This window comes from Allobosea sp. NPDC003192, from assembly GCF_050275675.1.
GTDB lineage: Bacteria > Pseudomonadota > Alphaproteobacteria > Rhizobiales > Beijerinckiaceae > Allobosea.
Window position 1 is genome coordinate 1 of the sequence record NZ_JBNNPK010000026.1, and the last position, 54,443, is coordinate 54,443.

58 protein-coding genes and 1 other RNA gene (1 of these 59 running past the window's edge) are annotated in these 54,443 nt (G+C 66.8%); 42 read left to right on the forward strand and 17 right to left on the reverse strand.

Features of this window, described 5'->3' with window-relative positions; all coding sequences use genetic code 11:
* Positions 1-100: 100 nt before the first annotated feature.
* The 4 genes from ACQKLX_RS26335 to ACQKLX_RS26350 all read left to right on the forward strand — a co-directional run bounded on the left by ACQKLX_RS26335 (position 101) and on the right by ACQKLX_RS26350 (position 3,544).
* Entirely contained in the window at positions 101-1,351 is a 1,251-nt protein-coding gene (locus ACQKLX_RS26335; protein ID WP_427364524.1) for a BtaA family protein, read from the forward strand.
* Positions 1,348-2,013 carry a class I SAM-dependent methyltransferase gene (locus tag ACQKLX_RS26340; RefSeq protein ID WP_427364525.1) on the forward strand — a complete coding sequence of 222 codons (666 nt, stop codon included), beginning with the start codon at positions 1,348-1,350 and terminating at the stop codon, positions 2,011-2,013. Before ACQKLX_RS26335 ends, ACQKLX_RS26340 begins: the two co-directional genes overlap by 4 nt.
* A gap of 46 nt (positions 2,014-2,059) precedes the next feature.
* Positions 2,060-2,860, forward strand: coding sequence for an ion channel (locus ACQKLX_RS26345; RefSeq protein WP_427364526.1), 801 nt, complete (start codon positions 2,060-2,062; stop codon positions 2,858-2,860).
* A gap of 90 nt (positions 2,861-2,950) precedes the next feature.
* Positions 2,951-3,544 (forward strand): YdeI/OmpD-associated family protein, encoded by a 594-nt coding sequence (locus tag ACQKLX_RS26350; RefSeq protein WP_427364585.1) that lies wholly within the window; start codon positions 2,951-2,953, stop codon positions 3,542-3,544.
* Between the two features lie 22 nt (positions 3,545-3,566).
* Here the strand turns inward: ACQKLX_RS26350 and ACQKLX_RS26355 are convergent, their stop codons facing one another.
* A complete protein-coding gene (locus tag ACQKLX_RS26355; RefSeq protein ID WP_427364527.1) occupies positions 3,567-4,133 on the reverse strand; it encodes a thioesterase family protein in 567 nt (188 codons plus the stop codon).
* 152 nt (positions 4,134-4,285) lie between these two features.
* Here ACQKLX_RS26355 and ACQKLX_RS26360 point away from each other — a divergent pair, with 152 nt between their 5' ends.
* Together ACQKLX_RS26360 and ACQKLX_RS26365 are read left to right on the forward strand one after the other, a co-directional pair.
* Complete coding sequence (locus ACQKLX_RS26360) at positions 4,286-5,719, forward strand: FAD-binding oxidoreductase (RefSeq protein ID WP_427364586.1); 1,434 nt, start codon at positions 4,286-4,288, stop codon at positions 5,717-5,719.
* 107 nt (positions 5,720-5,826) lie between these two features.
* Complete coding sequence (locus tag ACQKLX_RS26365; RefSeq protein WP_427364528.1) at positions 5,827-9,576, forward strand: AsmA family protein; 3,750 nt, start codon at positions 5,827-5,829, stop codon at positions 9,574-9,576.
* 254 nt (positions 9,577-9,830) lie between these two features.
* Here ACQKLX_RS26365 and ACQKLX_RS26370 read toward each other — a convergent pair whose 3' ends face one another.
* Positions 9,831-10,439 carry a LysE/ArgO family amino acid transporter gene (locus tag ACQKLX_RS26370; RefSeq protein ID WP_427364529.1) on the reverse strand — a complete coding sequence of 203 codons (609 nt, stop codon included), beginning with the start codon at positions 10,437-10,439 and terminating at the stop codon, positions 9,831-9,833.
* Positions 10,440-10,531: 92 nt separating this feature from the next.
* On the opposite strand from ACQKLX_RS26370, the gene ACQKLX_RS26375 reads away from it, so the two are divergent.
* On the forward strand, positions 10,532-11,440 hold the full coding sequence (locus ACQKLX_RS26375) for a LysR family transcriptional regulator ArgP (RefSeq protein WP_427364530.1): 909 nt from the start codon (positions 10,532-10,534) through the stop codon (positions 11,438-11,440).
* On the opposite strand, the gene ACQKLX_RS26380 is transcribed toward ACQKLX_RS26375, so the two are convergent.
* The 6 genes from ACQKLX_RS26380 to ACQKLX_RS26405 form a co-directional block, all read right to left on the reverse strand.
* Positions 11,424-11,666 (reverse strand): ribbon-helix-helix domain-containing protein, encoded by a 243-nt coding sequence (locus ACQKLX_RS26380; RefSeq protein ID WP_427364531.1) that lies wholly within the window; start codon positions 11,664-11,666, stop codon positions 11,424-11,426. The genes ACQKLX_RS26375 and ACQKLX_RS26380 overlap by 17 nt on opposite strands.
* Positions 11,663-11,863 (reverse strand): DUF4169 family protein, encoded by a 201-nt coding sequence (locus tag ACQKLX_RS26385; protein WP_427364532.1) that lies wholly within the window; start codon positions 11,861-11,863, stop codon positions 11,663-11,665. Before ACQKLX_RS26385 ends, ACQKLX_RS26380 begins: the two co-directional genes overlap by 4 nt.
* A 127-nt stretch (positions 11,864-11,990) precedes the next feature.
* Positions 11,991-13,385 (reverse strand): class II fumarate hydratase, encoded by a 1,395-nt coding sequence (fumC, locus tag ACQKLX_RS26390; protein ID WP_427364533.1) that lies wholly within the window; start codon positions 13,383-13,385, stop codon positions 11,991-11,993.
* 18 nt (positions 13,386-13,403) lie between these two features.
* Positions 13,404-14,003: an SspB family protein gene (locus ACQKLX_RS26395; RefSeq protein ID WP_427364534.1), complete on the reverse strand. Its 600-nt coding sequence runs from the start codon at positions 14,001-14,003 to the stop codon at positions 13,404-13,406.
* Between the two features lie 161 nt (positions 14,004-14,164).
* Positions 14,165-14,552: a transfer-messenger RNA gene (gene ssrA / locus ACQKLX_RS26400) on the reverse strand.
* 91 nt (positions 14,553-14,643) lie between these two features.
* Positions 14,644-14,940: a PepSY domain-containing protein gene (locus ACQKLX_RS26405; RefSeq protein ID WP_427364535.1), complete on the reverse strand. Its 297-nt coding sequence runs from the start codon at positions 14,938-14,940 to the stop codon at positions 14,644-14,646.
* Positions 14,941-15,225: 285 nt separating this feature from the next.
* Between ACQKLX_RS26405 and ACQKLX_RS26410 the strand changes: the two genes are divergently transcribed.
* The 8 genes from ACQKLX_RS26410 to ACQKLX_RS26445 all read left to right on the forward strand — a co-directional run bounded on the left by ACQKLX_RS26410 (position 15,226) and on the right by ACQKLX_RS26445 (position 21,712).
* Positions 15,226-16,020: a thymidylate synthase gene (locus ACQKLX_RS26410; protein WP_427364536.1), complete on the forward strand. Its 795-nt coding sequence runs from the start codon at positions 15,226-15,228 to the stop codon at positions 16,018-16,020.
* Complete coding sequence (locus tag ACQKLX_RS26415) at positions 16,017-16,499, forward strand: GNAT family N-acetyltransferase (RefSeq protein WP_427364537.1); 483 nt, start codon at positions 16,017-16,019, stop codon at positions 16,497-16,499. The genes ACQKLX_RS26410 and ACQKLX_RS26415 overlap by 4 nt, the downstream gene beginning before the upstream one ends.
* 4 nt (positions 16,500-16,503) lie before the next feature.
* Positions 16,504-17,019, forward strand: coding sequence for a dihydrofolate reductase (locus tag ACQKLX_RS26420; RefSeq protein ID WP_427364538.1), 516 nt, complete (start codon positions 16,504-16,506; stop codon positions 17,017-17,019).
* Between the two features lie 170 nt (positions 17,020-17,189).
* On the forward strand, positions 17,190-18,380 hold the full coding sequence (gene hflK / locus ACQKLX_RS26425) for an FtsH protease activity modulator HflK (protein ID WP_427364539.1): 1,191 nt from the start codon (positions 17,190-17,192) through the stop codon (positions 18,378-18,380).
* Positions 18,377-19,303 (forward strand): protease modulator HflC, encoded by a 927-nt coding sequence (gene hflC / locus ACQKLX_RS26430; protein ID WP_427364540.1) that lies wholly within the window; start codon positions 18,377-18,379, stop codon positions 19,301-19,303. Before hflK ends, hflC begins: the two co-directional genes overlap by 4 nt.
* A 21-nt stretch (positions 19,304-19,324) precedes the next feature.
* Positions 19,325-19,510 (forward strand): DUF2065 domain-containing protein, encoded by a 186-nt coding sequence (locus tag ACQKLX_RS26435; protein WP_427364541.1) that lies wholly within the window; start codon positions 19,325-19,327, stop codon positions 19,508-19,510.
* Positions 19,511-19,683: 173 nt separating this feature from the next.
* A complete protein-coding gene (locus ACQKLX_RS26440) occupies positions 19,684-21,216 on the forward strand; it encodes a DegQ family serine endoprotease (RefSeq protein ID WP_427364542.1) in 1,533 nt (510 codons plus the stop codon).
* 154 nt (positions 21,217-21,370) lie between these two features.
* Entirely contained in the window at positions 21,371-21,712 is a 342-nt protein-coding gene (locus ACQKLX_RS26445; RefSeq protein ID WP_427364543.1) for a DHCW motif cupin fold protein, read from the forward strand.
* 3 nt (positions 21,713-21,715) lie between these two features.
* Here the strand turns inward: ACQKLX_RS26445 and serB are convergent, their stop codons facing one another.
* Positions 21,716-22,606, reverse strand: a complete 891-nt coding sequence (gene serB / locus ACQKLX_RS26450; protein ID WP_427364544.1) for a phosphoserine phosphatase SerB — start codon at positions 22,604-22,606, stop codon at positions 21,716-21,718.
* Here serB and miaA point away from each other — a divergent pair.
* From miaA to ACQKLX_RS26495, 9 genes are all read left to right on the forward strand, one after another.
* Positions 22,574-23,569 carry a tRNA (adenosine(37)-N6)-dimethylallyltransferase MiaA gene (gene miaA, locus ACQKLX_RS26455; RefSeq protein ID WP_427364545.1) on the forward strand — a complete coding sequence of 332 codons (996 nt, stop codon included), beginning with the start codon at positions 22,574-22,576 and terminating at the stop codon, positions 23,567-23,569. The genes serB and miaA overlap by 33 nt on opposite strands.
* A 210-nt stretch (positions 23,570-23,779) precedes the next feature.
* Positions 23,780-25,543, forward strand: coding sequence for an acetolactate synthase 3 large subunit (locus ACQKLX_RS26460; RefSeq protein ID WP_427364546.1), 1,764 nt, complete (start codon positions 23,780-23,782; stop codon positions 25,541-25,543).
* A gap of 136 nt (positions 25,544-25,679) precedes the next feature.
* Positions 25,680-26,387, forward strand: coding sequence for an aspartate/glutamate racemase family protein (locus ACQKLX_RS26465; protein ID WP_427364547.1), 708 nt, complete (start codon positions 25,680-25,682; stop codon positions 26,385-26,387).
* A 103-nt stretch (positions 26,388-26,490) separates the two neighbouring features.
* Entirely contained in the window at positions 26,491-27,204 is a 714-nt protein-coding gene (locus ACQKLX_RS26470; RefSeq protein ID WP_427364548.1) for a glutathione S-transferase family protein, read from the forward strand.
* Positions 27,201-27,737 carry an acetolactate synthase small subunit gene (gene ilvN / locus ACQKLX_RS26475; protein WP_427364549.1) on the forward strand — a complete coding sequence of 179 codons (537 nt, stop codon included), beginning with the start codon at positions 27,201-27,203 and terminating at the stop codon, positions 27,735-27,737. Before ACQKLX_RS26470 ends, ilvN begins: the two co-directional genes overlap by 4 nt.
* Before the next feature lie 75 nt (positions 27,738-27,812).
* Complete coding sequence (locus ACQKLX_RS26480; RefSeq protein WP_427364550.1) at positions 27,813-29,087, forward strand: FAD-dependent oxidoreductase; 1,275 nt, start codon at positions 27,813-27,815, stop codon at positions 29,085-29,087.
* On the forward strand, positions 29,084-29,302 hold the full coding sequence (locus tag ACQKLX_RS26485) for a hypothetical protein (protein WP_427364552.1): 219 nt from the start codon (positions 29,084-29,086) through the stop codon (positions 29,300-29,302). The genes ACQKLX_RS26480 and ACQKLX_RS26485 overlap by 4 nt, the downstream gene beginning before the upstream one ends.
* Before the next feature lie 67 nt (positions 29,303-29,369).
* Positions 29,370-30,107 carry a helix-turn-helix domain-containing protein gene (locus tag ACQKLX_RS26490; protein ID WP_427364553.1) on the forward strand — a complete coding sequence of 246 codons (738 nt, stop codon included), beginning with the start codon at positions 29,370-29,372 and terminating at the stop codon, positions 30,105-30,107.
* 99 nt (positions 30,108-30,206) lie between these two features.
* Positions 30,207-30,932 (forward strand): haloacid dehalogenase type II, encoded by a 726-nt coding sequence (locus ACQKLX_RS26495; RefSeq protein ID WP_427364554.1) that lies wholly within the window; start codon positions 30,207-30,209, stop codon positions 30,930-30,932.
* Here the strand turns inward: ACQKLX_RS26495 and ACQKLX_RS26500 are convergent, their stop codons facing one another.
* Entirely contained in the window at positions 30,933-31,487 is a 555-nt protein-coding gene (locus ACQKLX_RS26500) for a DUF924 family protein (protein ID WP_427364555.1), read from the reverse strand.
* 146 nt (positions 31,488-31,633) lie between these two features.
* Here ACQKLX_RS26500 and ACQKLX_RS26505 point away from each other — a divergent pair, with 146 nt between their 5' ends.
* From ACQKLX_RS26505 to ACQKLX_RS26525, 5 genes are all read left to right on the forward strand, one after another.
* Positions 31,634-32,284 (forward strand): TetR/AcrR family transcriptional regulator C-terminal domain-containing protein, encoded by a 651-nt coding sequence (locus ACQKLX_RS26505; protein ID WP_427364556.1) that lies wholly within the window; start codon positions 31,634-31,636, stop codon positions 32,282-32,284.
* Between the two features lie 34 nt (positions 32,285-32,318).
* Positions 32,319-33,338, forward strand: a complete 1,020-nt coding sequence (ilvC, locus tag ACQKLX_RS26510; RefSeq protein WP_137879603.1) for a ketol-acid reductoisomerase — start codon at positions 32,319-32,321, stop codon at positions 33,336-33,338.
* 189 nt (positions 33,339-33,527) lie between these two features.
* Positions 33,528-33,713 carry a hypothetical protein gene (locus ACQKLX_RS26515; RefSeq protein WP_427364557.1) on the forward strand — a complete coding sequence of 62 codons (186 nt, stop codon included), beginning with the start codon at positions 33,528-33,530 and terminating at the stop codon, positions 33,711-33,713.
* Between the two features lie 25 nt (positions 33,714-33,738).
* Positions 33,739-33,960, forward strand: a complete 222-nt coding sequence (locus ACQKLX_RS26520) for a hypothetical protein (protein ID WP_427364558.1) — start codon at positions 33,739-33,741, stop codon at positions 33,958-33,960.
* 378 nt (positions 33,961-34,338) lie between these two features.
* The gene (locus ACQKLX_RS26525; RefSeq protein WP_427364559.1) at positions 34,339-34,719 is read left to right on the forward strand and encodes a DUF1127 domain-containing protein; all 381 of its coding nucleotides are present in this window, start codon (positions 34,339-34,341) and stop codon (positions 34,717-34,719) included.
* A gap of 93 nt (positions 34,720-34,812) precedes the next feature.
* Here ACQKLX_RS26525 and ACQKLX_RS26530 read toward each other — a convergent pair whose 3' ends face one another.
* Both ACQKLX_RS26530 and ACQKLX_RS26535 read right to left on the reverse strand, forming a co-directional pair.
* Positions 34,813-35,184 carry a ComEA family DNA-binding protein gene (locus tag ACQKLX_RS26530; RefSeq protein WP_427364560.1) on the reverse strand — a complete coding sequence of 124 codons (372 nt, stop codon included), beginning with the start codon at positions 35,182-35,184 and terminating at the stop codon, positions 34,813-34,815.
* 201 nt (positions 35,185-35,385) lie between these two features.
* Positions 35,386-35,922 carry a DedA family protein gene (locus tag ACQKLX_RS26535; RefSeq protein ID WP_427364561.1) on the reverse strand — a complete coding sequence of 179 codons (537 nt, stop codon included), beginning with the start codon at positions 35,920-35,922 and terminating at the stop codon, positions 35,386-35,388.
* A gap of 206 nt (positions 35,923-36,128) precedes the next feature.
* On the opposite strand from ACQKLX_RS26535, the gene ACQKLX_RS26540 reads away from it, so the two are divergent.
* The 3 genes from ACQKLX_RS26540 (at position 36,129) to ACQKLX_RS26550 (ending at position 39,222) form a co-directional block, all read left to right on the forward strand.
* On the forward strand, positions 36,129-36,998 hold the full coding sequence (locus ACQKLX_RS26540; RefSeq protein WP_427364562.1) for an ABC transporter ATP-binding protein: 870 nt from the start codon (positions 36,129-36,131) through the stop codon (positions 36,996-36,998).
* A complete protein-coding gene (locus ACQKLX_RS26545; protein WP_427364563.1) occupies positions 36,995-37,786 on the forward strand; it encodes an ABC transporter permease in 792 nt (263 codons plus the stop codon). The genes ACQKLX_RS26540 and ACQKLX_RS26545 overlap by 4 nt, the downstream gene beginning before the upstream one ends.
* A gap of 68 nt (positions 37,787-37,854) precedes the next feature.
* The gene (locus ACQKLX_RS26550; RefSeq protein ID WP_427364564.1) at positions 37,855-39,222 is read left to right on the forward strand and encodes a DUF3592 domain-containing protein; all 1,368 of its coding nucleotides are present in this window, start codon (positions 37,855-37,857) and stop codon (positions 39,220-39,222) included.
* On the opposite strand, the gene ACQKLX_RS26555 is transcribed toward ACQKLX_RS26550, so the two are convergent.
* The gene (locus tag ACQKLX_RS26555) at positions 39,219-39,731 is read right to left on the reverse strand and encodes a hypothetical protein (protein WP_427364565.1); all 513 of its coding nucleotides are present in this window, start codon (positions 39,729-39,731) and stop codon (positions 39,219-39,221) included. The genes ACQKLX_RS26550 and ACQKLX_RS26555 overlap by 4 nt on opposite strands.
* A gap of 233 nt (positions 39,732-39,964) precedes the next feature.
* Here ACQKLX_RS26555 and ACQKLX_RS26560 point away from each other — a divergent pair, with 233 nt between their 5' ends.
* The gene (locus ACQKLX_RS26560; RefSeq protein ID WP_427364566.1) at positions 39,965-40,990 is read left to right on the forward strand and encodes an ABC transporter substrate-binding protein; all 1,026 of its coding nucleotides are present in this window, start codon (positions 39,965-39,967) and stop codon (positions 40,988-40,990) included.
* Between the two features lie 139 nt (positions 40,991-41,129).
* Here the strand turns inward: ACQKLX_RS26560 and ACQKLX_RS26565 are convergent, their stop codons facing one another.
* Positions 41,130-41,801, reverse strand: a complete 672-nt coding sequence (locus tag ACQKLX_RS26565) for a cupin domain-containing protein (protein WP_427364567.1) — start codon at positions 41,799-41,801, stop codon at positions 41,130-41,132.
* A gap of 409 nt (positions 41,802-42,210) precedes the next feature.
* Here ACQKLX_RS26565 and ACQKLX_RS26570 point away from each other — a divergent pair, with 409 nt between their 5' ends.
* The 6 genes from ACQKLX_RS26570 to ACQKLX_RS26595 all read left to right on the forward strand — a co-directional run bounded on the left by ACQKLX_RS26570 (position 42,211) and on the right by ACQKLX_RS26595 (position 48,444).
* Positions 42,211-42,627, forward strand: coding sequence for a hypothetical protein (locus tag ACQKLX_RS26570; RefSeq protein ID WP_427364568.1), 417 nt, complete (start codon positions 42,211-42,213; stop codon positions 42,625-42,627).
* A gap of 124 nt (positions 42,628-42,751) precedes the next feature.
* Positions 42,752-43,600, forward strand: coding sequence for a pyridoxal kinase PdxY (gene pdxY, locus ACQKLX_RS26575; RefSeq protein WP_427364569.1), 849 nt, complete (start codon positions 42,752-42,754; stop codon positions 43,598-43,600).
* A gap of 5 nt (positions 43,601-43,605) precedes the next feature.
* Positions 43,606-44,727 carry an endonuclease/exonuclease/phosphatase family protein gene (locus ACQKLX_RS26580; protein ID WP_427364570.1) on the forward strand — a complete coding sequence of 374 codons (1,122 nt, stop codon included), beginning with the start codon at positions 43,606-43,608 and terminating at the stop codon, positions 44,725-44,727.
* The gene (locus ACQKLX_RS26585) at positions 44,724-45,623 is read left to right on the forward strand and encodes a PhzF family phenazine biosynthesis protein (protein ID WP_427364571.1); all 900 of its coding nucleotides are present in this window, start codon (positions 44,724-44,726) and stop codon (positions 45,621-45,623) included. Before ACQKLX_RS26580 ends, ACQKLX_RS26585 begins: the two co-directional genes overlap by 4 nt.
* Positions 45,620-46,345 (forward strand): NUDIX hydrolase, encoded by a 726-nt coding sequence (locus ACQKLX_RS26590; RefSeq protein WP_427364572.1) that lies wholly within the window; start codon positions 45,620-45,622, stop codon positions 46,343-46,345. Before ACQKLX_RS26585 ends, ACQKLX_RS26590 begins: the two co-directional genes overlap by 4 nt.
* Before the next feature lie 23 nt (positions 46,346-46,368).
* Positions 46,369-48,444, forward strand: a complete 2,076-nt coding sequence (locus ACQKLX_RS26595; protein ID WP_427364573.1) for a M3 family metallopeptidase — start codon at positions 46,369-46,371, stop codon at positions 48,442-48,444.
* A gap of 10 nt (positions 48,445-48,454) precedes the next feature.
* Here ACQKLX_RS26595 and ACQKLX_RS26600 read toward each other — a convergent pair whose 3' ends face one another.
* The 3 genes from ACQKLX_RS26600 to ACQKLX_RS26610 form a co-directional block, all read right to left on the reverse strand.
* Complete coding sequence (locus tag ACQKLX_RS26600) at positions 48,455-49,189, reverse strand: YbaY family lipoprotein (RefSeq protein ID WP_427364574.1); 735 nt, start codon at positions 49,187-49,189, stop codon at positions 48,455-48,457.
* Between the two features lie 101 nt (positions 49,190-49,290).
* On the reverse strand, positions 49,291-49,626 hold the full coding sequence (locus ACQKLX_RS26605; protein ID WP_427364575.1) for a hypothetical protein: 336 nt from the start codon (positions 49,624-49,626) through the stop codon (positions 49,291-49,293).
* Positions 49,627-49,700: 74 nt separating this feature from the next.
* Positions 49,701-50,342 carry a YoaK family protein gene (locus tag ACQKLX_RS26610; protein WP_427364576.1) on the reverse strand — a complete coding sequence of 214 codons (642 nt, stop codon included), beginning with the start codon at positions 50,340-50,342 and terminating at the stop codon, positions 49,701-49,703.
* Between the two features lie 158 nt (positions 50,343-50,500).
* Here ACQKLX_RS26610 and ACQKLX_RS26615 point away from each other — a divergent pair, with 158 nt between their 5' ends.
* The 3 genes from ACQKLX_RS26615 to ACQKLX_RS26625 form a co-directional block, all read left to right on the forward strand.
* Positions 50,501-50,986 (forward strand): hypothetical protein, encoded by a 486-nt coding sequence (locus tag ACQKLX_RS26615; RefSeq protein ID WP_427364577.1) that lies wholly within the window; start codon positions 50,501-50,503, stop codon positions 50,984-50,986.
* 312 nt (positions 50,987-51,298) lie between these two features.
* The gene (locus tag ACQKLX_RS26620) at positions 51,299-52,861 is read left to right on the forward strand and encodes a 2-isopropylmalate synthase (RefSeq protein WP_427364578.1); all 1,563 of its coding nucleotides are present in this window, start codon (positions 51,299-51,301) and stop codon (positions 52,859-52,861) included.
* A 147-nt stretch (positions 52,862-53,008) separates the two neighbouring features.
* Positions 53,009-54,443 carry the 5' portion of a tetratricopeptide repeat protein gene (locus ACQKLX_RS26625; protein ID WP_427364579.1) on the forward strand. 788 nt of this gene lie beyond the right edge of the window, so the window shows 1,435 of its 2,223 coding nt (coding positions 1-1,435); the start codon lies at positions 53,009-53,011; its stop codon lies off the right edge, out of view.

The window sequence follows — 54,443 nt, forward strand, 5'->3', positions numbered from 1 at the left end:
AGGACGAGTACGAGGTCGCCCGGCTCTACAGCGACGGCGCCTTCCGCAAGCATCCGCCTCCAGCGGCTCGCCATCGCAATGGGCGGAAACGAGGGGCCTCGTGACGCAGACGATCCGCGCGGTGAAGCGCACGACCAATCTCGGCCTGACCACCGCCGTCCACCGCAGCAAGCCGCTTTCGCGTGCCGGCATGCTGGAGCGGATGTTCACGCTCGCCTTCTCCGGCCTGGTCTATCCGCAGATCTGGGAGGATCCGGTCGTCGACATGGAGGCGCTGGCGCTGCAGCCCAGCGACCATCTCGTCGCGATCGCCTCGGGCTCCTGCAACATCCTGTCCTATCTCACCGGCGACCCGGAGAAGATCAGCGCGATCGACCTCAATGGTGCCCATATCGCGCTCGGCCATCTCAAGCTCGCGGCGCTCGCCGAAATCGACGATCACGCGACCTTCCGCCGCTTCTTCGGGCAGGCGCAGTCCAAGGCCAATGTCGAGACCTTTGACCAAATGATCGCCCCGCGGCTGGACGCGGTCAGCCGTGCCTATTGGGAAGGACGTAATCTTGCCGGCCGCCGCCGGATCGAGCTGTTCGCCCGCAATTTCTATCGCTACGGCCTGCTCGGCCGCTTTATCGGCACCGGCCATTTTCTCGCCCGCCGGCTCGGCTGCGACCCCAGGGTGATGCTGCAGGCGAAGACGATGGACGAGCAGCGGGCGCTGTTCGACCGGCATCTGGCGCCGGTGTTCGAGAAGAAGCTGGTGCGCTGGCTGGTGCGCCAGCCGGCTTCGCTTTACGGGCTCGGTATCCCGCCGGCGCAGTACAAGGCGCTTGCCGCCGATGGCGATGCCGGCATCCGTGCGGTGCTGAAGCATCGGCTGGAGCGGCTGGCCTGCGGTTTCGACCTCAAGACCAACTATTTCGCCTGGCAGGCCTTCGGCCGCGGCTATGGACCGGAGCCCGATGCGGCGGTGCCGCCCTATCTGGAGCGCAGACATTTCGAGACGGTGCGGGAGCGTGCCGGGCGCGTCTCCTACCATCAGAGCGCGATCACCGCTTTCCTCGAAAAGCAGCCGGCCGAGAGCTGCAATGGCTTCGTGCTGCTCGATGCGCAGGACTGGATGAACGACGCCGAATTGACGGCGCTGTGGACGCAAGTAACCCGCAGCGCCGCGCCGGGCGCCCGCGTGATCTTCCGCACTGCCGCCGATGAGCGCCTGCTGCCGGGCCGCGTGCCGGAGGCGATCCTGTCGCAATGGCACTACGACGAAGCGCGCAGCCGCGAGCTCGGCGCGCGCGACCGTTCCTCGATCTACGGTGCCTTCCATCTCTATGTCCGCGGAGCTGCCGCGTGATCGCTGCCGGCAGCGAGCCGAACGCCGCCGGCCTGATGGACCGGATGTACCGCTTCCAGCGGCACATCTATGACGCCACCCGCAAGTTCTATTTGCTCGGCCGCGACGGGCTGATCGTCGGCTTGAAGCCGCCGCCGGGCGGCGCGGTGCTGGAGATCGGCTGCGGCACCGGCCGGAACCTGATCAAGATCGCGCAGCGTTACCCGCATGCGCGCTGCTACGGGCTCGACGTCTCCGAGGAGATGCTGCGCACGGCCCGCCAGCAGGTGGCGAAGGCCGGCCTCTCCGAGCGCATCACCCTGGCGCAGGCCGACGCGACTGATTTCGATCCGCAGGCGCTGTTCGGCCGCGCCGGTTTCGAGCGCGTCGTCATCTCCTACGCACTCTCGATGATCCCGCCCTGGCGCGAGGCGCTGGCGCAGGGACTCAAGGTCGTCGCGCCGGGAGGCGCGCTGCACATCGTCGATTTCGGCGACCAGGCGCATCTGCCCGGCCCGTTTCGGGCCATGCTGAACCGCTGGCTGGCGCTGTTCCATGTCACGCCGCGCCGGGATCTCGATATGGTCGTGACCGATCTCTGCGCCGAGACCGGGACCATCGGTGGCACCACGCGGCTGTTCGGGGGCTACAGCGTGCAGGCGGTCGCAATCAGGCCAGCTTGAGCGCCGGGGCTGGACGCTGGCGCAGTCGCGCTGCTACGCCAGCGGCATGAGTGCAGCCGCCGATCCCGACGACAGCAGCAGTGGACAATCCGGGCTGCGCGACCGGCTGCGCCAGCTCTATCACGGCCGGACGCCAGGGGCGCTGCGTTTCCAGTTCGCGACGCTGATCGTCGACCTGCTGATCATCGGCTTCTTCGTCGCGACGCCGGTGCTGCGCGACCGGCCGGAATTCCTCTGGCTCGACTATACCGTCGCGATCATCGTCATGGCCGAGATCGCGGCGCGCTTCCTCGCCTCCTCGAACATGCTGCGGCTGCTGCGCCAGCCGACCATGCTGCTCGACCTCTTCATCCTGGCGACGCTGCTGGCGCCGCAATGGCTGGAGAATTTCGGCTTCCTGCGAATCCTGAGGCTCTGGTCGCTGTCGCAGCGCGGGCTGATCTGGGCGCAGTTGCGGCAGACGCGCTATCGCGATTGGGAAGACGTGGCGCGGGCGCTGATCAACCTCGCGACCTTCCTCTTCGTCGTCACCGGTTTCGTCTACACCTTCTTCTTCATGAGCCGGCCGGGGCTGGAGGGCTATGTCGACGCCCTCTATTTCACCGTCACGACGGTCACGACCACCGGCTTCGGCGATATCACCCTGCCGGGGATCGCCGGCAAGCTGACCTCGATCGTTGTGATGATCACCGGCATCTCGCTGTTCGTGCGGCTGGCACAGGCGGTATTCCGGCCGCACAAGGTGACCTTCCCCTGTCCCGAATGCGCCCTGCAACGCCACGATCCCGACGCGGTGCACTGCAAGGCGTGCGGTCACCGGCTGAAAATCCCCGACGACGACGATTAGCCGGCGGCCTCGGTGCTGACAGGAGCGGACGAGCTCGATCCCTACAGGGATGTCCCGGCTTCCTGCCGGGTCGAGATTTTTGGAGCAGCGATGGCGCCGGTTGAGGTCGACCCCAACAAGGTCCGGGAATTCGAGGATGCCGCGAGCTTCTACGCATGGCTCGGCGAGCACCGTGACCGTGCCGACGAAATCTGGATCAAGATCCACAAGCTCTCGTCCGGCTTGCGCTCGATCACGCCCAAGGAGGCGATCGACGTCGTGCTCTGCTGGGGATGGATCGATGGTGTGAAGAAAGGGCTCGACGAGCGCAGCTATCTGCAGCGCTACACGCCGAGGAGCGCCAGAAGCATCTGGAGCCAGATCAATGTCGACAATGTCGCCCGCCTGACCGCGGAGGGGCGCATGACCAGCCATGGCATGGTGCAGGTCGAGGCGGCCAGGGCCGATGGCCGCTGGGCGCGCGCCTACGGCGCCGGCCGGAACCTGAAGATCCCCGACGATCTCCAGGTCGCGATCGACGCAGAGCCGCTGGCGCGGGAGATGCTCTCGAGGCTCAGCGCGCAGAACCGTTTCGCGTTGGCGTTCCGCGTCCACAACCTCAAGACGGAAGCCGGACGGCGCAGGAAGATCGCGGCCTTCGTCGAGATGCTCAAGCGCGGCGAGACCATCTATCCGCAGCGCTAGAAGGACCAACCAGCAAGCGCGGCTAGTGCCGCGTCTCCGTCTCGCGCTCGGCTTCCGGCGCCGGCTCGCCGAGCGTGATCGCGCTCTTCTGCGGCATGCCGATCATCCGGCCGACCGTGGCCGGGCGCGGCATCTGCGCATGCGCCGCCTTCATGATCGCGAGATTGGCGAGGATGTCGGCCGGGAAGGGCACTACCTTGCGGCTGATCAGGTCGACATGCAGCGCCAGGTTCTCAGAAGTCGCGGCGAGCCAGCCTTCGCTGGCCTGGCGCATCTCCAGGTAGAAATGCAGACGCTTGTCGTCGAAGGCGATCAGTTGTGCAGTGACGCGGACAAGATCGCGTACCGTCAGCTCGCGCTTGTAGAGCACATGGCACTCGGCCGCGAAGAACGAGGCCTTGCGGGCCTGGACGTAGTCCTGGTTGAGGCCAACCAGCGAGAAGACCTCGTCGACGGCGCGATCGAACAGGACATGATAATAGGCCATGTTGAGATGGCCGTTATAGTCGATCCATTGCGGCTCGACCCGCATCGGGGACGAGACGAAGGGAGCAAAGAACAAGGCAGGCGTACGAATGTCGTCCGGCATCGGCTCCTCCTTTCGGTCCATCTCTCGTCGATGCGTAGGCGGCTCTGCACCGCCGGCTCTTGCCGACGCGGTCGCGGCGCGTGAAAACAACACGAGCCGCCGCTCTCAAGGCCGAACCATTCCAGACTAGGCGAAGTTCTCCAGCCATGACAATGCCTTCTACTGCTTCCGCGCCCCCCCATGCTCGTGCTGCAGAGCTGCCGCCCTCGCCGCAGGCCGTTAGCGCGCTGACGCAGGCGCTGGCGGCGCTGTTCGGCAATCGGCTCGTCACGAGCCTCGCGGTACGGCAGCAGCACGGCCATACCCTGACCTGGATCCCGAACCAGCCGCCGGATGCGGTGGTCTATCCCGAGAGCACCGAAGAGGTGGCCTCCATTGTGAAACTGTGCGCCAGGCACGGGGTTCCGGTGATCGCCTTCGGGACCGGCACCTCGCTGGAGGGCCATGTCAACGCGCCCTTCGGAGGCGTCTCAATCGACATGAGCCAGATGAAGCGGGTCGTTGCCGTGCACGCCGAAGATCTCGACTGCACGGTTGAGGCCGGCGTCACCCGGAAGGAACTCAATGAGCATCTGCGCGACCAGGGCCTGTTCTTCCCGATCGATCCCGGCGCGGACGCCTCGATCGGCGGCATGGCGGCGACCCGCGCCTCCGGCACCAATGCCGTGCGCTACGGCACGATGAAGGACAATGTCATCGCGCTGACCGCGGTGATGGCCGATGGCGCGATCGTCAAGACGGCGAGCCGGGCGCGCAAATCCTCGGCCGGTTACGATCTCACCCGCCTGCTCGTCGGCTCGGAAGGCACGCTCGGCATCATCACCGAGGTGACGCTGAAGCTGCACGGCATTCCCGAGGCGATGTCGGCCGGCGTTTGCCCGTTCCCCTCGGTGAAGGCGGCCTGTGACGCGACGATCATGACGATTCAGTCCGGCCTGCCGGTGGCGCGGATCGAGCTGGTCGACGATGTGATGATGCGCGGCGTCAACCTGCATTCCAAGCTCGGGCTGCCGGAAACGACGATGCTGTTCGTCGAGTTCCACGGCTCCGAGGAGGGCGTGAAGGAGCAGGCCGAGCGCTTCGGCGAGATCGCGGCCGAGTTCGGCGGCGGGCCGTTCGACTGGGCGACCAGGCCGGAGGACCGCTCGAAGCTGTGGCAGGCGCGGCACGATGCCTATTGGGCGGCCCGCGCCTTGCGGCCCGGCGCGGAATCGGTTGCGACCGATGTCTGCGTGCCGATCTCGCGGCTGGCCGAATGCGTCGACGAGACCAAGCGCGACATCGCGGCCTCCGGCCTGATCGCGCCGATCGTCGGCCATGTCGGCGACGGCAATTTCCACACCCAGCCGCTGGTCGATCTCGCCGATCCCGACGAGGTGGCGCGCTGCGAGGCCTTCATCGACCGGTTGGTCAAGCGAGCGCTCGCCATGGAAGGGACCTGCACGGGAGAGCACGGCGTCGGCCAGAAGAAGATGAAGTACCTGACGATCGAGCATAGCCCGGCGGCGCTCGCCACGATGCGGCTGATCAAACGCTCGCTCGACCCGCAGAACATCCTCAACCCAGGCAAGATCATCAGCTTGTGACATCGAACCACGGCACCAAACGGGGATCATTCGCAAGAATGTCGTGATCCTGCCGCGACTTGCGTGCATGATTGCGCCGTCGACATATCGAGGATCGATGCAAGAGCGTGCGTGAGGCCCTGACCCTTCTGGCCGGGCTGCTCGTCGCGGCGTTGCTGGCCGCGCTGCTGGGGCCGGGCTTCGTCGACTGGCGCGAGTACAGGCCCCATTTCGAGCAGCGCATCAGCGCCGCGCTCGGCGTGGAGACCCGCGTCGCCGGCGAGATCGGGCTGCGGCTCTTGCCGTCGCCGCGGCTGAGGCTGGGCGATGTGCGCCTCGGCTCCGGCGAGAGCGGGACGAGTAGTGCCACAATCGAAACGCTGACGGCCGAGCTCGCTTTGGCGCCGCTGGCACGCGGCGAGTTCAGGTTGGTCGAGGCCGAGGCCGACGGGTTGACGCTTAACCTCGTCGCGGACGAGAGCGGCGGCATCGCCCTGCCGGCCCGCCAGGGCGCAGGCCTTCCCGGCGAGACGGCGATCGACCGGCTGGCGATCCGGCGCTCGGCCGTGATCTGGCGCGAGCCCGGCAAACCGGCGCAGACGCTGGCGCCGATCTCGGTCGATGTTTCCGCCGTCGCCTTGCACGGGCCCTGGCGCGTCGAGGGCGAGATCGCCGGTTCGTCCCTACGCTTCGCTACCGGAGCGATCGAGACTGACGGGCGGTTGCGGACCAAGTCCTCCGTCACCGGCGAGCAGGCGCAGTTCAGCTTCGATGGCTCGCTGGTACTCGGCGGAGTCGAGCAGCGCGTCCGTCCCGGACTGGAAGGCAGCTTCACCATCGCGCCGGGTGGGGCCGTCAGCCTCGCCGGGCGGGTGAGCGGCGACAGCCGGCGCCTCGACTTCTCTGGCCTCGTCGTCGAAATTGCGGGCGGTGCGGCGCGGCTGGAGGGGGAGGGCTCGTTCAATCCGGCGGAGAGCAAGGGCAGCGTCCAGCTCAAGGCGCGTCGGCTCGACGCCGATGCGCTGAGCGAGGCGCTGGCGCAGCGGCCGGGTTATCAGCGCGCCTTGCAGGCACTGCCAGGGCCGGTCGATCTCTCGCTGGAGTTCGACCAGATCGTCTGGCGCGGCGAGGATTTCAGCGGCTTTGCCCTGCGCGGCAGACTCGACGGCGATGGGATCGAGGCTGGCAGCGCCACGGTCAAGATCGCCAATGCCACCCTCGACGCCCGTGGCGCGCTCGACGGTCAGGGTTTTCGCGGCACGGTCGAAGCCAAGGCGCCTGATGCGCGCCGGGCGGCGCTGGCGCTGGCGCGGCTCGGCGTCGAGGCCGGGCTGGCCGACAGCTTCGCCGCCCTGCGCAGCTTCGAGGGCGCAGCTGCGCTGGACTGGAGCAATGAGCGCCTCGCGATTACCCGCATGGTCGCGCGCGCCGGCTCCGGGCCGCGTTTCGAAGGCTCCGGCGCAATCACGTCAGACCGGCTCGACGCCAAGCTGACCCTGAACGGGCTCGACCTCTCGACCTTGCCGTCGGGCGACAGCCTGAATGCGCTCACCGGCCGGCGAGACCTCGCGCTCGATCTCACCTTGAACGGCCTGCGCTATCTTTCGGCTCCGCCAGGTTCGGCCCGGCTCGCTTTGAACCGGCAGGGCAACGACTGGCGCCTCAGCCGCCTCGCCGTCGACGGCTTCGGCGGCGTCAAGGTCGAGGGCGAAGGTGCGCTCCTGCCGGGTGGCGGTGAGATTGCCGGGCGAGTGCGTGCGCCGCGCTTTGCCGCGCTGACGGCGCTGGCCGGGCCGCTGCTGCCGGAGGGCTTCCGGCGCGTGCTGCCGCGGATCGAGGATGGGCTCGCCGGCATCGATGCCGGCTTCAAGCTGGCGCGCGGGTCTAATGGCGAGACCAGCGTCGTGGCGGAAGGTTCGGCCCAGGCCGGGCGGCTCTCGCTCAACGGCAAGCTCGATGCTGCCGGCCAGTGGAGCGGCGGCGATGTGAAGCTGTCGCTCGACGACCGCCGCCGCGCCTTCGCCGCTTTCGGCCTGCCGCGGCCGGCGCGAGGCGGGTCAGGCGAGCTTTCGCTTGGCTTCGGGCCGAATGGGCCGGTCGGCTCGCTCGCCGGTCCCGGGCTGATGCTGGTGCTGGAAGGAGCGGGCGGTGGAGCACAGCTCAGCCTGCAGGCCGATGGGCCGGGGCAGGTGCTGCCGGAGGGGCTGGCACGGCTCGTCCCCGATGGCTTGCTCGATGCCTCCGGACGTGTCTTCTTCGGCGAGGAGGCGCGCCTCGACGATCTGGTCGTCAATGCTGGCGGCAAGGCGGCGCGCGGCGCGCTGACCTTATCGAGCGAGCGCGGCATCGGCGGGCGGCTCGACCTGCCCTATTTCGCGCTACAGCCCGCGCTCACGGCGGTGCTCGGTCAGGCGCAGCCGGTCGCGGGCAGTCAATGGTCGCCGAGCCGCTTCCAGGGCGCGACGGGCCTGGGCGAGATCAAGCTCGCTCTTTCTGCCGAGCGGCTCGACCTGACCGACAAGATCGCCTTGACCAAGGCGCGGCTCGACTTGGCAGCCGGGCCGGACGGGCTCGTCCTAGACAACCTTCGTGGCAGCCATGCCGGTGGCGAAGTCAGCGGTCGGCTCACGGCCCGTCGCGATGGTGGGCTGGCACAGATCGCCGGCAAGCTCGGCCTCGCCGGACTCGACCTTGCCACGCTGACCCAAGGGGCGCTGACCGGCAAACTCTCTGGCAATTTCGAGGCCGGCGGCTCGGGCGAGAGCCCGGCGCGGCTGATCGCGGCGCTCGGCGGAGCCGGCTCGATCAGCGTCTCGGGTGCCGGCATGGCCCGCTTCGATCCATCTGCGATCTCCAAGGTGATCGCCGCGATCGGCGACGACGCTTCCGAGAGCGAGACCGAGCGCTTGCAGGATCGTATCGGCGCGGCGCTGGAAAAGGCGAGCTGGCCGCTCGGCGACGTCACCATCCCCTTCACCCAGGCGGCCGGCGTGCTGCGGGTCTCGCCGGTCTCGGTCGAGCGCGCGGGCCTCAGGGCCGATGCGACCGGGCTGGTCGACTGGCGGGCGATGACGACCGACCTGCGCCTCAATCTGCGTCCGCTCGGGGCTGCGCCGAAGGGCTGGCCGGAGCAGATGCCGCAGGTCGGCGTCGCCTGGCGCGGGCCACTCGATGCGCCGCGGCGCGAGACCGATGTCGGGGCGCTCTCCAACGTCGTGGCAGCGCGGGCGCTGGCACGCGAGATCGAGCGGGTCGAGGCGTTCGAGGCGGATCAGCGCGAGCGGGCAGCGCATATCCGCCGCCTGCGGGCCGAGCGCGAGATGCGCGAGAACGAACGCAAGCTCGCCGAGTTCCTCAAGGCCGAGGAGGAGCGCCGCATCGCCGAGGAGAAGCGGGCCGAGGAGGCGCGCAAGGCCGAGGAGGCCAGGCTGGCCGAAGAGGCTCGCAGGGCGGAGGCTGCACGAAAGGCAGAGGAGACGAGACTCGCCGAGGAAGTCCGCAAGGCGGAGATCGCGCGGCGCGCCGAGGAGGCGAGGCAGGCCGAGGAGGCGCGCCGAGCCGAGATCGCCCGCAAGCTGGAAGAGGCGCGTATCGCCGAGGAGGCCCGCAAGGCGGAGATCGCGAAACGCCAGGAGGAACTGCGCAAGGCCGAGGACGAGCGGCGCAGGGCCGAAGCCGAGGAGCGGGCAAGGCAGGCTGCAATCCGCGCCGCGATCGAAGGACGGCCCGGGCCGATGATCCTGCAGGGTGCGCCGCCCTCCTATATCCCCGGCGATCCGTATGTGATCAGGCCGCGCAGCGAGGCGCCGCCGCTGCCCCCGCCGCTCGACATCCAGTCGGTGCCGCGGCCGCTGTCGCGCTCGCCGCTGCAGAATTGATTCAAGGCGCTGGCAAATTGATTCAAGCGGGTGCGAGGTTGATACAAGCGCCGGGCGCAAGCTGCTGAGTCAGCGGGATTTTTTCGTCCTCTGCGTGCGCATTCCATTCGAGCCCTCATCCTGAGGAGCCGCGCAGCGGCGTCTCGAAGGATGGTCCAGATGTCTCCAGAGCATCCTGAAGCATCCTTCGAGACGCAGCCTCCGGCTGCTCCTCAGGATGAGGGCTGAGGGAGAGAGCCTTAAGGCGGGGTCCATCAACTGCCCTGCAGCAGCTTGAAGGCGATCGCCCACATGGTGGTGGCGACGATGCCGTCGAGGATGCGCCAGGATCTGGGGTCGGCGAAGAGCGGGCGCAGCCAGCGGGCGCCATAGCCAAGGCCGAAGAAGAACAGGAAGGACGCCGTCATCGCGCCGGCGGCGAAGACCAGTTCCTGCTCGGGGAACTGGCTGGCGATGCTGCCGATCAGCAGCACGGTGTCGAGATAGACATGCGGGTTGAGCCAGGTCAGCGCGGCGCAGGTGACGAGGCTGGCGGAGAGCGTTGCGCCACTGGCGGTGCCGACCGCGAGCGCTTCGGAAGAGCGCAGGGCCGAGAGCAGGCTGCGCGCGCCGTACCAGATCAGGAAGGCGGCGCCGCCATAGCGCAGGGCCGGTTCGAGCATGGGCAGCAGCGCTGTCGCCTGTTTCAGGCCGACGACGCCGGCGAGGATCAGCACCGCATCCGAGAGCGCGCAGGTGAGGCAGACCGCGAAGACATGTTCGTTCCTGAGGCCCTGCCGCAGCACGAAGCTGTTCTGCGCGCCGATCGCGACGATCAGGCTGAGGCCCATGGTGAAGCCTGTGACATAGACGGAGAATGGCATGAGCGACGGTCCTGTTTCGCCGTCCTGCCTAGGCTCCCAGGTTGCCTTAGTGTAGTTAAACATCGTTATTTCGATTAAGCAGAGCTAATGCCATGCTCGATTATCCCGCCTTGCAGGCGGTCGCGCTGGTGGTCAGGACCGGCAGCTTCGACAAGGCAGCGCAAGTGCTGAACGTCACGCCCTCGGCCGTGTCGCAGCGGGTGAAGCAGCTCGAAGAGCGGCTAGGGACAGTGCTGATCGTCCGGGGGCAGCCTTGCACCGCGACCGAGCGAGGCGAGTTGCTTTGCCGGCATATGGAGCAAGTCGGCCTACTCGAAGGCGAGCTGATGACGCGGCTGCCGGCGCTGGCCGAGCCGGACCAGCCGCAGCAGCGTGTCACCTTGCGGATCGCCGCCAATGCCGACAGCCTAGGAACCTGGTTCCTGCGTGCCGTCGCGACGTTCGCGGAACGGAGCCCGCATCTGCTCGACATCGCCGTCGACGATCAGGAGCATACGGCCGATTGGCTGCGACAGGGGCGGGTGCTTGCCGCCGTCACCGCGCTGGAGAAGCCGATCCAGGGCTGCCGGGTGATCTCGCTCGGCTCGCTGCGCTATCTTGCGACGGCGAGCCCGAAGTTCATGGCGCGCCATTTCGCTGACGGAGTGACCTTGCCGGCGCTGGCGCAGGCGCCCTCGCTCATCTTCAACCAGAAGGACCGCTTGCAGAGCCAGTGGATGGAGGCTGCCTTCGGCGAAAGCCCTGTCCACCCGGTGCACTGGGTGCCCTCGACGCATGGCTTCGTCGATGCGTGCCTGCTTGGCATCGGCTGGAGCGCCAATCCGGAATTGCTGGTGCGGGAGCATCTCGATGCCGGGCGATTGCGCGAGCTCATGCCCGGCAAGACGCTCGACACGCCGCTGTTCTGGCAGGTCAACCGGGTCGCGGCGGAGCGGCTGGCGGATCTGACGCGCGCCGTGGTCGAGACGGCGCGGCGCCTGCTGGTCAATCCGCGGGAGTGAGCTTCACGGCCTCGGTCCGCCCGCGATAATGGGCGAGTACGCGCAGTCGCAGCGCTGAGGAGAGGTTGAGTTCGCCCCGGCCGGAATCGACCTCCATCACCAGGCTGGCGACGGGGCGCTTCTCCGCCGCCGCGATCTCCTTCAGCGCTTCCCAGAAGGGTTCTTCGAGCGAGACGCTGGTGCGGTGGCCGGCGATGGCGAGGGAGCGTTTTCGCAGGCCGCTCACGCCTTGTCCTTGCCGTCGGGATCGTCGGAGAGGCGATGGCCTTCGAGACGGCGCTCGGCCAACGCCTTTTCCGCCTCGGTCAGCTTGCGTTCGGCCTTGGTTCGGCCGAACGCGATCCGGTTCTGCTCGGCCTGCGCCTCGGCACTGGCGCGGTCGCGAGCCTTGCGGGCGCGGCGGAGATTGACGATCTCGGCCATTATTTTGCCAACGGCCAGTGACGCTGACGCGTCAGGCCGTTGCTCCAATGTGAATGGCTCACATGCGGCCGATGGCGTGAGCCATTCACATGCGGAATAACAAGGGTCATTTGCATGCCCCTCGTTATCAGCCCGGGCTGAGCATGTCTTCGGCGACGACGGTCTTGTCGAAGAGCGCGGCGTCAACACCGGCCTTGAGCGCTTCCTCGCGCAGGGTCGTGCCGTTGTGATGGGCCGCCTTGGCGATGCTGGCGGCCTTGTCGTAGCCGATCGCCGGGGCGAGCGCGGTCACCAGCATCAGCGAGCGCGAGAGCAGCTCGGCGAGGCGTTCGCGATTGGGCTCGATGCCCTCGACGCAGTTGGTGCGGAAGCTGTCGGCGGCGTCTGCAAGGAGGCGGGCCGATTGCAGGAAGGCCTGCGCGATCACCGGCTTGAAGACGTTGAGCTCGAAATGGCCCTGGCTGGCGGCGAAGGCGACTGTCGCCTGGTTGCCGTGCACGCGGGTCGCGACCATCGTCAGCGCCTCGGCCTGGGTCGGGTTGACCTTGCCGGGCATGATCGAGGAGCCCGGTTCGTTCTCGGGCAGGCTGATCTCGCCGAGGCCCGAACGCGGGCCCGAGCCCATCAGGCGGATATCGTTGGCGATCTTGAACAGGTCCATGGCGAGCGCGGTCAGCGCCCCATGGCTGTAGGAGATCGCGCCATGACTGGCGAGTGCCTCGAACAGGTTGTCGGCGGTGCGGAAGGGTAACCCGGTCAGCCTGGCGACTTCGGCCGAGAAAGCCCTGGCGAAATCGGGATGGGCGTTGAGGCCGGTGCCGACCGCGGTGCCGCCCTGGGCGAGCGCCAGCAGGCCGGGCAGGGTCTGCTCGATCCGGGCGATGCCGAGCTCGATCTGCGCGACATAGCCGGAGAATTCCTGACCGAGCGTGACCGGGGTCGCGTCCTGGAGATGGGTGCGGCCGATCTTGACGAGGTCGGCGAAGGCCTTCGCCTTGACGTCGAAGGCATCCCTCAGCCGCCCGAGCGCAGGCAGAAGCTCCTTCGAGACGGCGAGCGCGGCGGCGATGTGGATCGCGGTCGGGAAGCTGTCGTTCGAGGACTGGCCCTTGTTGACGTGGTCGTTGGCGTGGACCGGGCTCTTCTTGCCGAGACCGGCGCCCAAGATCTCGTTGGCGCGGTTGGCCAGCACCTCGTTGACGTTCATGTTCGACTGAGTGCCGGAGCCGGTCTGCCAGACGACGAGCGGGAAATGCTCGTCAAACTTGCCGGCGAGCGCCTCGTCGGCGGCCTGGACGATCGCGGTCTCGACCTTGCCGTCGAGCAGGCCGAGCTTCGCATTGACGGTCGCGGCGGCCTTCTTGACCAGGACCAGAGCATGCACGACCGGCAGCGGCATGCGCTCGGCCGGGCCGCCGATCTTGAAATTCTGCAGCGAGCGCTGCGTCTGCGCCGCCCAATAGCGGTCGGCGGCGACATCGATCGGACCGAAGGAATCGGTCTCGCTGCGGAATCCGGTCATGATGGGAATCCTTGGGTCTCAGGTCTTCTTGCGGAAGGCGTCGAGGCTGACGACCTGGGCGCCGCCTTCCTCTTCGGCTTCGGGCTTGGCCTCGGCATCCGCTTCGGCTGCTTCCTTCTTCGCGCTCGCCGGCAGCGCCTTCTGCGCCGGCTTGGGCGGAAGGGCGAGGGGCGCGGCCGGCGCGACGCTGGGCTCGGAGGCGGCGCCGCGCGGTGCCTTCACCGGGGTGGCGGGCTCGCTGGCCTGCGCTTCGCCAGCGGCGTCCTGCGTCTCAAACTTCAGGCCGAACTGCACGGATGGGTCGAAGAAGGTGGTGATCGCATCATAGGGGATCAGCAGCCGCTCCGGCACGCCGGAGAAGGAGAGGCCGACCTCGAAGGCGTGGTCGCTGACGTTGAGGTCCCAGAACTGGTGCTGGAGCACGATCGTCATCTCGTCCGGATGCTTCTCGCGCAGGCGCTGCGACAACCGCACGCCCGGCGCCGTGGTCCGGAAGGTGATGTAGAAATGATGCTCGCCCGGGAGCCCGTCGCGGCCCGCCTCGGACAGGATCTTGCGGACGACGCCCTTGAGCGCATCCTGCACCATCAGGTCGTAGCGGAGAATATCCTTGGTCATCGGGTCCGGGTTCCGTTTCCGCTCCTCTAGATCACGCCGCGACCGGTGGGAAGCTCCCCGAAACGAAAAACGTGACCGATTCCATCAGTTTAGAGCGTTTCTCATGCAAAGGAAGAATCCCCTATGCCGCTCCGCGCCGGCTGATCGAGCCCGCACAAAAAAGTGGAGGCTTCTGTTGCCAGGCGCCTCCGAGCCCCGCCTTACGCGGCTAAGCGCAAGGGCTTTGGTTTGGGAACCAGCACCGCTTACGCGGCGACAGCAACCCGAGCATTGTTGTCGTTGGCAACTATGCAACGGCCCGATAACGGCGGAACCATGCCGGGCAAAAGAACAACTTTTACACCCTCGTCGATCCTATTTCGCCCCCGCCGCAGCCCTGCAACCTTGTGAGTTGCAAGTGTTCCTGCTGCTCGCGCCGCAGGGCTGTGGTGGAGGCGCCGGGTACCGCCCCCGGGTCCGAAAGGCTTATTACGAAGTCCGTTTATCGCCATAGCCGTTCTTGCGAGCGGCAAGCGGAATATAGGCGCTGCGAACGCGCGGGGAAAGAGAGCACGAGGTCGCCCCGGCTAATTTCTGCGCAAACACGAAAAAGCCGCGGGAAAAGCCCCGCGGCTTGAACTCTTCGCGGCGAAAGATGCGATCAGGGCGCGGCTGCGCCGCCGATCACCGAGCCGTCATAGGCATTGAGGTCGAGGGTCACCTCGACGCCGCCCTGGGCGCGTCCGGCGATCTCCCAGCGCCAATCGGCGAGGGCGATCTCCTCGACATGGACGAGGCCGTGGCGGAAGGCGATCGAGCGTGCCTGTGCTTCCGTGATTTTCTGCTTGGTGGCAGCGGCCGGATTGTCCGGCTTGCTCTCGGCCCAGGCCGAAGCCGATGCCGGTCCCGCCAGGCCCGCTGCCAGAAGCAGCGCGGCCAGCATCGATAGTCTGGTCATGATACGGTCCACATCAACCGGGCGTTTGATGGAGCATCGGATCATTCCGGAAGCCGGAAACTACCCTGGTCCGATGCTTCAAGCGCAGGCCCGAAGCGCCCCTTCTGTTCATCAGACATTCACATTGGGGCGATCCTTCGGCATTGCAATATCCAGCGCGATCACGATTTCTTTCGATGTCGCGAGGGCTGCGTGAAAAACGGTTGAGAGCTGCGGTGCGCGGGGGGGCGCGCCGGCGCGGATGGCGCTAGTATCTTGGGCTTTTCAGATTCGAATTCGGGTTCAATGCACCAGTATCACTCCCTTCTGCAGCGCGTCCTCGATGAAGGCGTCCGCAAGGACGACCGGACCGGCACCGGCACGCTCGCCCTGTTCGGCCACCAGATGCGTTTCGACCTGTCGGAAGGCTTTCCGCTGGTCACGACCAAGAAGCTGCATCTGAAGTCGATCATCCACGAGCTGATCTGGTTCCTGCGCGGCGATACCAATGTCCGCTATCTCCAGGAGAATGGCGTCACCATCTGGGATGAATGGGCGGATGCAAGCGGCGATCTCGGCCCGGTCTACGGAAGGCAATGGCGCTCCTGGCCGGCTCCGGATGGCGGCACGATCGACCAGATCGCCTGGCTGGTCGACGAGATCCGCGGCAATCCCGATTCGCGCCGGTTGATCGTCTCGGCCTGGAACCCGGCCGACATCCCGAAGATGGCGCTGGCGCCGTGCCATTGCCTGTTCCAGTTCTTCGTCGTCGACGGGCGGCTGTCCTGCCAGCTCTACCAGCGCTCGGCCGATGTCTTCCTCGGCGTGCCGTTCAACATCGCGAGCTATGCGCTGCTGACCCATATGGTCGCGCAGGTGACGGGCTTGCGCGTCGGCGATTTCGTCCATTCTTTCGGCGACACGCATCTCTATCTCAACCATCTCGACCAGACGCGCGAGCAGCTCTCGCGGACGCCGCGGGCTCTGCCGACGCTCAGGCTCAACCAGGCGGTGCGGCGGCTCGAGGATTTCCGCTTCGAGGACGTCGTGATCGAGGGTTACGACCCGCATCCGGCGATCAAGGCGCCGATCGCGGTATGACGCTGACGATCCGTCCCGTCCGGCCCGACGAAGCGGGGCTGGTGCTCTCCTTCGTGCGCGAACTCGCCGAATACGAGAAGCTGCTGCACGAGGTCGAGGCCAGCGAGGCCGATATGGCCGCAGCTCTGTTCGGGCCCGAGCCGAAGGTGTTCTGCGACATCGCCGAATGGGAAGGGCAGCCGGCCGGTTTCGCGATCTGGTTCTACACCTATTCGACCTTCACCGGCCGGCACGGCATCTGGCTGGAGGACCTCTATGTCCGGCCCGAGCAGCGCGGCCGCGGTATCGGCAAGGCACTGATGGTGCGCCTCGCCAAGCGCTGCGTCGACGAGGGCCTGTCGCGCTTCGCCTGGTGGGTGCTGAACTGGAACGAGCCCTCGCGGGTGTTCTACCGCTCGATCGGCGCGGTGGCGCAGAGCGAGTGGACGGTGAAGCGGGTCGACGGGCCGGCGCTGCACAAGCTCGCGGCCGGAGGCTGAGCTGGTGGGCAAGCTCCCCGTCGTCCTGATCGCGGCGATCGCCGACAATGGCGTCATCGGCCGGGACAACCAGCTGATCTGGCGGCTGCGGACCGATCTGCGCCGTTTCCGCGAATTGACCATGGGCTGCCCGATCATCATGGGCCGCAAGACCTTCCTCTCGATCGGCAAGCCGCTGCCTGGACGGCAGACCGTGGTCCTGTCGCGTGATCCGAGCTTCCAGCCTGACGGCGTCTATGTCGTGCCGGCGCTCGACCAGGCGCTGGAGACGTCGCAGCGGCTCGGCAAGGCGATGGGCGCACGCGCCGTCATTGTCGCCGGCGGCGGCGAGGTCTATGCCCAGGCATTGCCTTTCGCTGACCGGCTGGAACTGACCTTCGTTCACGCCCGGCCAGAGGGTGATGCGGTTTTCCCGGCCTGGGATCCTTCTGCCTTCAATGAGCGCGCGCGCAGCGAGCATGCGGCAGGTCCCGATGATGAGTTCCCCTTCGCTTTCGCGACCTTGAACCGGGTCTCCTGAGCTTCCGGGTGAGGGGACTGCGACGAAGGGTCTACGACTAAAGGGGCTTGCGTCGTTGACGAATCCGTGGCCGATGCCCAATTCAACGCCCATTGCGCCGGATGGCGCTGACAGCGTTCAGCCGTTCAGCTATGCACGGTCGAAGCTAAAGAGTGAGGAACGGCTGAGGCATGCCTTGGAGTAACCAGAGCGGCGGGAGTGGCGGCAGCGGTGGCGGCGGTGGTCCCTGGGGCCAGCGTGGCGGCGGCGGCAATGGCGGCGGCCCCTGGGGCGGTGGCGGTCCCTCCGGCGGCAACACCCCGCCCGATCTCGAGGAGATCATCCGGCGCGGCCAGGACCGGCTCAAGAATTTCATGCCGGGCGGCAACCTCGGCGGGCGCGGGCTTCTGCTCGTCGGGCTCGGCCTGGTGCTGCTCTGGCTCGCCACCGGCGTCTACACGGTGCGGCCCAACGAAGTCGGCCTCAACCTGATCTTCGGCAAATATGTCGGCAAGACCGCGCAGGGCCTGAACTACAACCTGCCTTATCCGATCGGCAGCGTGATCAAGCCGCAGGTGACCAACGTCATCACCACCGAGGTCGGCTTCCGCACCGTCGAATCGGCGCGTACCTCGCGCCAGACCGATGTCGGCGAGGAAAGCCTGATGCTGACCGGCGACGAGAACATCGTCGACATCGACGTGATCGTGCAATGGCAGATCGATCCGGGCGCGCCCGAGGCCTATGTCTTCAACATCCAGGATCCGCCGGGCACGGTGAAGGCCGTGGCCGAGAGCGCGATGCGCGAGGTCATCGGCCGGCGCAACATCCAGCCGGTGCTGACGACCGATCGCGCTGCGATCGAGACCGAAGTGCGCCAGCTGATGCAGGACACGTTGAACACCTATCGTGCCGGCGTGCAGATTCGCCTCGTGCAGCTGCAGAAGGTCGACCCGCCACAGCAGGTCATCGACGCCTTCCGCGACGTCCAGGCGGCGCGCGCCGACCAGGAACGCCTGCGCAACCAGGCCGAGACCTACGCCAATCAAGTCGTGCCCGAATCGCGCGGTAAGGCGGCTCAGCTCGTCCAGTCGGCCGAAGCCTTCAAGGATCAGACCGTCAACGAGGCGCTCGGCCAGATCAGCCGCTTCAACTCCGTCTATGAGCAGTACAAGAACGCGCCCGCCGTTACCCGCGAGCGCCTCTTCCTCGAAACCATGGAGCGTGTCTTCGGCGGCATGGACAAGGTGATCCTCGACCAGAACGGCTCCGGCAACGGCGTCGTGCCCTATCTGCCTCTGGGTGAGCTCGGCCAACATCAACCGCGCCGGCCGGCGAGCCAGAACCAGGGCCAGGCCCAGCAGCAGGGGACGACCCGATGAGCGGCTTCCTTCGCATCGGCGCTCTGGCCGTCATCGCGATCATCGCGATCGTCTTCTACGCCGCGACCTTCGTCGTCCAGCAGACCCAGTCGGCGATCGTGCTGCGCTTCGGCGCGGTGCGCAGCGTCGTCACCCAGCCGGGGCTCTACTTCAAGCTGCCAGCTCCGTTCGAGCAGGTTACCTATCTCGACAACCGAATCCTCGATCTCGACCTGCCGGCGCAGGAAATCATCGCCTCGGACCAGAAGCGGCTCGTGGTCGACGCCTTCACGCGCTACCGGATCTCCGATCCGCTGCGCTTCTTCCAGGCGGTCAACAACATCCCGCGCGCCAATTCGCAGCTCGCCTCGATCGTCAACGGTAATGTCCGCTCGGTCCTGGCCGAGGCGACCTTCACCGCGATGGTCCGGACCGACCGTTCTCGGCTGATGAACCGCATCCGCGACGATGTGAACCGCGAGGCCGGCCGCTTCGGCATGACCGTCGTCGACGTGCGCCTGCGCCGTGTCGACCTGCCGGCAGCCAATTCGCAGGCGGTGTTCCAGCGCATGCAGACCGAGCGTCAGCGCGAGGCTGCGGAAGCACGCGCGCTGGGCGGGCAGCAGTCGCAGGAGATCCGGGCCCGGGCCGAACGCGACGCTATCGTCATCGTCGCCGAGGCGCAGCGGAAATCGGACGAGATCCGCGGCCAGGGCGAAGGCGAGCGCAACCGCATCTTCGCCGAGGGCTTCGGCAAGGATCCGGAGTTCTTCGCCTTCTATCGTTCGATGCAGGCCTATGAAGCGAGCCTGAAGTCCGGCGACACGCGCATGCTGCTGACGCCTGACTCGCCGTTCTTCCGCTTCTTCAACGACCCGGCCGGCCGACGCGCCGGGGCGACAACCGACGCGGCACCGGCGACGCCGGCCGCCCCGAAGCCCTGATCCTATGGCCGAGCGCTGCGCATGACAGATTTCCTCGCGGCGCTCGGCCTGGTCTTCGCCATCGAGGGACTGCTTTTCGCGTCTATTCCCGAGATCGCCAAGGAGGCGCTGCGCAGCGCCTCCGAAACTCCGGTCGACCGTATGCGCCTGATCGGCATCGTCTCAGCCATCGTCGGCGTCGGCATGGTCTGGATGGTCCGGAGCTGAATCAGTCCTTTTTGCACTGATCACGACCTTATGACGCGATCTTGCGTCGCCCTTCCGCCGCATTTTGGCGTTCTTAAGTTGCGTTCGGATTCCGGCTGCGCTGCAATGCCGCCAAGGCGATCTCGTCAACCTCGATCCCTTGGCGCGACATCATCATGATCATGAGGACATCGATGGCACTCATATATTCCCACGCCTCCCGTCTGGCGCGGATCGCGACCGTCGCCGGCATGGCGCTCGCGACGGTGCCGGCCTTCGGTCAGGCGACGCCGGCGCCCGGCAACGTCCAGGCCACGCCGCAGGCTCATGGCGCCACGATCTCGCTGGCCGATCTCGCTGAGCGAGTGATGCCGGCGGTGGTCAATATCGCGGCTGTGACGACGAGCGAAACGCGCGGCCGCAACCTGCCGCAGCTGCCGCAGCTCGGCCCCGACACCCCGTTCGGCGACCTGTTCGAGGAGTTCTTCAACCGCCGCGGCCGTGGCGGCGAGCAGGGCCAGAACCAGCCGCCGCAGCAGCGCCGCTCGCAATCGGCGGGCTCGGGCTTCGTGGTCGATCCGTCGGGCCTGGTGGTGACCAACAACCACGTCATCGGCGATGCCAACGAGATCACCGTGGTGTTCAGCGACGGCCTGCGCCTCAAGGCCGAGGTCGTGGGCAAGGACACCAAGGTCGACCTCGCGCTGCTGCGCGTGAAGCACGACAAGCCGCTGCCCTTCGTCAAGTTCGGCGACTCTGACAAGGCCCGGATCGGCGATCCCGTGATGGCGATCGGCAATCCGTTCGGCCTTGGCGGTTCGGTCTCGTCGGGCATCGTCTCGGCCCGCAACCGCGACATCAACCAGGGCCCCTACGACACCTATATCCAGACCGACGCGGCCATCAACAAGGGCAATTCGGGCGGTCCGCTGTTCAACATGGCCGGGGAGGTGATCGGCATCAACACCGCGATCCTGTCGCCGACCGGCGGCTCGGTCGGCATCGGCTTCGCCGTGCCGTCCTCGCTGGCGACGAACATCGTCGACCAGCTCAAGGAGTTCGGCGAGACCCGCCGCGGCTGGCTCGGTGTGCGCATCCAGAACGTCGATGACGCCGCTGCCGAGGCGCTCGGCCTCGGCACCGCCCGCGGCGCGCTGATCGCCGGCATCGACGAGAAGGGCCCGGCCAAGCCGGCCGGCCTCGAAGTCGGCGACGTGATCGTCAAGTTCGACGGCAAGGACGTGAAGGATTCACGCGAGTTGCCGCGCATCGTCGCCGGCACTCAGGTCGGCAAGGATGTGCCGATCCAGGTCATGCGCAAGGGCAAGGAGCTCAGCAAGACGGTTAAGCTCGCCCGGCTCGAGGATGGTGAGAAGGTCCAGCAGGCCTCGGCCAACAAGCCGGCCGGCGAGGCCGCCAAGCCGGTGACCGCCTCGGCGCTCGGCCTCGAGTTCTCGGCGCAGAACGACGATCTGCGCAAGCGCTACTCGATCAAGGACGGGCTGAAGGGCGTGGTCATCACCAAGGTCGACAGCAACTCGAACGCTGCCGACAAGCGCATCCTGGTCGGCGAGCTGGTGGTCGAGGTCGGCCAGGAGCCGGTGAACTCGCCCGACGACGTGACCAAACGGCTCGACGCCCTGAAGAAGGAGGGCAAGAAGTCGGCCCTGCTGCTGGTCTCGAACGCCCAGGGTGAGGTCCGCTTCGTCGCGGTGACGATGAACTGACCGCGTCAGCCTGATTCCAGGACGATCAAGGGCGGCCTGCGGCCGCCCTTTTTCTTTGGCGATTGTCCCGGGCGATGGCAGCGATCAGCTTTTTGCATTGGAAGCGGGATCGCGTCTCCGGCAGGTTCCGCAGCCGAGATCAAAGAGGCTTCCCATGCGCATGAGCGAGATTCCCTTCGGCACGACCGACTGGTCGACCGTCGAGCCCGAATATTTTGCAGGAGAGCAGGGGCAGGCGATCTGGCGCACGCGCCGTTTCGGGCCGGCGGACAATCCTATCCGCGTGCGGATGGTCGAGTACACGCCCGGCTATGTCTCGGACCATTGGTGCGAGAAGGGGCATATCCTGCTCTGCCTTGAAGGCGAGCTGGAGACGACGTTGGACGACGGGCGTGTGTTCCTGCTGCAGGCCGGGATGAGCTATCAGGTCGCCGACAAGGCCGAACCGCATCGCTCGCGCGCGCCGAAGGGCGCGCGGCTGTTCATCGTCGACTGAGCTTCAGCTCCTGACGATCTCGTCGGCGCTATAGCCCTGGGCGTAGAGCAGAGCGGTGAGATCGGCATGGTCGAGGCGGGCATCGGCTGCGGCCGCGACCGCCGGCTTGGCGCGATAAGCGACACCGAGCCCGGCTTCGCCGAGCATGGCGAGATCATTGGCGCCGTCGCCGACCGCGAGCGTCGCTTCATCCGGCAGGCCGAAGCGGGCGCGCAGCTCGACGAGGGCGTCGAGCTTGGCCTGCTTGCCGAGGATCGGCTCGGCGACGAGCCCCGAGAGCAGGGCGCCTTCGCTGAGCAGGATGTTGGAGCGGTGCTCGTCGAAGCCGATCGTCCGGCTGATCGGGCCGGTGAAGACGGTAAAGCCGCCCGAGACCAAGGCTGTGTAGCCGCCATGGGCGCGCATGGTGTGCACCAGGGCGCCACCGCCGGGGGTCAGCGTGATCCGCTCGTCGATGATTTCATCGACCACCTTCAGTGCGATACCCTTGAGCAAAGCGACGCGCTCGCGCAGGGCCGGCTCGAATTCGAGCTCGCCACGCATGGCCCGCTCGGTGATGTCGGAGACTTTCTCCTTTAGGCCGACATAGGCAGCGAGTTCGTCGATGCACTCCTGTCCGATCATTGTCGAATCCATGTCGGCGAGGAACAAGCGTTTGCGGCGGGTCGCGGCCGGCTGGACGATGATGTCGACGGGAGCGCCGCCCAGCGCCTCGCGCAGTGTCGCTTCGAGCTTGCGCGCATCGTCGGCTTCCGCGAAGAGGTCGGCCGCGATCTCGCCATCGAGGCGCTCGATCGTCGTCGGGGCCGGCGTGGCGGCGCGCAGGCGGGCGAGCAGGCCATCGTCGAGCAGGGCCTGACCATGGGCGGAGACGAGGGTGGCGACGAGGATCATGCTGGAGCCGGAAGCGAAGTGAAGTACAGCGCGGTGCTCATCGCAGGTCCGACCGCGAGCGGCAAGTCGGCGCTGGCTGTCGAGCTTGCCAGGCGTTTTGGCGGCGTCGTGGTCAATGCCGACTCGATGCAGGTCTATCGCGACCTTGAGGTCATCACGGCGCGGCCGACGCCGGAGGAGATGGGCGGCGTGCCGCACCGGCTTTACGGGCACATCGATGGCGCCGTGAACCACTCCGCCGCGGCCTATGCGGCCGAGGTCACGGCGCTGCTTCAGGAGCTGGCGGGGCGGGGCGCCTTGCCGGTGCTGGTCGGCGGCACCGGGCTCTACTTCAAGGCGCTGACCGAGGGGCTTTCAGACATCCCGCCGGTGCCGGACGACGTTCGCATAGCCTTCCGGGCCCGCGTCGAAGGCTACGAGACCGGCGAATTGCACGCCGAGCTCGCTGGCAAGGATCCAGAGATGGCAGCGCGGCTGCGACCGAGCGATCGTCTGCGGGTGATGCGGGCGCTGGAAGTGTTCGAGGCGACCGGGCGCTCGCTGGCGAGCTTCCAGGGGGCGCGGCGGCCGGGTCCGCTGGCGGGGCAGAGCTTGCTCAAACTCTTCCTTGCGCCGGAACGGGAGCTGGTGCGGGGCCGGATCGACGCTCGCTTCGATGTGATGATGGAGCAGGGGGCTCTCGACGAGGTCGCGGCGCTGCGCGAGCGGCGGCTCGATCCGCTGCTGCCGGTGATGCGTGCCCATGGCGTTCCCGGGCTGATCGCCTATCTCGACGGCCGACTCTCGCTCGATGAGGCGGTGGCGCGTGGCAAGGCCGATACGCGCGCCTATGCCAAGCGGCAGGTGACCTGGTTCCGGCACCAGATGGAGGGCTGGACAGCGGCGGCGCCGGAGACGGCCCTGGATGTGGCGCTTGCGGCTTGCGCTGACGACGCCTCGCTTGCCGGCTCTAATCCCGCTTGACCATGCGGCGCTGCTCGTTTAGCGTCCGGCAACTTTCGTTTCGACAGGGCTGCGACATGCGCAAGCTTATTATCGTAGAGGTGCGCTGGTAGGGGCCGGTTTAACAACCGGGCGTCCCCGACGCCAGCGCACGCCCAGGCCCCTCCGAGGGCCTTTTTTATTGCCTTTTTCCGACCGACACCGACAGACAGACCTCCGCAGGAGACCGTTATGAGCGAGATGATGACCGGCGCCGAGATGGTCGTTCGCGCCCTCCAGGACCAGGGCGTGGAGCATCTCTTCGGCTATCCCGGCGGCGCGGTGCTGCCGATCTACGACGCGATCTTCCAGCAGGACAAGGTCAAGCACGTGCTCGTCCGCCACGAGCAGGGCGCCGTCCATGCCGCCGAGGGCTATGCCCGTTCGGCGCCGGGCAAGGTCGGCTGCGTCCTCGTCACCTCCGGCCCCGGCGCGACCAACGCGGTCACCGGCCTGACCGACGCGCTGCTGGATTCGATCCCGCTCGTCGTCATCACCGGCCAGGTCCCGACGCATCTGATCGGCTCGGACGCCTTCCAGGAATGCGATACGGTCGGCATCACCCGCTCCTGCACCAAGCACAACTATCTGGTGAAGAGCATCGCCGACCTGCCGCGCGTCCTGCACGAGGCCTTCTATGTCGCCGCCAATGGCCGGCCGGGCCCGGTCGTCATCGACATCCCCAAGGACATCCAGTTCGCGACCGGCGCCTATAGCCGCCCGCGCGACAACCAGCACAAGACCTACCGGCCGGTGGTCAAGGGCGACCTCAACAAGATCAAGGCGGCGGTCGAGCTGATCGCCAAGGCGAAGAAGCCGGTGTTCTACACCGGAGGCGGCGTCATCAATGCCGGCCCGCACGCCTCGGCGCTGCTGCGCGAGCTTGCTCGCCTGACCGGCTATCCCGTCACCTCGACGTTGATGGGCCTCGGCGCCTTCCCGGCCGCCGACAGGCAGTGGCTCGGCATGCTCGGCATGCACGGCACCTACGAGGCGAACCTCGCCATGCATGACTGCGACGTCATGATCAACATCGGTGCGCGCTTCGACGACCGCATCACCGGCCGGCTCGACGCCTTCTCGCCGCACTCCAAGAAGATCCACATCGACATCGATCCGTCCTCGATCAACAAGAACGTCAAGGTCGATATCGGCATCGTCGGCGATTGCGCTCATGTGCTCGAGGACATGGTCCGGCTCTGGCGCGAGACGAGCCCCCAGATCGACAAGACTGCGCTCACCGCCTGGTGGACGCAGATCGACGCCTGGCGGGCGCGCAAGAGCCTCGCTTACAAGCGCTCGGAGACGATCATCAAGCCGCAATATGCGCTGGAACGCCTCTATGCGCTGACCAAGGATCGCGACACCTACATCACGACCGAGGTCGGCCAGCACCAGATGTGGGCGGCACAGTATCTGCATTTCCAGGAGCCGAACCGCTGGATGACCTCGGGTGGGCTCGGGACGATGGGCTACGGCCTGCCGGCGGCTGTCGGCGTGCAGATGAAGCATCCCAAGGCTCTCGTCATCGACGTTGCCGGCGAGGCCTCGATCCTGATGAACATCCAGGAGATGTCGACGGCGGTGCAGTACCGGCTGCCGGTCAAGATCTTCATCCTCAACAACGAGTACATGGGCATGGTGCGCCAGTGGCAGGAATTGCTGCATGGCGGGCGCTATTCGGAGAGCTACTCGGCCTCGCTGCCGGACTTCGTCAAGCTGGCGGAGGCTTATGGCGGCCATGGCATCCGCTGCTCCGACCCGAACGATCTCGACCGCGCCATCATGGAAATGATCGAGACGCCCGGGCCGGTGATCTTCGACTGCCTGGTGGCGAAGGAAGAAAACTGCTTCCCGATGATCCCGTCGGGCAAGGCGCATAACGAGATGATCCTGCCTGATTTCGAAGGCGATACCGGCGAGATCATCGACGCCAAGGGCAAGCAGCTCGTTTGATAGGGCAACGTCATGCTCGGGCTTGACCCGAGCATCTCAGGTGGAGTGGGCACCAGCTGGCGCCTTCTCGTCAGGAGATTCTCGGGTCTGCGCTTCGCTGCGCCCGGGAATGACGGCCTCGGCACAGGGGGACCATATGGCGACCATCGGCCTGATCGGCGGGATGAGCTGGGAATCGACGGCGGTCTACTACCGGCTGCTGAACGAGGGCGTGCGGGCGCGCCAGGGCGGGCTGCATTCGGCCGACGTCCTGCTGCACTCGATCGACTTTTCGCCGATCGCCGAAATGCAGGCGAAGGGCGATTGGGATCGGGCCGGGGCGGCGATGGCGTCGAGTGCGCGCCGGCTCGAGCAGGGCGGGGCGGCCTGCATCCTTCTCGCCACCAACACCATGCACAAGCTCGCCGACCACATCACGCAGGCGACGAACCTGCCCTTCCTGCACCTCGCCGACGTCACCGCCAAGGCGATCCGCAAGACGACAACGCGCCGCCCGCTGCTGCTGGCGACCCGCTTCACCATGGAGCAGCGCTTCTATCGTGACCGGCTCGGCGCCTTTGGCGTCGAGGCACTGGTGCCGAACGAGGCGGAGCGGACGGATGTCCACCGCATCATCTATGAGGAGCTCTGCCGCGGAGTGGTCGAGCCGGCCTCGAAGGCGCGCTATCGCGAGATCGTCGCCAGAGCGGTGCGGGAAGAAGGCGCCGACGGCGTCATCTTTGGCTGCACCGAGATCGGGCTGCTGGTCTCGCAGGCCGATTTCGATATCCCGGCCTTCGATACCACGGCGCTGCATGTCGAGGCCGCCCTCGACTTCACGCTGGCGATGGAGCAGGCGGCGTGACCCGCCGATTGCTTCAGGTCATGAATGAGATCACGAAAAGGCGCGGGATCGTCGTTCCGTGTCTCGATAGCGTCCGCGCTCCCTTCGCAGGATGGAGCGCGCCATGAAGCTGATCATTGCCAACAAGACCCATTCTTCCTGGTCGCTGCGGCCTTGGCTCGTCCTCAAGCAGTTCGGCATTCCCTTCGAGGAGGTGCTGATTCCGTTCGGGCCGACCATGGACGATCCCGGCTGGAAGCGCGCCGTCGCCGAGTACACACCTGCCCGCAAGGTCCCCTCGCTGGTCGATGGCGCGATCGCGGTCTGGGATTCGCTCGCCATCATCGAGTACATCGCCGAAACCCATCCGGAGTTGTCGATCTGGCCGCGCGACAAGGCGGCGCGGGCACTGGCCCGCTCGATCTCGGCAGAGATGCACTCCAGCTTCACGGCGCTGCGCGGTGCCTGCCCGATGAACCTCGCCTGGGTGCATCCAGCGCGCGATCGCGGCGAGGCGGTTGCGGCCGACATCGCCCGCATCACCGAGATCTGGCGCGATGCTCGCCAGCGTTTCGGGACAGGCGGCCCCTTCCTGTTCGGTGAGTTCAGCGCGGCCGATGCGATGTTCGCGCCGGTCGCGACCCGCTTCACCACTTATTCGATCGCGCTCGATCCGGTCAGCGCCGCCTATGTCGAGGCGGTACAATCGACCGAGGGGTTCAAGGCCTGGCGCGAAGCCGCGCTGACCGAGCCCTGGATCGTATCCGTCGACGAGCTCGACGAGCCCGTCCTCACCGATTTCCGCCCAAATCTCAGCCGAAGCCGAGCCCAGACATGAACACGACGCATTATCCGAGCGCCCCGACCGCCCAGCCGATCGCCCGCCATACGCTGGCGGTGATCGTCGACAACGAGCCGGGCGTTCTCGCCCGCATCGCCGGGCTGTTTTCCGGCCGCGGCTACAATATCGAGAGCCTCACCGTCTCGGAGACAGAGCACGAGAAGCACCTCTCGCGCATCACCGTCGTCACCTCCGGCACGGCGAACGTGATCGATCAGATCAAGGCACATCTCGACCGGCTGGTGCCGGTCCACCGCGTCGTCGACCTGACGTTGCAGGGCGAGGCGATCGAGCGCGAGCTCTGCCTTGTCAAGGTCGTCGGCAAGGGCGACCACCGCGTCGAGGCGATGCGGCTCGCCGCCGCCTTCGACGCGCGCACGCTCGATGCGACGCTGACCTCCTTCGTCTTCGAGCTGACCGGCGCGACCGAGGAGATCGAGCGCTTCATCAAGCTGATGACCGTGGTCGGCCTGACCGAGGTCTCGCGCACCGGCATCGCGGCGATGAGCCGCGGCGCGGAGGCGATGTGACGTTTTGATTCTGCGCGAATTCTCTTCGTTCGGCCGATCCCGGCCGAACGGAAAGCGCGCTAAGCTCACTGCGGCATGAGTCGCAGCCTAACGATCGCGATCATCGGGTGCGGGACCGCCGGTTTGGCGGCCGCACTCCTGCTCGAACGTGCCGGCCACAAGGTCACGCTGGTCGAGCGCTTCAGCGAGCCGCAACCGCTCGGCTCCGGCCTGATCCTGCAGCCGAGCGGGCTCGCGGTCCTCGACGCGCTCGGCCTTGCCGTTCCGCTGATCGCTACCGGCAGCCGGATCGACCGGCTGTTTGGCCTGAACGCCGTCACCGGCTCCGTTGTTCTCGATGTCCACTATGCCGCGATGAAGCGCGAGCGCTTCGGCGTCGGCATCCATCGCGCAGCGTTGTTCGAGACGCTGTTCGCGGCCGTGCAGATGCGGCCGGTCGCGATCGATACGGGGGTCGAAGTCGGCGACATCAATGCTGCTGACGACGGCAAGGTCACGCTGCTCGATGCAAGCGGCCGCCGCATCGGCCCGTTCGATCTCGTCGTCGATGCCTCCGGCACGCGCTCGCCGCTGCTCGGGCATGCCGCCAAGCCGGCTGCGCGGGTGCCGCTGAGCTATGGCGCGCTCTGGGCCAATGTCCCGCTCGCTGGCACCGGCTTCGACCGCCATGCGCTGGAACAGCGCTATCGCCGCGCCAGCGTGATGGTCGGGGTGCTGCCGATTGGATGCCAGGGCGGCGAGCCGGAGCCACAGGCGGCTCTGTTCTGGAGCCTGAAGGCCGATGCGCTCGATGCCTGGCGCAGTGCTGGCCTCGCGGCGTGGAAAGGCGAGGTCGAGCGGGTCTGGCCGGCGACTGCTCCGTTGCTCGCGCATATCACCGAGCCCGCACAACTGACCTTCGCGAACTACCGCCACCAGACGCTGCCGCTACCTTATGGCCGGCGGATCGCCTTCATCGGCGACGCCGCGCATTCGACCAGCCCTCAGCTCGGGCAGGGAGCGAACATGGCCCTGCTCGATGCCTATGCGCTGGCGGTGGCGCTCGATCAGGCCGCCGATCTCGACGCTGCGCTACTCCGCTATGCCCAGCTGCGCCGCTGGCACGTCCGGCTCTACCAGGCGGCGAGCCGGATGTTCACGCCGTTCTACCAGTCGGACAGCGCCGTGCTGCCGTTGATCCGCGATCGGGTCGTGCCGCCTTTGGCGCGATTGCCGGGCATCGACCGGATGCTGGCGCTGCTGGTCTCCGGGCTGATCGGCGATCCCTTGCGGCGGCTGGGGTTGAAGGAGCCGGCGATTGCTGCTGAAAGCGATCGTCCGGCGCTCGCCGGGGAGGGGGCTGAGCGGTGACGATCGGACTCAATGAAATCTCGCTTGGCCTTGGCGCCATCGGCTTCGCCTGCTTTGCCTGGCCGATCTATCAGCGGCTGTCCGGCAAGGCCGAAGCCGAGCCGCTCGGCTCGGGCAAGAGCCTGCGCTCGCCGCTGTGGTGGGCCGGCTTCGTGCTGACGGTCGTGGCGATCTTCCTGCAGCGCATCGTGGCGCAGCATCCGGCGGGTGGCTGAGGGCTCTTGATCGCCTGCGCCGATCGGCGGCAAATGCGCTGCATGACCTCTTGCGCATGAGTGGATGATGTCGATCCATCTCGAACTTCGCAGCTATCGCGGCGGCGACCGCCATCGCCACGACTACAGCCAGATCCTGCTGCCGATGCAGGGCGCGATGCGGCTCGACGTCGAGGGGCATCGCAGCGTCGTGTCGAGCCAGTGCGTGGCGATCATCCCGCGCGAGCACGAGCACGATTTCGAGCCGACGGCCGATTGCAGCATGCTCATTCTCGATGTCGAGGCGGGAGCCTTCGCCGGCGAGGCCGAGCCGGCCCTATTGCGCGATCCCGTCCCGTCGCTGACCCGCGTCGAGCCCTGGCTGTGGCGGATGTTCCGCCAGCTCGGGGCCGAGGTCGAAGCCGGCGCCTGCCGGCCGAGCGATGCGGCGCGGATGGCAATGGCGGGGCTTCAATTGATCCAGCCGACCGTCGCGCCCCGGCCCTTGTCGCGGGCGGAGGGCCGAGTGCTCGATGTCGCCCACGAGGGCGGGGCAGGCAGCGTCGCGGAGATGGCGCGGACCGCCGGCCTCGGCCAGAGCCGGTTTCACGCCCTATTTCGCGCGACGACAGGCCAGTCGCCGAAGCAATCGCAATTGACCCGGCTGTTCGACGAGGCCGCCGAGCAGTTGGTCAAGACGGCGCTGCCGGTCTCCGAGATCGCCTACGCCCTCGGCTACCAGAACGCCTCGTCCTTCAATCGGCAGTTCAAGCGGCGCTTCGGCCTGACACCGTCGGAGTTCCGTGCCGCGAGCCGGAGCCGATAAGCGCAGCTTCGATCAAGTCGTTCGGAGTTTCGCCTCATCACGGCTGTGCGGGTGGTCGCTATGGTTCACGCGACGCTGCATCCATGAGGACCACCCGCGATGAAACTCACTGATTTCAAGGTTCTGACCTTTGACTGCTACGGCACGCTGATCGACTGGGAGACCGGGATCTGGAACGCGCTGCAGCCGCTGATCAGTGCCGGCGGGCTCAAGCTCGACCGGGAAGAGGCGCTGGCGCGCTTCGGCAAGATCGAGAGCGAGATGGAAGAGGCGGGGCCGTCGCTGCGCTATTCGACGCTGCTCGCTGCCGTCCATGCGCGCCTCGCCAAGGATCTGGGCGTCCATATCCACGCCGATCTGAACGAGCGCTTCGGCGGCTCGGTGCCGGACTGGCCGGCCTTTCCGGATTCGGCCGAGGCACTCGCCTATCTCAAGCGGCACTACAGACTGGTGATCCTCTCCAATGTCGACCGCACGAGCTTCGCGGCCAGCAATCGCAAGCTCGGCGTCACCTTCAACGCGATCTACACCGCCGAGGATATCGGCTCCTACAAGCCCGACCCGCGCAACTTCGCCCATCTGCTGGCGCATCTTGAGGCCGATCTCGGCCTGAAGCCCGGCGATGTCTTGCACACCGCGCAAAGCCTGTTCCACGACCATGTCCCGGCGGAACGCGTCGGGCTGGCGCGGGCCTGGATCGACCGGCGCTTCGGCATGGCCGGCAGCGGCGCGACGCAGATTCCCGCGAACCAGCCGAAGGTCGACTTCCATTTCAAGAGCATGGCCGAACTGGCCGAAGCTCATCGGAAAGTTACGGGTGGCTGATCAGCCGCTGAAGCCGCCATCATCGAGAAAACGCCGCTCCTCGGCCGAGCTCTCCCGGCCGAGGACGGCGTTGCGGTGCGGGAAGCGGCCGAAATCGCGAATGATGTCGCGATGGATGACGGCGTATTTGACCGAGTCTTCATCGCCCGAAGCCTCGCTCAAGGCGACGCAGCGTTCCTGGTCGGCGAGATCCTCGGAGTGCATGAACGGCATGTAGAAGAAGCGCTTCTCCGGATTGTCGAAGGCCTCGTCGAAACCGCGCGTGATTGCCCGGCCGGCGACATCGCGCGCCAGCGGGTCGGCGGCGAAAGCGTGGGCGGAGCCACGGTTGAGATTGCGCGGGAACTGGTCGAGCAGGACCAGCAGCGCATAGACGCCCTCCGGCGTCTCCTCCCATGCCGAGAACTCGCCGCGCGCAGCAGCGTCGACGAATGGCCGAAAGCGCCTGGCGATCTCGGCGTCGAAGGCGTCGTCCTTGGCGAACCATTTGTCCGGACCGGCCTGCTGCCAGAAGGCGAGGACCTCGGCGGCAGCGGGTGGGGTAGGCTGTGTCATCGTCGGCTCCGGCAAGGCTGTCTCGTGGAGAAGATATAGGTGCCCTGGCAGCACAAGTAGCGATGAAATTTCTCCAGCGCGCCCTTGCGCCCCGGCAAGCCGTGCGCTAGATGCCAGAACCGTAACGTACGGTACTCTCTGGATCGATGAACGACATCGCGACCCATAGCCAAGGCGAAGCGCTGAGCGAGCGGCAACAGGCCGTGCTCGACGCCGTGCTGGCGCTGATGGTGGAGCAGGGCGACCAACTCACCATGACCGCGGTGGCGCGGCGGGCGAGCTGCTCGAAGGAGACGCTGTACAAATGGTTCGGCGACCGCGACGGCCTGCTGACCGCGACGGTCCAGTGGCAGGCTTCGAAGGTCCGTGCCGACAACTATGATCGCCAGGCACTCGATGCGGCGACGCTGCGCAAGAGCCTGCGGGACTTTGCCGAGAACTGGCTGAGCGTGATCACGAGCCAGACCTCGATCGCGCTCAATCGCGCCGCCATCGGCCATGCCGCCTCGGGCAAGAGCAATCTCGGCGGGATCGTGCTGGCGAACGGGCGCGTTGCCATCGGCGAGCGATTGAAGCCCGTTCTGGAGGCAGGCCGCGCAGCCGGGTTGCTCGATTTCGACGACGCCGAGACGGCGTTCCGTACCTTTTTCGGCCTGGTCGGCCGCGACGTTCAGATCAGGCTGCTGCTCGGCGATGCGCTCGCCTCGGGCAAGGCCGAGATCCAGCGCGATGCGGCCCGGGCCACCGACCAGTTCCTCGCACTTCACGGGCGGCCGAAGACCGCACCGAAAGCCTGAAGCAGAGAATTCAACCCAAGGAAGGACGCATCCAATGCGCGTTTATTACGATCGCGACGCCGACATCAACCTGATCAAGGGCAAGAAGGTCTGCATCGTCGGCTACGGCTCGCAGGGCCACGCCCACGCGCTCAACCTGCGCGATTCCGGCGTCAAGGAGATCATCATTGCCCTGAAGGCCGGCTCGGCCACCCGCAAGAAGGCCGAGGAAGCCGGCTTCAAGGTCATGACCCCGTCCGAGGCCGCCAAGGTCTCCGACATCATGATGATGCTGACCCCGGACGAGCTGCAGGGCGACATCTATCGTGACGAGCTGCATGCCAACATGAAGGAAGGCGCCGCCCTCCTGTTCGCGCACGGCCTCAACGTCCACTTCAACCTGATCGAGCCGCGCAAGGACCTCGACGTGCTGATGGTCGCGCCGAAGGGTCCGGGCCACACCGTCCGCTCCGAGTATCAGCGCGGCGGCGGCGTGCCGACCCTGATCGCGATCCACCAGGACGCGACCGGCAACGCCCATGACCTCGGCCTTTCCTATGCCTCGGCCAATGGCGGCGGCCGCGCCGGCATCATCGAGACCACCTTCAAGGAAGAGTGCGAGACCGATCTGTTCGGCGAGCAGGTCGTGCTCTGCGGCGGCCTGGTCGAGCTGATCAAGGCCGGCTACGAGACGCTGACCGAGGCCGGCTACGCCCCCGAGATGGCCTATTTCGAGTGCCTGCACGAGGTGAAGCTGATCGTCGACCTCATCTATGAGGGCGGCATCGCCAACATGAACTATTCGATCTCGAACACGGCCGAGTATGGCGAGTACGTCACCGGCCCGCGCATCATCACCGCCGAGACCAAGGCCGAGATGAAGCGCGTGCTCAGCGACATCCAGTCGGGCAAGTTCACCCGCGACTGGATGCTGGAGAACAAGGTCAACCAGACCTCGTTCAAGGCGACCCGTGCCCGTTACGCCGCCCATCCGATCGAGGAAGTCGGTGCCAAGCTGCGCGACATGATGCCCTGGATCAAGGCCAAGGCGCTGGTCGACAAGACCAAGAACTGAGGCGAACACCCGGCTTCGCACGCAGATTCAACGTTGTGTGAATTCGATTCCGGAAACGCTTGCAACTGCTTGACAACAAAGGAAACGGGCGCCTTCACGGGCGCCCGTTCCGCGTTGAAGGAACCCGTCGCGGGAACCGGCCTCCGCGCTGGGCGTTGATGCTCCAGTCAATACATGCAGGAGCGTGCGATGACCGGCCGGGACGAACTGAAGCACAGGGCGATCGAGCGGCTGCACCAGCGCCAGGCCCGTCACGGGCTGGTCGATGTCGCCAGGCCGTCATCATGGGACGATCAGCTCCCGATCCTGCTGTTGGGTGGTTTTCTCGCCGTCACGCTGCTGGCGAGCGTGCTGATGCGCGCCGTCGGAGGCTGACGGCTCAGAGCGAGTGGAGGTCGTCATGCAGGACGACGTGAGGGAACGCGAGGCGCGCATTCCGGAGAAGGGCGGCGAGCCGATCCCGCCGATGCGGGCGGATGTCCACTCCGACTCCGATCCGGCTGTCGAGACGCCAGTGGAGGCGCGGCAAGGCTTCCTCGACCGGCCCGTGCTGGTCGTCCTCGTCGCCGGACTGGTCCTCGCGATGATCGGCTGGGTCGTTGCGGAGATGTGGGCCTATTGAGCCCTGCACGCCCTGGCATGTGCGAGACAAAAGACATTTCCCGACGAAGCAATTTCAAGCTGAACAGATGGAGGCGATGATGACACCGATCCGTTCGATGCCTGCGTCCCAGGGTTTTCAGTTCAAGTTCGCACATCTGGCGCTGGGCGCCTCTTTTGCCCTCGTCACCATGATTGTCTTTGGCTTGCTGTAGCGCAACAAGGCCCCAAAGCTGGCCCGGTCGAAGCCTGACCGGGCCAGCTTTCGCTTTGAGATCAGGCCGTCGCTGCGGCTCACTCGATCACCCCTGACAGAAGCTGTCACCGAGCCCCAGAGCTTCTGACAGCTCCTGTCAGGCCAAGGGTGTCCTGTGCCGTCTCACAAAGACGGAGACAGGTCATGATCAGCTTCATCATCGGATCGGCCAAGCCTGTGCTCGCAATGGTCGACGCGCTCGGCCGGATCCTCGGCGCGCTCGACAATTGGCTGCAGTCTAGGCGCGATTACCGCACTCTCTCTGAGATGACCGAGCGCGATCTGCGCGATCTCGGACTGCGCGACAGCGATCTGCGCGATAGCAGGGCCGCCCCGTTCTTCGGCGACCCGACCGCGATCATCTCGTTGCGCGTCGAGGAGCGACGCGGCCTTGCGAGCGGACAAAGTGCTGGCGACGTGCTGGATGGCTTGAGCGTTGGGGCATCGTCCCCGGCGGAGCGAAGTTCTCAAGGGGCCGACAGCGTCACGAGCAGCCGGGTGGTCTTCCTCCGGGCGGCGGAGTGAACAGCCCCGCGCAAGGTGATCGCCGACGCCAGCTCGCCGAAACAACGAAAGAGCCGGCCGCGGAAGCGGCCGGCTCTTCGATCGCAGGCGGGATCAGAAGGTGACGTGGTCCTTGATGTCGGCCTCGACATTGGAGGGCAGCACGCTGCGCTTCACCAGATCGTCGAAGTTCTTGAACTTCGCCTTGGCCCGCTCCTCGACGATCTTCTTGGAGCGGGCCTCGCCGATGCCCTTGAGCTGCTCGAGCTCGGCGGCGCTGGCGGTGTTGATGTTGACCTTCTTGGCCTGGGCTTGGGTCGCGGCGGGGGCCGCGGGCTTGGCAGCGGGCGCAGTCGGGGCTCCAGGGGTGGTCACGGGTGCGGCCGGCTTGGCCGGGGTCGTCGGCTGGGTCGCGGTCTGCGCGAGGGCCGGGCCGGCGGCGAGAGCGAGCGCGGCGAGGCCGATAGCGAAACGAGACATCGTCATGGCGTGGACTCCTGTTAAGTCCTGCCCGGGGGAGCTGGATGAGCGCGGATGCCGGGCCGTCCGCGCCGCCGCGCCGGTTACGAACCGGAGGATCCGGTCCAGGCGCGATGGCTGGACTTTCGGCCGGCGCGGCTGAACGCGATCTGAGTCGAGCGTTCAGCTGTCGTTGTGCTTTCCGCCGGGTTTTTGCCGTGATTGGCGCTATTTGCCGGTGAACTGCATCATGTATTCGGAGAAGCGTCCGGCGCCGTAGATCAGGCCGAAGCCCCAGGCGAAGGACGCCGCGAAGTTCGCGACCTGGAAGGGCCAGAACGGCATCTTCACGATGCCGGCGACGAGCGCGATCACCGCCCGGATCGGCCCGAAGAAGTGGCCGATCGCGACGCCGAGCACACCCCATTTCTCGAAGAAGTCATGGCCGCGCTGGAGCAGGGCCGGATTGTCGCGCAATGGCCAATGGTCGTTGACGCGCGGGCCAAGGACGAGGCCGACCCAGTAGGAGACCCAGAAGCCCGAGGCGGCGCCGAGCGCAGCGGCGAGCGAGAGAGGCACGAGGTTGAGTCCGGAGGCTCCGGCGATCGCGCCGAAGGCGGTGAAGAACACCGTCGCCGGCACCAGCCAGGACAGGATCGCGACGCATTCGGCGAAGGCGATGAAGAATACGATCGGCGCGGCCCAGTACTGGTTGACGCGCATGAACGCGACAAGCTCGTGCATCCATTGCTCAAGCGGGGGCATGGGGCGGCGATTCTCCTGAGCGCGGGCGAACGATATCGGGAGCGATAGAACAGAAGCGTCGACTTTTCGCTACTACAACTCCTTCGCTGGCAGGATTCGGTGTCGCAAGGCGGGTTGCCTTCGCGATCCGATCGCCTAGTGTTCGCGGCGAACGGAAATAGGCCGCGCGCGCCGGGACGGCGCCGACGGCAGGGGACGGGATATCCATGGAGTCCAAGGTCAGCCCGCCCGGCGACAAGGGCGCGGCAGCGGAACAGCCAGCGGTCAGGCTCGCCGGCATCGACATCACCTTCCATCTCAAGGGCGGAAGCCGCTATCAGGCGGTGAAGGGCATCGACCTTGCGGTTGCGCCGGGCGAGTTCGTCTCGGTGGTCGGGCCGACCGGCTGCGGCAAGTCGACCCTGCTCAACGCTGCCGCCGGCCTGCTGACGCCGTCGGCCGGCAAGGTCGCGATCTTCGGTCAGCCGCTGTCCGGCCTCAACCGTCGCGCCGGCTATCTCTTCCAGCAGGACGCGCTGATGCCGTGGAAGACGGCGCTCGACAACGTCAAGGTCGCGCTGGAGCCGATGGGCGTCTCGGACGCCGAGGCCGACAAGCGGGCGCGCGATTGGCTCGGGCGGGTCGGTCTGCGTGCCTTCGTCGAGCGCTATCCGCATATGCTCTCGGGCGGCCAGCGTAAGCGCGTGGCGCTGGCGCAGATGCTGATCCGCGATCCCGAGATCCTCTTGATGGACGAGCCCTTCGGGCCGCTCGATGCGCAGACCCGGCAGATCATGGGCAATCTCCTGCTCGACCTCTGGAGCCGCGACCGCAAGGCGCTGATCTTCGTCACGCACGACCTCGAAGAGGCGATCGCACTCTCCGACCGGGTGGTGGTGATGACGGCCGGCCCGGCCGCCGGCATCGTCGCCGATTACAAGGTGCCGCTGGCGCGGCCGCGCGACATCGCGGAGATCAGACTGGAGAAGGCCTTCCACGAGATTCATCGCGACATCTGGGCCTCGCTGCGGGTCGAGGTGCAGAAGGCCTATGCGATGGGCGAGGGCAAGGAACTGGTGGAGGGAGCCGCGTCATGAGCCGCATCAAGCTTCTTTCGCTGCAGATCCTGGTCATGATCGTCTTCCTGGCGATCTGGCATGTCGTCACGACGACCAGCCTGTTCGGCGACATCAAGACGACCCAGTTCTTCTTCTCGACGCCGGCCGACGTGCTGGCCCGGACCTGGAAGCAGCTCACCGGCGCCGACATTTACTGGCATCTCGGCATCACCCTGACCGAGACGGTGCTCGCCTTCGTCATCGGCTCGGCCGCCGGCATCTTCTTCGGCTTCGCCTTCGCCCGGAACGCGCTGCTGGCGGCGGTGTTCGACCCCTACATCAAGGCGGCCAACGCCCTGCCGCGCGTCGTGCTGGCGCCGATCTTCGCGCTCTGGTTCGGCCTCGGCATCTGGTCGAAGGTGGCGCTCGGCTTCACGCTGGTGTTCTTCATCGTCTTCTTCAACGTCTACCAGGGCGTGCGCGAGGTCTCGCCGACAGTGCTGGCCAATGCCCGCATGCTCGGGATGAACGAGCGCCAGCTCTTCCGCCATGTCTACTGGCCGTCGGCGCTGACCTGGATGTTCTCCTCGCTCCACACCTCGGTCGGCTTCGCGCTGGTCGGCGCAGTGGTCGGCGAGTATCTCGGCTCGTCAGCGGGGCTCGGCTACAAGATCCACGAGGCCGAGAGCGTCTTCGACGTCACCGGCGTGTTCTCGGGCATGCTGATCCTGGCGATCTTCGTGATCCTGATCGATTCGATCGTGACCCTGGTCGAGAACCGGCTGCTGGTCTGGCGGCCGGGGCAGAGCAGCACGACGACGACGTAAGGTAAGCTTTGCTTGATTCCCGGCGCGAATGAGCGCCATCCTCGCCTTTCCATCATCGGGGGGCGATCATGGAACTCGACGTCTGCGATCGCATCACGGCCGATCCGGCGCCCGAGGACATCTCCCGCGCGATCGACCAGCGCGGGGACGATCCCGACTGGTTCATCACCCTTTCCGACGATGACGGCTATGTCGCAGCGGAGCGGGACGAGCGCGGCCGGTTCCGGCTGGCCTATCATTCGGGCAAGGCGCGGTTCGATGCGGCCGAGACGGTCGATGCCGCTGCGTTGAAGACGATCTTCCTCGCCTATCTCCGTGGCGACGACAGCTGGCGCAAGAACCGGAACTGGTTGCGCAAGGCCTCCCCGGCCAAGGCGGCCGAGGCCAGGGGCGAGCCGCCGACCTGGGCGGTCGTGGCTGTGGTCGCTTCGCTGGCGCTGATCTTCGTGATCGCGGAGGTATTGCCGGAGAGCTGGGTCGAGCGGCTGCCCTTCGCCGGAACGACCATGGGCAATATTGCGCTGATCGCGCTGCCGATGGTGGTGATGGTCGGCGCGATGATCCTCAACGCCGTGCTCAAGGTGCGGCGCGCCAGCAGCTGGGCGCAAGCGCCGGGCCGCGTGATCCGATCGCATATGGCGGTGCGCCGGCCGCCGGAGGGCAACGAGATCGGGACCGTGGTCAACGTCCCCGCCGTGACCTATTCGTTCGCGGTCAAGGGCGTGACCTATCAGGGCACGCGGGTCAGCCTCGGCAACATCAGCGGCAAATATGCGCAGGAGGCGCTGGCACGCTATCCGGCCGGCGCGTATGTGACCGTCTATTACGATCCGGCCGATCCCAGCGACTGCGTCCTGGAGCGCGAGGCGCCGAAGGGCGCGGTCAAGGGCTGCGGCCTTGCTCTGCTCGTCGTCGTGCTCCTCGTCTGGGGGCTCTACTGGGTAGCCACCGGGGGATCCGCAGTCCTCAAGGCGCGCATGCCGGATGCGGATGTCCCGGTGATGCTGTTCGCCGCGCTGTTCGGCGGCGCGGCGCTGCTGCTCTTCGTCGGGCACCGGCGTTATCAGGCGCGCGCCAATGCCTGGCCGGTCACGCCGGGCGAGATCGTTTCCAGCGTCGTCGAGCGGCGCGGCTCGACCGAGAACGGCAAGACGCGCTCGACCTATCTCCCCGTCGTCGAGTTCGCCTACACCGTCGGCGGCGACCGCCTGCACAGCCGGCAGGTGAAGCTCGGCCTCGAGGTTTCGGGCTCGGAGAGCCTTGCGCAAGGGATCGTCGATCGCTATCCGGCCGGCGCGCCGGTGGACGTGCACTACGATCCTCAGGACCCGTCGAACGCGGCTCTGGAAAACCCGACGGAAACGAACTGGATCCTGCTTGGCGTCGCGCTCGCCTGTTTCGCGATCGCGCTCTATGCGAGCCGCATCTTCCGCTAACTCGATTTGTCCGCGCTCTCTTGACCTGGCGGGACGCCGAGCATCCGAACCAGCTCGGCATAGCGCGGCATCAGCTCCTCGCGTCGCTGCATGTCGCGGTTGAACTGCGCCCGCTTGTCGCCGTCGCCGCTTTCGTCCTGTGGTGCGGCTGCTTCCTGGAACATCTCGTCGAGCGCATGGGCCATGGTTCGGTCGCTGAGCCAAGCGAGCTCCTGCTGAAGCGCCGTATATTCCGTCATCAGCTTCAGGCGCTTTTCGACCCAGCTCGGCTCGGTTGGGGCGTCCGCGCGGGCCCCCGATACCTGCGCAACGGTGCTGCCCTGGGCGAGAGCGGTGCGCGCCTGCGCCGACAGATCGACGATGACTGCGTCGTTTAGATCGGGCGCTGCTGCCTGTATGGCCGCAAGCGAAGGGCTTGCGCCCTTTCGAGCCGGCACAGCCGGTGCTGACGCGCTTTGCGAGAATTCACGTGAGGAAGGCGCAGTCCGGGCCGCCACCGCATCCACCATGACCGTCTCCTGTTTCGTCCGTTCTGGTCGAAAGTCGTCGTCAAGGCATCGCCGGCAGCCAACGCATCCGGCCAATGTGAAAGGCGGTCTTTAACAAGTCCTGAATCTTTCGTGTCGCTTCCGCGGCGATCCGCCCGGGATTGATGCGTTGCGCAGTCCGCGGCAATGCGCCTATCTTCGTCGCGAAATCGCGCCTTTTCCGAAGCGCGTCGTCGATCAACCGGAGGAAACCTATGTTTTTCACTCGTCGCGCGGCGCTGGCTGCGCTCGCCTTCACGACTGCGCTCGGCTTATCGCCGGCCTTCGCCCAGAATGCCGAGAAACCCAAGCTGACGCTCGGCGTCGGTGGCAAGCAGCTGCTCTACTATCTGCCGCTGACGGTCGCGGAGAAGAAGGGCTTCTTCAAGGACCAGGGGCTCGACGTCGAGATCAACGATTTCGGCGGCGGCGCCAAATCGCTGCAGGCCCTCGTCGGCGGCTCGGTCGACGTGGTCACCGGCGCCTATGAACACACCATCCGCATGCAGGCCAAGGGCCAGGACATCCGCGCCGTGATCGAGCTCGGGCGCTTCCCGGCGATCACCATCGCGGTGCGCAAGGACCTCGCCGACAAGGTCAAGTCCGCGGCCGACTTCAAGGGCCTGAAGATCGGCGTCACCGCGCCCGGCTCCTCGACGGCGCTGACGGCGCAATACGCCATGGTCAAGGCGGGGCTGAAGGCGACCGATGCCGCGATCATCGGCGTCGGCGCCGGCGCCAGCGCGGTCGCGGCGATCAAGCAGAAGCAGGTCGACGTGATCTCGCATCTCGACCCCGTCACCTCGAAGCTGGAATCGGATGGCGACATCGTCTCGCTGATCGACACCCGCACCGAGGCCGGCACCAAGGCGCTGTTCGGCGGCTCGAACCCGGCGGCGGTGCTCTATCTCAAGAACGACTTCGCCGAAAAGAACCCGGTGACGACGCAGAAGCTCGTCAACGCGCTGATGAAGTCTCTGAAATGGCTGGAGACGGCCAAGCCGCAGGATGTCGCCGACCTCGTGCCGCCGGAATACCATCTCGGCGACAAGCCGCTCTACCTGACCGCGGTGAAGAACTCGCAGGAGAGCTATTCGCGCACCGGCATCCCAACCGCCGACGCGATGAAGAGCATGTACGACTCGCTCAAGCTGCTCGATCCCGAGCTGACCAACTCGAATGTCGACCTGACCAAGACCTTCATCGATTCGTTCGCCAAAAAGGCAGCTGCGGGGTCTTAGCCGAGGCTTCCTTCTCCCCTCGGGGGAGAAGGTCCCGGCAGGGGGATAAGGGCGGTTCGACTGGGCGAGCCGTCCTTCCCTCATCCGTCGGCGCTTCGCGCTGCCACCTTCTCCCCCGAGGGGAGAAGGAAGAAGTCTTTCAGCCCCGCTTTCCACCCACCGAGATGAAGGCCATCAGGCAGGGCTCCGGGAGCGGGTTGCGCCAGCGGTGCCGGGTGCCGTTCTGCACGATGCAGTCGCCCTGGCGCAGATGGACCCTTTGCCCATCGTCCAGCTCCAGCGTCATCTCGCCGCGAACCACGACGCCGTAGTCGATCGTGTCCGAGGTGTGCATGCCCGGTGCGCCACGCTCGAAATGGTCGCCCATGCGCGGGACCTTGTCCGACATCTCCTGCAGCGCGCTCTCGAAGGTGACGCCGGCCGGAGGCTTCCAGCCCTCGGGCCGTCGCGGCGGATAGGAGATCAGGCGGAACATCGTGCCGCCGGGGCCGGGAAAGGCAACCGTTCCCGTCAGCATCGGGTCGGATTCCAGCCCGGTCAGCTTCGGTACGCCCTCGGTCCGGTAGAGCTCGTAGAAGGTCAGGCCCGGATTGGAGTCGATCTCCACGACCTTGGGCGTGACGTCGAAGGACTTGAACACCGATTTGCCGGACTCGTCGCGGCCGGTCAGCGCGCGCTTCGGCGGCGGCAGGTCGCTCGAATCCTTCGCCCCGGCCGGGTGTGAGACGGCTGCCAGCGCGCCGCCACCGACCATGGCGGAGAGCGCCCGGAGCAATTGCCGTCGATCGCCCTGTTCAGGCTCTTCGAGCAAAAGTTTTACATCATGGATAGGCTTGTTCTTGTTTCGCAAACGCCAAGGCCAGGAGAATTTTTTCATGTTTGCCCTCCGTTGCTTCGATTATTGCTTATTCTATCTTGTGCCGGTCCGCTGCGCTGCTGTGTCAAGAATTTGGCTGGCGGGATTGTTGTGATGAAGAAATCGATCTTCCACAACTAGACCTTAGGATCAGCCTTTGTCTCGATGGTAACGCCGGATTCTGGCGCGGGGTCCAAAGGGGAAGGAAGCATCGGCGTTTCGGCGATCATTCCGTGTATTCGTTCGTTGGTCGGCTCAATTGCGATCCGCCCAAAGTCCAATTGTTCGTAGCTGTCGGCAGGTGAATATTTCAGCGGCGACCGCGGGAGGACCCTGCCGGCAGGAAAGGCCAGAAGGTATTCGCATGATGCCGAACCCTGCCGCCTTGTTCGCCATCGTCATCCTGATCCTGCCGATGGGCTATCTACTGCTGGCGGCGCCCGGCTTTCTGTTCGTCAAACTCGATGTGCCGCCTGTCGCCAGGCTGATGCGCATGATGTTCAGCGCCTATTTTCAGGTGTTGGCCGTTGCCGCCGTCGTTGGGACGGTCGTGTTCGCTTTGACGGGACGCTGGGCCTTCGTCATCGGCATCGCGGTCCTGGCGTTTGCGCTGATCGAGCGCCGCTGGTTCCTGTCGCGGATGGATGCCCAGATCGACGCCTGGCCTGCCGATGTCGGCCGGCGATTGCGGCGGCTGCACTATGGCGGCATGGCCTGCAATGCGCTGCAGCTCGCCATCGTCATCGGCAGCGTTCCCTACATCATGGGCTCGCCGGCCTGATCAGGTTTCGCGGCGGCCCTGAGACCGGCTGACGCTGATCGCTCCCATCACCGCTTTCGATTGGCGCGGGCCGCACCAGCCGCTAGGTTCGCCGCCTCGTATCGTCGAAGGCTGGCCTATCCCCATGAACATCCTCTCGATCCAGTCCCATGTCGCCTATGGCCATGTCGGCAATGCCTCGGCCGTGTTCCCGATGCAGCGCCTCGGCGTCGAGGTCTGGCCGATCCACACCGTGCAGTTCTCGAACCACACCGGCTACGGCGCCTGGAAGGGGCAGGTCTTCGACGGCGCCACCATCGATGAACTGATGACGGGGATCGGCGAGCGCGGCGTGCTTCCCAAATGCGACGGCGTGCTCTCCGGCTATATGGGCTCGGCCGATATTGGCCACGCCATCCTCTCGGCGGTGGCAAAAGTGCGCGAGGCCAATCCCAAGGCGATGTATTGCTGCGACCCGGTGATCGGCGATGTCGGTCGCGGCGTCTTCGTGCGGCCGGGGATCCCCGAATTCATGCGCGAGCAGGCGGTGCCGGCGGCCGACATCGTCACGCCGAACCAGTTCGAGCTGGAATTGCTCACCGATGTCGAGGTCAGGACGCTGGCCGACGCCCATCGCGCCGTCGAGGCGCTGCGCGATGCCGGGCCGAAGGTCGTGCTGGTGACGTCGCTGCTCACCAATGAGACCCCTAGCGATTCTATCGACCTGATGGCGGCGGACGGGCAGGGGACGTACCGGGTGCGCACGCCGAAAATCGACATCAACATCAATGGTGCCGGCGATGCGATCGCGGCGCTGTTCTTCGTGCATTACCTGCGCGACGGCTCGGCCGCGAGCGCGCTCGGCAAGGCGGCCTCCTCGATCTACGGGCTGCTGAAGCGGACCAAGGAAGCCGGCTCGCGCGAGATCCTGACGGTGGCAGCGCAGGACGAGTTCGTCACGCCCTCGCAGCTCTTCGCGCCCGAGGCGGTCTGACGCGCATGAAGCTGCGCCTCGGCACCTTCAACGTTGAGAACCTGCTGACGCGCCATCGCTTCGAGCCGGGCGGGCGGACCGAGACGGCGGCGGCGATGTCGCTATTCCATTTCCCGCGCGCCGACGAGCGCGACGCGGTCGAGCGTTCCCTTGCGGTCGCGCTGGAGGACGACAAGCGCCAGATGACGGCGCTCGCCATCGCCGAGGCCAATGCCGATCTGTGGATGCTGCAGGAGGTCGACTCGCTCGCCAGCCTGCAGGCCTTCTTCGCCAATTACGTCCACCGCATCGCCGATCATCGCTACGGCCATTTCACGCTGCTCGACGGCAATGACCGGCGCAATATCGATATCGGGTTCGCGGCAAGGCGAGACCTAGTGCAGCCGCGACAGATCACGGTGCGCTCCCACAAGGGCATGAGCTTTGCGGACGCTGACGCGTTCTCGCCCGAGATCGCGGCCTTCGGCATCGAGCCGCGCGACAAGGTCTTCGCCCGCGATTGCCTGGCGGTCGAGCTCGATTTCGGCGATCGGCGGCTCGCTCTGTTCGGTTGCCATTTCAAGTCGATGAACAATGGCCGCGACGACGGCCGGCAGGCGACCCTGCCGATCCGCCGGGCCGAGGCGCTGGCGGTGAAGACAATCATCAAGGACTGGTTCGGCCCGGGCTGGCGCGAGGCGAACTGGGCGATCCTCGGCGATCTCAACGGCTATCAGATCGGGCTCGGTCCGCTCGCCGCTCCGGTCGACGAAGGTGACAGTGGCATCGAGCCGCTGCTGGAGGATTTCGCGGTCGATCCGATGGAGAGCCTGCCGCCGCATGAGCGCTGGACGCATTTCCGGCGCTACTGGTCGGAAGAGCGCCAGGCGCTGATCGATAGCCATATGCCACTCGACCATATCCTGCTCTCGCCGGCGCTCGCTGCGGCCAACCCCAATCCGGCGATTCAGATGATCCGGCGCGGGCTGCCCTACCGTGTGCCGCTCGATCCGCGCGAGGCCGATCGCTCGATGGCGAAGCTCGCCCTGACCTGCGACCGCTATCCGCGCGTCGGCTGGGACCGACCCAAGGCCTCGGATCACTGCCCGCTGACGATCGAGCTCTCGATCCCTAAGGAGACCGCATGAGCCGCCGCTTCGTCACGCTCGACGTATTCACGACCAGGCCGCATGCCGGCAATCCGCTTGCGGTGGTGCTCGACAGCGACGGGCTCGACACCGAGGCGATGCAGACGATCGCGCGAGAGTTCAACCTGTCGGAGACGGTCTTCGTCGCGCCGCCGGCGGACCCGGCCCATCGCGCCGCGGTGCGCATCTTCACGCCGGGGCAGGAACTGCCCTTCGCCGGCCATCCGACGGTCGGCACCGCTGTGCTGCTGGCGCTGCGCGACGCGGCCGAGGGGCGGGCCGCGGACAGGCTCGTCCTGGAGGAGAAGGTCGGGCTGGTGCCCTGCGTGATCGCGCTCGGCAATGCGCGCAGCGCCCGCGCCACCTTCACTTTGCCGAAGCTGCCGGAGCAGATCGCGCAGCCGATCGCTGACGTGGCACTGGCCGAAGCGCTTGGATTGAACCTGGCCGATCTCGGCTTCGACGCGCATCGGCCGAGCGCCTTCTCGGCCGGTGTCGCCTATACGATGGTGCCGGTTGCCAGCCGCGAGGCAGTAGCAAAGGCGCGTGTCGCCGGAGCGTTCGAGCGCACGATGGCGCCGGCCCAGAACGGCAACGCCTTCGTCTATTGCCGCGAAACCGAGGAGGCGGGACATCACTATCACGCCCGGATGTTCTGGCCCGAGGCGGGCGTGACCGAGGACCCGGCGACCGGCTCGGCAGTCGCGGCGTTTGCTGGAGCGATCATGGCGTTCGATCAGCCGGGCGATGGCACGCACCGCCTCGTCATCGAGCAGGGTTACGAGATGGGCCGGCCCTCGCAGATCGAGCTGACGCTGACGGTCGAAGGCGGCGCGCTCCCCTCGGCGACGATCGGCGGGGCGGCGGTCGTCATGAGCGAGGGCGTGCTGCTGTGACGGGGAATGGTGTCGTCGATGGCGAGATCGTCGCGCTCGATCGCGTCGAGGCGCGGATCGAGGCGTTCGACTGGGGCTTTGCCCGCGATCGCGCCGATGAGATCGGGGCGCATTGGGCTGCAATCAGCGCCGGCAAGCCGGCCATGTTCAACGGCCGCGTCATGCTGCAGCATCGCGCCGCGATCGCGGATGGCGTCTTCCGTGCCGGCTATTTCGAGGCCGATTACGCCGCTTTCATGAGCTGGCGCGATTTCGGTCATCCCGGCCCGGTGATCCGCAACGGCTTCGCCATGGCGGCGCTCAGGGCGGCCGACGGCGCCTTCCTGCTCGGCAGGATGGGCGATCACACCGCCAACCCCGGCAAGGTCTATTTCGCCGCCGGCACTCCGGACCGGGAGGATGCCCGCCCGGACGGAACGCTCGATCTCGCCGGCAGCGTCACCCGCGAGCTCTGCGAGGAGACCGGGCTGACGCTCGACGAGATTACCGTTGAAGAGCGCTGGACGGCGGTGATCGTGCCCGGCCGCGTCGCTTTCATGCGCCCGGTCGGGATCGACCTGCCGGCTGGCGAGGCGCGTGACTTGATGCTGGCGCGGATCGCGCAGCAGGACGAACCGGAACTCTCCGACATCGTGATCGTCCGCAATCTCGCCGATTGCGCCGCCTATGACATGCCGCCCTTCATGATGTCCTATCTCGCCCATATCTACGGGCGGGATTGACCCTTTACCGATCGAGGTTGCCGATGGCCGATGCGTCCGAAGTCCTTGCCCTGCCTGAAGGCAACCCGTTCGGGCGCGCCTGGGAGACGCTGTTCGGCCTGCCGCCGTTCGCGGAGATCACGCCCGATTACATCAAGCAGGCTTATCCTGCGGCTTTGGAGCAGCACCGGGCCGAGGTCGAGGCGATCAAGGCCGAGAAGGCCGCCCCGAGCTTCGCCAACACGATCGAGGCGCTGGAGCGCTCCGCCCGCGGCATGAGCCGGCTCGGCGGCGTGTTCTATAATCTCGCCGGGGCCGACACCAACGAGGCGCTGCAGGCGATCGAGCGTGAGATGTCGCCGGTGATGTCGCGGCACTGGTCGGCGATCATGATGGATCACGAGCTCTTCGCCCGCGTCGACGCGGTGTTCGAGGCGCGCGAGAGCCTTGGGCTGACCGAAGAGCAGCTTCGCTTGCTGGAGCGGACGCATCGCGGCTTCATCCGCTCGGGCGCAAAGCTCGAAGGCGAGGCCAAGGCCAGGCTCGCGGCGATCAATGAGCGGCTGGCGGGGTTGGGTACCAGCTTCGGCCAGAACCTGCTCAAGGACGAGGCCAGCTATGCGCTGATCATCGAGGACGAGGCCGATCTCGACGGGCTGCCGCCCTTCGTTGTCGCGGCGATGGCACGTGCCGCCGCCGATCGCGGCCAGGACGGCAAGCATGCGGTGACGCTGGCGCGCTCGATCATCGAGCCGTTCCTGACCTTTTCGACGCGGCGCGAGCTGCGCGAGCAGGCCTTCACCGCCTGGAGCAAGCGCGGCGAGAATGGCGGCGAGACCGACAACCGCGCCATCGTCGCCGAGATGGTCAAGCTCAGGGCCGAGAAGGCCAAGCTGCTCGGCTTTGCCACCTTCGCCCATTTCAAGCTCGATGATTCCATGGCGAAGACGCCGGAGAACGTGCGCAATCTGCTCGAGCTGGTCTGGAAGCCGGCCCGCGCCCGCGCGGGGCAGGAGGCGGCCGATCTTGCCGCGCTCGCCCAGAGCGAAGGGGAGAACGCGCCGATCCGCCCGTCCGACTGGCGCTTCTACGCCGAGAAGGTGCGGCAGAAGACCTATGCGCTCGATGAGGCCGTGCTGAAGCCCTATCTCCAGCTCGACAGGATCATCGCCGCGGCCTTCGACACTGCCGGCAAGCTGTTCGGGCTCTCCTTCGCCGAGCGGCCGGAGCTTCAGGGCTATCATCCGGACGTGCGTGTCTTCGAGGTCACCGAGACCGCGAGCGGCCGGCATATCGGCCTCTTCCTCGGCGATTATTTCGCCCGCGCCTCGAAGCGCTCGGGCGCCTGGATGAGCGCCTATCGCGGCCAGCGCAATTTCGACGGCGAGGTCCGCCCGATCATCGTCAACGTCTGCAATTTCGCCAAGCCGGCGGAAGGCAAGCCGGCGCTTCTCTCGATCGACGATGCCCGCACGCTCTTCCACGAATTCGGCCATGCGCTGCACGGCCTGCTTTCGGACGTGCATTACGGCTCGCTCGCGGGCACTTCGGTCTCGCGCGATTTCGTCGAGCTGCCCTCGCAGCTCTACGAGCACTGGTTCCTGACGAAGGAGGTGATGCAGCGCTTCTGCCTGCATGCCGAGACCAGCGAGCCGATCCCCGACGAGCTGATCGAGAAGATCAAGCGGGCGCAGACCTTCAACCAGGGTTTTGCCACGGTGGAATATACCTCCTCGGCGCTGGTCGATCTCGCCTTCCATTCGCTGGAGGCGCCGGCGGAGGTCGATCCGCTCGCCTTCGAGGCCAAGGAGCTGGCGCGGATCGGCATGCCCGCCGAGATCACCATGCGCCACCGCACGCCGCATTTCTCGCATGTGTTCTCGGGCGATGGCTATTCGGCCGGCTATTACAGCTATCTCTGGTCGGAGGTGATGGACGCCGACGCCTTCAACGCCTTCATCGAGGCGGGCAACGTCTTCGCCCCCGAGGTCGCCGGCAAGTTAAAGCGCTACATCTATTCGGCCGGCGACACGCGCGACCCGGCCGAGGCCTATACGCTGTTCAGGGGGCGCCTGCCGACGCCGGACGCGCTGCTGGAGAAGCGGGGGCTGGCGGCTTAAGCCGCCGCCTTCACTCCCGCGCCAGCTCGACAAGCCGCGCGCCGCGCCCGCTCAGCAGGGTGAGCGCGCCGCGCTCCATGCGCCAGCTCCGCGTCGCTTCCAGCGCTGTGCGGAACTGGTTTTCGACCTGCATGCGCGGTTCGGGGCAAGCCATCATCGTGCCGACCAGCGGTCCGAAGCGGATCTGCCGGTCGCGGATCGTCGCCTGCCCGCCCATGCCGTTGCAGCCGCCATGGGCGGAGACGCGCCCATTCGAGTCAATCTGCAGCGTGGCGCGGGCGCCTTCGGGGAGCGGCCGGCCGCGCAGACTCTCGACGCGCCAGGAGCCGGTGGGACCGCCGACCTCGGCCGGCGGCGCGACGCGCTGGACGACGATCTCGCCGCTCGCCTCCGGCACGAGCGCGGCATGGTGTTCCGTGGTGGTGAACCAGAGCTGGCCGCGGACCCTGATCTCGGCGCGCAATGCGTAGCGGTGGCCGGGCCGGATCACCGTATCGTTGAAGCGCAGCCGGTAGGGGATCGGCACCTGCCGGCGCGCAGCGATGCGCGTGCGGGCGACGGTGCGGGACGGGGTATCCGCCAGCGAGACATCGAGCAGGCTGACCTCGACCACGGCGCCAGGCGGCAGCGCGATCCGCTCGCGATAGCTGACCGTGCCCGAGAGCGTACGCGGCGCGGCCAGCGCGGGCAGCGGCAGCGCAGCGAGAGCAAGGGGCGCAGCGGCGAAGATGCGGCGGGTTATCATGGTGCAACGCCTCTCGCTTCGGTCCGGCTTTCACCGGCGAACCCTGTCATTGCCGGGAGGGCGAAGCAACCAACGGTCGTGCTTCGCTGGCCAGGCGGATGTCAGCCTGCCGGATAGCCGAACTTCGTCCGTGTCGCGCGGATCTGGGAGGTCGCGCCGGCATCATTGCCGGCGGCGCAGGTCTTGCGGGCCGTGTCGATCTCGGCGCTGACACGGCTGTGGACGCCCTTGGTGGTGTGGCCGGTCTGCAGATCGTTGTCCATCACCGCCTGGAAACGGTCGACCTCGCCGGCGCAGCCCGAGCCGGTCGGCATGCGGAAGGTGTTGGGCGTGACGCCGGTCGGTGCCTGCTCGGGCGAGGGCGCCGGCGGCGGAGCAGCCGTCTGGCAGGCCGCGAGGGAAAGGCCGAGGGCGGCGGCGAGGAGGGCGGCGCGCATAAGTGGAGCTCCGGCTGGTCGGAGCGGAACCATGGTTGATTCCGCCCGCGAGGCAAAGACCTTCCCGGAGAGGCCTAATCCTGACTCGGCATGAAGAGAGCGAGGATGGTGAAGCCGCCCGCCGCCATGGCCGCGAGCCAGATCGCCCCCAGCCCGACATGCCCATGCGCGAAGGCGCCCAGGAATGCGCCGACGAGTAGGCTGAGCCAAAGCACGAAATGGCGCAGGAAGGCGCGCTTGGAGCCGCCGAGCAGGGCGCCGGCGAGGCGCTGCCCCATCTTGACCAGCGTGCCGGTCATGTAGGTCAGGCCGATCGTGACCTCGCCGTCGCGCTGGAAGACGGCGTTCTCGGCGCCCATCGCCAGAGCGAGGATGCCGGCGGCGGCGATCGCCAGCTCGGCGCCATAGAGGCCGGCCGAGAGAGCCAGAGCCAGCGTCACGAAAGCGAGCACCGCGGCCTGGCGCCGGTGCTTGCCGACATGGCCGACGAGCGAGCCGCAGATCACGCCGACGACGAAGAGGAGGATGATCATGCCGGCCACCAGGACGCCGTCGAGGCGACCTTCCGCCAGCTCGATACCGAGGCGCGTGGTGTTGCCGGTCATGAACGAGACGAAAAAGCCGCCGATGTTCAGGAAGCCGAGCGCATCGACGAAGCCGGCGAGCCCTGAGAGCCCCAAGGCGAGCCCGATTGCGGGACGATCATAGCGCAACATCGGCACGGCACTCCGGTCAGGCGGGCCGGCTCTTCGATGGGCGCGATCGCCGGCCGAATCGCGTTGGTCAGGTTAATCCACGCTCTGCGCCCGTCTTGCCAGCACGGAGAGGGTTCTGCGCACTTACTCCCGTCACAATTCGACGGAACGCTGCCGCCATGACCCTGCTGCACACCATCGAACTCGAAATCTTCGCCGACTACTTCCAGTTCTATCTCCAGGACGAGGCGGTCAACGAGGATTGGGGAATGTTCTGGACCGACGAGACGGTGGAGCGGATGCTCGCTGTTGGCGAATGCTCGGTGGGCATCGCCACCGCCAGGAACATGAACGTTCCGGTCGTGGTCTCGGTCCATGACGCCGCGCCCGAACCCGATTTCGGCGAGTGGGAACTGGTCAACGAGTGTTCCTTCCGCGTGCGCTCCGGCCAGATGATGGTGATCGGCTGCACCGAAGGCTCGCCGCAGGAGCGGGCGCGCTTTTCGCTGGCGCCCGGGAGTTATCGCCTGCGGGTCTCCTATGTCGGCCTCGATACGCTGAGTGAGGACGGGCTTGAGGGCGACGATTTCTACCGTTTGCAGATTTGGCCGGGGCCGGCCGCGCCGACGAGGACGCTGAAGGAGCAGGCGGGGGCGGCCGGCTGAGCCCACGCACGAACGTTCAAGACCTCCGAGGCTTGCCTTCCTATCCTCTGATCCGGTAGACAGCCCAGGTCGACGAGAGGATCGTTCGTGGCCCAATCCGCCACCCATGCCGAGAGCCAGGACCGCGCCACTGCGCGGACTGTCGGCATGTGCGCTCCCTCGCTCCTTGGTCAGCTGCTTCTTCTTACCTGCCCCTGAGGGCCGGCCGGGCACGTGTGCCTGGGCGCTCAGGGGATGACGAGACCGTAAGCTCCAGACCTCGCGCGCCAGCCCGAACCGAGACGCGGCGCGCCCCGACCAGGGACAAGACCCATGAGCAATGCAGGCAACACCGTCTCCGCCAAGGACCGGGTTCTGATCTTCGACACCACGCTGCGTGACGGCGAGCAATGCCCCGGCGCGACCATGACCTTCGAGGAGAAGCTCGAGGTCGCCGACATGCTGGACGCGATGGGCGTCGATATCATCGAGGCCGGCTTTCCGATCGCCTCCGAAGGCGATTTCGAGGCGGTGTCGGCCATTGCCAGCCGCATCAAGCGTGCCACTGTCGCCGGCCTGGCCCGGGCGATCAGCGCCGACATCGCCCGTGCCGGCGAGGCGGTGCGCCATGCTGCGAGGCCCCGCATCCACACCTTCGTCTCGACCTCGCCGATCCATCTGCAGCACCAGATGCGCAAGAGCGAGGAGGAGGTGCTGGAGATCATCACCAAAACGGTGACGCAGGCGCGCAACCTGGTCGACGATGTCGAGTGGTCGGGCATGGATGCGACCCGGACGCCGATCGACTATCTCTGCCGCGCGGTCGAGACCGCAATCAGGGCAGGGGCTACCACGATCAACCTGCCCGATACCGTCGGCTACGCCACGCCGGACGAATACCGCGCCATGTTCAAGGCGGTGCGCGAGCGCGTGCCCAATGCCGACAAGGCGATCTTCTCGGCGCATTGCCACAATGATCTCGGTTTGGCCGTCGCCAATTCGCTGGCGGCGGTCGAGGGCGGGGCGCGACAGGTCGAGTGCACGATCAACGGCATCGGCGAGCGCGCCGGCAATGCCGCGCTGGAGGAGATCGTGATGGCGCTGCGGGTGCGTGGCGACGTCATGCCCTACGACACCGGCATCGACGCGACCTATCTGATGCGAGCCTCGAAGGCGGTTTCCTCCGCCTGCTCCTTCCCGGTGCAGTACAACAAGGCGATCGTCGGCCGGAACGCCTTCGCTCATGAGAGCGGCATCCACCAGGACGGGATGCTGAAGCACCAGCAGACCTACGAGATCATGACCCCGGCCTCTGTCGGCGTGACCAAGACCTCGCTGGTGATGGGCAAGCATTCCGGCCGCGCCGCCTTCCGCTCGAAGCTGAGCGAGATGGGCTACGCGCTCGGCGACAACCAGCTGGAGGACGCCTTCACCCGCTTCAAGGCGCTCGCCGACCGCAAGAAGCATGTCTATGACGAGGACATCGAGGCGCTGGTCGACGAAAACCTCGCCACCGCCCATGACCGGGTGAAGTTGGTCTCGCTGACCGTGATCGCCGGCACGCGCGGCCCGCAGCGGGCCATGCTGAAGCTCGACATCGACGGCCGGATCGTGGCCGAGGAGGCCGAGGGCAACGGGCCGATCGACGCGGTGTTCAACGCGGTCAAGGCGCTGGTCCCGCACGAGGCGGTGCTGGAGCTCTACGACGTTCACGCCGTCACCGAGGGCACCGACGCACAGGCCGAGGTTACCGTGCGCCTTGGCCAGAACGGCGCGGCAGTGACCGGGCGCGGCGCCGATCCCGACACGCTGGTGTCCTCCTGCAAGGCCTATCTGGCGGCGCTCAACAAGCTGGTCGCCCGCGGCAGCCGCGTGCACGCCCAGGCCGCCGAGTAGAGGCTTGTCCACAGCCACTGTGTCGCTGTCACCGGCTTGGCACAGTGGCTGCTTTTTCACGTTGCGGGCGCAGCGGCCTCTGGACCTTTGGCGTCCTTTGCCGATCTCATCATCCTTGGCTGAGGGAGCCATGGTGAGATTCCGTCGATGATGTTGCTGCGCCTGATGTCGCTGGGCGCGCTTGCCGTGTGGGGCGCCCAGCCTGCCGCGGCTTATGCGCCTGCCGCAGTGCCGGAGCGGGCCGAGCGCGCGCTGGAACGTGTGCGTGTCTGCATGGGTGCGATCGAGGCCGGCAGTGCCGAGCGGCGGGCAGCCTGCGACGAGAGCCTGAGCAGCGAACTCAACCGCGCCATCCGGGCCGATCTGCTCGCCAGCCGCGGCTGGCTCTCCGAGGCCAGCAACGCCCTGAACGACGCGCTGCGCGATTTCGATGCGGCGCTCAAGGCGGTGCCGAATCATCTCGCTGCCCTGCGTGGCCGGGCGCATGCGCTCTCCGAGCTCGGCAGACATGTCGAAGCCGAAGCGCTGATCGAACGGGCGATGGTCATTGGTGGGCGCGCGACGCTGCTGGCCGATCGGGCGCTGCTGCGCGAGCGCGCCGGCAACATCGCCGGAGCACGTTCCGATCTCGACGGCGCCATTGCGCTCGATCCATCCAATAGCTGGGCGCGCGGGACGCGCGGGCGCTTCCTGCAGGACGAGAGCGAGCACGAGGCGGCGCTGGCCGATTTCGACGCCGCACTGGCGCTCGAGCCGGAGGTCACCTCCTATCATTACCGGCGCGGCCTTTCGCTTGCCGCACTGGGCCGGTCACGTGAAGCGATCGCCGCCTTCGACGGCGCCCTGCGGCTGGAACCGACCGTCGTGCAGGTCTGGCTGGAGCGCGGACGGGCTTTCGAGGCACTCGGCCATGAAGGGCCGGCGCTCGCCAGCTATGACCGGGCGCTGCGTCTCGACATGAGGCACGAGGCTGCGCTGTCGCGGCGCGCCTTCCTGCTGCAGCGGACCGGCCGCGTCGACGACGCGATCGCCGCCTATGACCGTCTGCTCGCGGTTCAGCCGAGCGCTGCTTTCGGCCTGAACAACCGCGCCGGCCTGCTCGCGGGGCTCGGCCGGCGTGAAGAGGCGTTGCGCGATCTCGACCGTGCCATCACGCTGGTGCCCGGCGACGGCAATGCGCTGCGCAATCGTGCCCAGCTCCTGCTGCAGCTGGGGCGCAACGACAAGGCGCTGCGCGATCTCGATCGGGCCGGTCCCGGCCATGATGCCGGAGCCTGGCACGGCATGCGCGGCGATGCGCTGCTCGCGCTCGGCCGGTCGGCGCCGGCGCTGGAGGCTTATCGCGCCGCGCTCGCGCTGAAGCCGCAGGATCGCGCCACCTTGTTCGGCTTTGGCCTGGCGCAGGAGATTCGCGGCGATCGCAGCGCGGCTGCTGCCGCCTATGGAGCGCTGCTCGTGGTTGATCCGGAGCATGAGGGGGCGCTTGAGCGTCGCGAGGAATTATTGCCGGCGCTCGGTCGCTCGATCGAGGTCTGGCCGGCCCGCCTCTCCGGGCTGTGGCGGGATGCGGGCGATGCTTACG

Coding starts and splice junctions, on each gene's coding strand:
- ACQKLX_RS26345 (WP_427364526.1), top strand. CDS start 2,060: ATGAGTGCAGCCGCCGATCCCGACGACAGCAGCAGTGGACAATCCGGG.
- ACQKLX_RS26350 (WP_427364585.1), top strand. CDS start 2,951: ATGGCGCCGGTTGAGGTCGACCCCAACAAGGTCCGGGAATTCGAGGAT.
- ACQKLX_RS26355 (WP_427364527.1), bottom strand. CDS start 4,133: ATGCCGGACGACATTCGTACGCCTGCCTTGTTCTTTGCTCCCTTCGTC.
- ACQKLX_RS26360 (WP_427364586.1), top strand. CDS start 4,286: ATGCCTTCTACTGCTTCCGCGCCCCCCCATGCTCGTGCTGCAGAGCTG.
- ACQKLX_RS26370 (WP_427364529.1), bottom strand. CDS start 10,439: ATGCCATTCTCCGTCTATGTCACAGGCTTCACCATGGGCCTCAGCCTG.
- ACQKLX_RS26375 (WP_427364530.1), top strand. CDS start 10,532: ATGCTCGATTATCCCGCCTTGCAGGCGGTCGCGCTGGTGGTCAGGACC.
- ACQKLX_RS26385 (WP_427364532.1), bottom strand. CDS start 11,863: ATGGCCGAGATCGTCAATCTCCGCCGCGCCCGCAAGGCTCGCGACCGC.
- fumC (WP_427364533.1), bottom strand. CDS start 13,385: ATGACCGGATTCCGCAGCGAGACCGATTCCTTCGGTCCGATCGATGTC.
- ACQKLX_RS26395 (WP_427364534.1), bottom strand. CDS start 14,003: ATGACCAAGGATATTCTCCGCTACGACCTGATGGTGCAGGATGCGCTC.
- ACQKLX_RS26405 (WP_427364535.1), bottom strand. CDS start 14,940: ATGACCAGACTATCGATGCTGGCCGCGCTGCTTCTGGCAGCGGGCCTG.
- ACQKLX_RS26410 (WP_427364536.1), top strand. CDS start 15,226: ATGCACCAGTATCACTCCCTTCTGCAGCGCGTCCTCGATGAAGGCGTC.
- ACQKLX_RS26415 (WP_427364537.1), top strand. CDS start 16,017: ATGACGCTGACGATCCGTCCCGTCCGGCCCGACGAAGCGGGGCTGGTG.
- hflK (WP_427364539.1), top strand. CDS start 17,190: ATGCCTTGGAGTAACCAGAGCGGCGGGAGTGGCGGCAGCGGTGGCGGC.
- hflC (WP_427364540.1), top strand. CDS start 18,377: ATGAGCGGCTTCCTTCGCATCGGCGCTCTGGCCGTCATCGCGATCATC.
- ACQKLX_RS26435 (WP_427364541.1), top strand. CDS start 19,325: ATGACAGATTTCCTCGCGGCGCTCGGCCTGGTCTTCGCCATCGAGGGA.
- ACQKLX_RS26440 (WP_427364542.1), top strand. CDS start 19,684: ATGGCACTCATATATTCCCACGCCTCCCGTCTGGCGCGGATCGCGACC.
- ACQKLX_RS26445 (WP_427364543.1), top strand. CDS start 21,371: ATGCGCATGAGCGAGATTCCCTTCGGCACGACCGACTGGTCGACCGTC.
- miaA (WP_427364545.1), top strand. CDS start 22,574: ATGGGCGGAGACGAGGGTGGCGACGAGGATCATGCTGGAGCCGGAAGC.
- serB (WP_427364544.1), bottom strand. CDS start 22,606: ATGATCCTCGTCGCCACCCTCGTCTCCGCCCATGGTCAGGCCCTGCTC.
- ACQKLX_RS26460 (WP_427364546.1), top strand. CDS start 23,780: ATGAGCGAGATGATGACCGGCGCCGAGATGGTCGTTCGCGCCCTCCAG.
- ACQKLX_RS26465 (WP_427364547.1), top strand. CDS start 25,680: ATGGCGACCATCGGCCTGATCGGCGGGATGAGCTGGGAATCGACGGCG.
- ACQKLX_RS26470 (WP_427364548.1), top strand. CDS start 26,491: ATGAAGCTGATCATTGCCAACAAGACCCATTCTTCCTGGTCGCTGCGG.
- ilvN (WP_427364549.1), top strand. CDS start 27,201: ATGAACACGACGCATTATCCGAGCGCCCCGACCGCCCAGCCGATCGCC.
- ACQKLX_RS26480 (WP_427364550.1), top strand. CDS start 27,813: ATGAGTCGCAGCCTAACGATCGCGATCATCGGGTGCGGGACCGCCGGT.
- ACQKLX_RS26490 (WP_427364553.1), top strand. CDS start 29,370: ATGTCGATCCATCTCGAACTTCGCAGCTATCGCGGCGGCGACCGCCAT.
- ACQKLX_RS26495 (WP_427364554.1), top strand. CDS start 30,207: ATGAAACTCACTGATTTCAAGGTTCTGACCTTTGACTGCTACGGCACG.
- ACQKLX_RS26500 (WP_427364555.1), bottom strand. CDS start 31,487: ATGACACAGCCTACCCCACCCGCTGCCGCCGAGGTCCTCGCCTTCTGG.
- ACQKLX_RS26505 (WP_427364556.1), top strand. CDS start 31,634: ATGAACGACATCGCGACCCATAGCCAAGGCGAAGCGCTGAGCGAGCGG.
- ilvC (WP_137879603.1), top strand. CDS start 32,319: ATGCGCGTTTATTACGATCGCGACGCCGACATCAACCTGATCAAGGGC.
- ACQKLX_RS26515 (WP_427364557.1), top strand. CDS start 33,528: ATGACCGGCCGGGACGAACTGAAGCACAGGGCGATCGAGCGGCTGCAC.
- ACQKLX_RS26520 (WP_427364558.1), top strand. CDS start 33,739: ATGCAGGACGACGTGAGGGAACGCGAGGCGCGCATTCCGGAGAAGGGC.
- ACQKLX_RS26525 (WP_427364559.1), top strand. CDS start 34,339: ATGATCAGCTTCATCATCGGATCGGCCAAGCCTGTGCTCGCAATGGTC.
- ACQKLX_RS26530 (WP_427364560.1), bottom strand. CDS start 35,184: ATGACGATGTCTCGTTTCGCTATCGGCCTCGCCGCGCTCGCTCTCGCC.
- ACQKLX_RS26535 (WP_427364561.1), bottom strand. CDS start 35,922: ATGCCCCCGCTTGAGCAATGGATGCACGAGCTTGTCGCGTTCATGCGC.
- ACQKLX_RS26540 (WP_427364562.1), top strand. CDS start 36,129: ATGGAGTCCAAGGTCAGCCCGCCCGGCGACAAGGGCGCGGCAGCGGAA.
- ACQKLX_RS26545 (WP_427364563.1), top strand. CDS start 36,995: ATGAGCCGCATCAAGCTTCTTTCGCTGCAGATCCTGGTCATGATCGTC.
- ACQKLX_RS26550 (WP_427364564.1), top strand. CDS start 37,855: ATGGAACTCGACGTCTGCGATCGCATCACGGCCGATCCGGCGCCCGAG.
- ACQKLX_RS26555 (WP_427364565.1), bottom strand. CDS start 39,731: ATGGTGGATGCGGTGGCGGCCCGGACTGCGCCTTCCTCACGTGAATTC.
- ACQKLX_RS26560 (WP_427364566.1), top strand. CDS start 39,965: ATGTTTTTCACTCGTCGCGCGGCGCTGGCTGCGCTCGCCTTCACGACT.
- ACQKLX_RS26570 (WP_427364568.1), top strand. CDS start 42,211: ATGATGCCGAACCCTGCCGCCTTGTTCGCCATCGTCATCCTGATCCTG.
- pdxY (WP_427364569.1), top strand. CDS start 42,752: ATGAACATCCTCTCGATCCAGTCCCATGTCGCCTATGGCCATGTCGGC.
- ACQKLX_RS26580 (WP_427364570.1), top strand. CDS start 43,606: ATGAAGCTGCGCCTCGGCACCTTCAACGTTGAGAACCTGCTGACGCGC.
- ACQKLX_RS26585 (WP_427364571.1), top strand. CDS start 44,724: ATGAGCCGCCGCTTCGTCACGCTCGACGTATTCACGACCAGGCCGCAT.
- ACQKLX_RS26595 (WP_427364573.1), top strand. CDS start 46,369: ATGGCCGATGCGTCCGAAGTCCTTGCCCTGCCTGAAGGCAACCCGTTC.
- ACQKLX_RS26600 (WP_427364574.1), bottom strand. CDS start 49,189: ATGATAACCCGCCGCATCTTCGCCGCTGCGCCCCTTGCTCTCGCTGCG.
- ACQKLX_RS26605 (WP_427364575.1), bottom strand. CDS start 49,626: ATGCGCGCCGCCCTCCTCGCCGCCGCCCTCGGCCTTTCCCTCGCGGCC.
- ACQKLX_RS26610 (WP_427364576.1), bottom strand. CDS start 50,342: ATGTTGCGCTATGATCGTCCCGCAATCGGGCTCGCCTTGGGGCTCTCA.
- ACQKLX_RS26615 (WP_427364577.1), top strand. CDS start 50,501: ATGACCCTGCTGCACACCATCGAACTCGAAATCTTCGCCGACTACTTC.
- ACQKLX_RS26620 (WP_427364578.1), top strand. CDS start 51,299: ATGAGCAATGCAGGCAACACCGTCTCCGCCAAGGACCGGGTTCTGATC.